At 60.3% G+C, this 57428-nt stretch carries 49 protein-coding genes and 2 pseudogenes (1 of these 51 running past the window's edge); 33 read left to right on the plus strand and 18 right to left on the minus strand.

Annotated elements, in window-relative coordinates; translation table 11 throughout:
• The 3 genes from AC4PR2_RS17780 to AC4PR2_RS17790 all read left to right on the plus strand — a co-directional run.
• Positions 1-1401: hypothetical protein (locus AC4PR2_RS17780; protein WP_492175328.1), on the plus strand; the 1401-nt coding region annotated here is incomplete at its 5' end.
• Positions 1402-1410: 9 nt separating this feature from the next.
• A complete protein-coding gene (locus tag AC4PR2_RS17785; protein ID WP_346420417.1) occupies positions 1411-3321 on the plus strand; it encodes a hypothetical protein in 1911 nt (636 codons plus the stop codon).
• Positions 3302-4729, plus strand: a complete 1428-nt coding sequence (locus AC4PR2_RS17790; RefSeq protein ID WP_087762752.1) for a hypothetical protein — start codon at positions 3302-3304, stop codon at positions 4727-4729. The genes AC4PR2_RS17785 and AC4PR2_RS17790 overlap by 20 nt, the downstream gene beginning before the upstream one ends.
• 60 nt (positions 4730-4789) lie before the next feature.
• Here AC4PR2_RS17790 and AC4PR2_RS17795 read toward each other — a convergent pair whose 3' ends face one another.
• The 4 genes from AC4PR2_RS17795 to AC4PR2_RS17810 form a co-directional block, all read right to left on the minus strand.
• Entirely contained in the window at positions 4790-5503 is a 714-nt protein-coding gene (locus tag AC4PR2_RS17795; RefSeq protein ID WP_049199733.1) for a flagellar brake protein, read from the minus strand.
• Between the two features lie 76 nt (positions 5504-5579).
• Positions 5580-6362: an N-formylglutamate amidohydrolase gene (locus AC4PR2_RS17800; RefSeq protein ID WP_123895030.1), complete on the minus strand. Its 783-nt coding sequence runs from the start codon at positions 6360-6362 to the stop codon at positions 5580-5582.
• 101 nt (positions 6363-6463) lie between these two features.
• A complete protein-coding gene (gene olsF / locus AC4PR2_RS17805) occupies positions 6464-8185 on the minus strand; it encodes an ornithine lipid synthase OlsF (RefSeq protein ID WP_049199741.1) in 1722 nt (573 codons plus the stop codon).
• A gap of 155 nt (positions 8186-8340) precedes the next feature.
• On the minus strand, positions 8341-10011 hold the full coding sequence (locus tag AC4PR2_RS17810) for a DUF4091 domain-containing protein (RefSeq protein ID WP_492175329.1): 1671 nt from the start codon (positions 10009-10011) through the stop codon (positions 8341-8343).
• A 465-nt stretch (positions 10012-10476) separates the two neighbouring features.
• On the opposite strand from AC4PR2_RS17810, the gene AC4PR2_RS17815 reads away from it, so the two are divergent.
• The 11 genes and pseudogenes from AC4PR2_RS17815 to ogt all read left to right on the plus strand — a co-directional run bounded on the left by AC4PR2_RS17815 (position 10477) and on the right by ogt (position 21465).
• Positions 10477-11730: an ABC transporter substrate-binding protein gene (locus AC4PR2_RS17815; protein ID WP_442995221.1), complete on the plus strand. Its 1254-nt coding sequence runs from the start codon at positions 10477-10479 to the stop codon at positions 11728-11730.
• A 78-nt stretch (positions 11731-11808) separates the two neighbouring features.
• Positions 11809-12750 carry a carbohydrate ABC transporter permease gene (locus AC4PR2_RS17820; RefSeq protein ID WP_047730640.1) on the plus strand — a complete coding sequence of 314 codons (942 nt, stop codon included), beginning with the start codon at positions 11809-11811 and terminating at the stop codon, positions 12748-12750.
• Positions 12751-12760: 10 nt separating this feature from the next.
• Positions 12761-13579: a carbohydrate ABC transporter permease gene (locus AC4PR2_RS17825; RefSeq protein WP_004938251.1), complete on the plus strand. Its 819-nt coding sequence runs from the start codon at positions 12761-12763 to the stop codon at positions 13577-13579.
• A gap of 21 nt (positions 13580-13600) precedes the next feature.
• Positions 13601-14710 (plus strand): annotated as a pseudogene (locus AC4PR2_RS17830) (ABC transporter ATP-binding protein); the annotation flags it as partial.
• 22 nt (positions 14711-14732) lie between these two features.
• Positions 14733-16016 carry a Gfo/Idh/MocA family protein gene (locus AC4PR2_RS17835; RefSeq protein WP_492175330.1) on the plus strand — a complete coding sequence of 428 codons (1284 nt, stop codon included), beginning with the start codon at positions 14733-14735 and terminating at the stop codon, positions 16014-16016.
• 17 nt (positions 16017-16033) lie between these two features.
• Positions 16034-16939: an ROK family protein gene (locus AC4PR2_RS17840; protein ID WP_087762746.1), complete on the plus strand. Its 906-nt coding sequence runs from the start codon at positions 16034-16036 to the stop codon at positions 16937-16939.
• A 332-nt stretch (positions 16940-17271) separates the two neighbouring features.
• On the plus strand, positions 17272-18042 hold the full coding sequence (gene agaR, locus AC4PR2_RS17845; protein WP_087762745.1) for a transcriptional repressor AgaR: 771 nt from the start codon (positions 17272-17274) through the stop codon (positions 18040-18042).
• Between the two features lie 25 nt (positions 18043-18067).
• A complete protein-coding gene (locus AC4PR2_RS17850; protein ID WP_337046679.1) occupies positions 18068-19234 on the plus strand; it encodes an SIS domain-containing protein in 1167 nt (388 codons plus the stop codon).
• 9 nt (positions 19235-19243) lie between these two features.
• Positions 19244-20098 (plus strand): tagatose bisphosphate family class II aldolase, encoded by an 855-nt coding sequence (locus AC4PR2_RS17855; protein WP_049199756.1) that lies wholly within the window; start codon positions 19244-19246, stop codon positions 20096-20098.
• A 305-nt stretch (positions 20099-20403) separates the two neighbouring features.
• Positions 20404-20715, plus strand: coding sequence for a YmdA family protein (locus AC4PR2_RS17860; RefSeq protein ID WP_049198300.1), 312 nt, complete (start codon positions 20404-20406; stop codon positions 20713-20715).
• 219 nt (positions 20716-20934) lie between these two features.
• Positions 20935-21465 carry a methylated-DNA--[protein]-cysteine S-methyltransferase gene (gene ogt, locus AC4PR2_RS17865; protein WP_060418648.1) on the plus strand — a complete coding sequence of 177 codons (531 nt, stop codon included), beginning with the start codon at positions 20935-20937 and terminating at the stop codon, positions 21463-21465.
• Here the strand turns inward: ogt and AC4PR2_RS17870 are convergent.
• Both AC4PR2_RS17870 and AC4PR2_RS17875 read right to left on the minus strand, forming a co-directional pair.
• Complete coding sequence (locus AC4PR2_RS17870; RefSeq protein ID WP_164113063.1) at positions 21462-21989, minus strand: glycine zipper family protein; 528 nt, start codon at positions 21987-21989, stop codon at positions 21462-21464. The genes ogt and AC4PR2_RS17870 overlap by 4 nt on opposite strands.
• A gap of 16 nt (positions 21990-22005) precedes the next feature.
• Positions 22006-22341, minus strand: coding sequence for a hypothetical protein (locus AC4PR2_RS17875; RefSeq protein ID WP_060418645.1), 336 nt, complete (start codon positions 22339-22341; stop codon positions 22006-22008).
• Between the two features lie 393 nt (positions 22342-22734).
• Between AC4PR2_RS17875 and fnr the strand changes: the two genes are divergently transcribed.
• Positions 22735-23499: a fumarate/nitrate reduction transcriptional regulator Fnr gene (gene fnr, locus AC4PR2_RS17880; RefSeq protein ID WP_004938278.1), complete on the plus strand. Its 765-nt coding sequence runs from the start codon at positions 22735-22737 to the stop codon at positions 23497-23499.
• A 126-nt stretch (positions 23500-23625) separates the two neighbouring features.
• Positions 23626-24588, plus strand: a complete 963-nt coding sequence (gene uspE, locus AC4PR2_RS17885; RefSeq protein ID WP_492175331.1) for a universal stress protein UspE — start codon at positions 23626-23628, stop codon at positions 24586-24588.
• A 57-nt stretch (positions 24589-24645) separates the two neighbouring features.
• On the opposite strand, the gene pntB is transcribed toward uspE, so the two are convergent.
• Entirely contained in the window at positions 24646-26040 is a 1395-nt protein-coding gene (gene pntB, locus AC4PR2_RS17890; RefSeq protein WP_049198296.1) for a Re/Si-specific NAD(P)(+) transhydrogenase subunit beta, read from the minus strand.
• Between the two features lie 10 nt (positions 26041-26050).
• A complete protein-coding gene (gene pntA, locus AC4PR2_RS17895) occupies positions 26051-27580 on the minus strand; it encodes a Re/Si-specific NAD(P)(+) transhydrogenase subunit alpha (RefSeq protein WP_084827742.1) in 1530 nt (509 codons plus the stop codon).
• A 537-nt stretch (positions 27581-28117) separates the two neighbouring features.
• Between pntA and ydgH the strand changes: the two genes are divergently transcribed.
• The 4 genes from ydgH (at position 28118) to AC4PR2_RS17915 (ending at position 31842) form a co-directional block, all read left to right on the plus strand.
• On the plus strand, positions 28118-29068 hold the full coding sequence (ydgH, locus tag AC4PR2_RS17900; RefSeq protein ID WP_049198294.1) for a DUF1471 family protein YdgH: 951 nt from the start codon (positions 28118-28120) through the stop codon (positions 29066-29068).
• Positions 29069-29312: 244 nt separating this feature from the next.
• On the plus strand, positions 29313-30704 hold the full coding sequence (locus tag AC4PR2_RS17905) for an amino acid permease (protein WP_492175332.1): 1392 nt from the start codon (positions 29313-29315) through the stop codon (positions 30702-30704).
• A gap of 223 nt (positions 30705-30927) precedes the next feature.
• The gene (locus AC4PR2_RS17910) at positions 30928-31413 is read left to right on the plus strand and encodes a DUF2753 family protein (protein ID WP_060439851.1); all 486 of its coding nucleotides are present in this window, start codon (positions 30928-30930) and stop codon (positions 31411-31413) included.
• Between the two features lie 33 nt (positions 31414-31446).
• Positions 31447-31842, plus strand: a complete 396-nt coding sequence (locus AC4PR2_RS17915; RefSeq protein WP_060418640.1) for a pyridoxamine 5'-phosphate oxidase family protein — start codon at positions 31447-31449, stop codon at positions 31840-31842.
• A 100-nt stretch (positions 31843-31942) separates the two neighbouring features.
• Here the strand turns inward: AC4PR2_RS17915 and AC4PR2_RS17920 are convergent, their stop codons facing one another.
• Positions 31943-32353 carry a hypothetical protein gene (locus AC4PR2_RS17920; protein ID WP_038880297.1) on the minus strand — a complete coding sequence of 137 codons (411 nt, stop codon included), beginning with the start codon at positions 32351-32353 and terminating at the stop codon, positions 31943-31945.
• A gap of 184 nt (positions 32354-32537) precedes the next feature.
• Between AC4PR2_RS17920 and folM the strand changes: the two genes are divergently transcribed.
• The 4 genes and pseudogenes from folM (at position 32538) to AC4PR2_RS17940 (ending at position 36896) form a co-directional block, all read left to right on the plus strand.
• Positions 32538-33260 (plus strand): dihydromonapterin reductase, encoded by a 723-nt coding sequence (gene folM / locus AC4PR2_RS17925; RefSeq protein WP_197803413.1) that lies wholly within the window; start codon positions 32538-32540, stop codon positions 33258-33260.
• Between the two features lie 75 nt (positions 33261-33335).
• On the plus strand, positions 33336-34061 hold the full coding sequence (gene rstA / locus AC4PR2_RS17930) for a two-component system response regulator RstA (protein WP_197803414.1): 726 nt from the start codon (positions 33336-33338) through the stop codon (positions 34059-34061).
• Positions 34058-35362: pseudogene (rstB, locus tag AC4PR2_RS17935) on the plus strand (two-component system sensor histidine kinase RstB). The gene rstA and the pseudogene rstB overlap by 4 nt, the downstream one beginning before the upstream one ends.
• 34 nt (positions 35363-35396) lie before the next feature.
• Positions 35397-36896 (plus strand): carboxypeptidase M32, encoded by a 1500-nt coding sequence (locus AC4PR2_RS17940; RefSeq protein WP_443014833.1) that lies wholly within the window; start codon positions 35397-35399, stop codon positions 36894-36896.
• A gap of 167 nt (positions 36897-37063) precedes the next feature.
• Here AC4PR2_RS17940 and AC4PR2_RS17945 read toward each other — a convergent pair whose 3' ends face one another.
• Positions 37064-37969 (minus strand): alpha/beta fold hydrolase, encoded by a 906-nt coding sequence (locus AC4PR2_RS17945; protein WP_492175333.1) that lies wholly within the window; start codon positions 37967-37969, stop codon positions 37064-37066.
• Between the two features lie 185 nt (positions 37970-38154).
• On the opposite strand from AC4PR2_RS17945, the gene asr reads away from it, so the two are divergent.
• The 3 genes from asr to AC4PR2_RS17960 all read left to right on the plus strand — a co-directional run bounded on the left by asr (position 38155) and on the right by AC4PR2_RS17960 (position 39537).
• Positions 38155-38430 carry an acid resistance repetitive basic protein Asr gene (gene asr / locus AC4PR2_RS17950; RefSeq protein WP_025302975.1) on the plus strand — a complete coding sequence of 92 codons (276 nt, stop codon included), beginning with the start codon at positions 38155-38157 and terminating at the stop codon, positions 38428-38430.
• A gap of 86 nt (positions 38431-38516) precedes the next feature.
• Positions 38517-38597, plus strand: a complete 81-nt coding sequence (ydgU, locus tag AC4PR2_RS17955) for a small membrane protein YdgU (RefSeq protein ID WP_455677416.1) — start codon at positions 38517-38519, stop codon at positions 38595-38597.
• A gap of 127 nt (positions 38598-38724) precedes the next feature.
• On the plus strand, positions 38725-39537 hold the full coding sequence (locus AC4PR2_RS17960) for a trypsin-like serine peptidase (protein WP_049198285.1): 813 nt from the start codon (positions 38725-38727) through the stop codon (positions 39535-39537).
• 37 nt (positions 39538-39574) lie between these two features.
• On the opposite strand, the gene AC4PR2_RS17965 is transcribed toward AC4PR2_RS17960, so the two are convergent.
• A complete protein-coding gene (locus tag AC4PR2_RS17965; RefSeq protein ID WP_060439848.1) occupies positions 39575-40351 on the minus strand; it encodes an AraC family transcriptional regulator in 777 nt (258 codons plus the stop codon).
• Positions 40352-40452: 101 nt separating this feature from the next.
• Here AC4PR2_RS17965 and AC4PR2_RS17970 point away from each other — a divergent pair, with 101 nt between their 5' ends.
• A complete protein-coding gene (locus AC4PR2_RS17970; RefSeq protein ID WP_197803416.1) occupies positions 40453-41610 on the plus strand; it encodes an MFS transporter in 1158 nt (385 codons plus the stop codon).
• Here the strand turns inward: AC4PR2_RS17970 and hrpA are convergent.
• Positions 41588-45475: an ATP-dependent RNA helicase HrpA gene (hrpA, locus tag AC4PR2_RS17975; protein WP_346420413.1), complete on the minus strand. Its 3888-nt coding sequence runs from the start codon at positions 45473-45475 to the stop codon at positions 41588-41590. The two genes, AC4PR2_RS17970 and hrpA, sit on opposite strands and share 23 nt — an antisense overlap.
• A gap of 269 nt (positions 45476-45744) precedes the next feature.
• Here hrpA and azoR point away from each other — a divergent pair, with 269 nt between their 5' ends.
• Positions 45745-46350, plus strand: coding sequence for an FMN-dependent NADH-azoreductase (azoR, locus tag AC4PR2_RS17980; RefSeq protein ID WP_019452650.1), 606 nt, complete (start codon positions 45745-45747; stop codon positions 46348-46350).
• A gap of 121 nt (positions 46351-46471) precedes the next feature.
• Here the strand turns inward: azoR and AC4PR2_RS17985 are convergent, their stop codons facing one another.
• The 4 genes from AC4PR2_RS17985 to AC4PR2_RS18000 form a co-directional block, all read right to left on the minus strand.
• A complete protein-coding gene (locus tag AC4PR2_RS17985) occupies positions 46472-46795 on the minus strand; it encodes a YdbL family probable chaperone protein (protein WP_060418625.1) in 324 nt (107 codons plus the stop codon).
• 8 nt (positions 46796-46803) lie between these two features.
• A complete protein-coding gene (locus AC4PR2_RS17990; RefSeq protein WP_038880327.1) occupies positions 46804-47001 on the minus strand; it encodes a YnbE family lipoprotein in 198 nt (65 codons plus the stop codon).
• Positions 46998-49610 (minus strand): YdbH family protein, encoded by a 2613-nt coding sequence (locus AC4PR2_RS17995; protein ID WP_337046677.1) that lies wholly within the window; start codon positions 49608-49610, stop codon positions 46998-47000. Before AC4PR2_RS17995 ends, AC4PR2_RS17990 begins: the two co-directional genes overlap by 4 nt.
• 323 nt (positions 49611-49933) lie before the next feature.
• Positions 49934-50758 (minus strand): LysR family transcriptional regulator, encoded by an 825-nt coding sequence (locus AC4PR2_RS18000; RefSeq protein ID WP_084827737.1) that lies wholly within the window; start codon positions 50756-50758, stop codon positions 49934-49936.
• 138 nt (positions 50759-50896) lie between these two features.
• Between AC4PR2_RS18000 and AC4PR2_RS18005 the strand changes: the two genes are divergently transcribed.
• From AC4PR2_RS18005 to hslJ, 3 genes are all read left to right on the plus strand, one after another.
• The gene (locus tag AC4PR2_RS18005) at positions 50897-51187 is read left to right on the plus strand and encodes a putative quinol monooxygenase (protein ID WP_060439845.1); all 291 of its coding nucleotides are present in this window, start codon (positions 50897-50899) and stop codon (positions 51185-51187) included.
• A 142-nt stretch (positions 51188-51329) separates the two neighbouring features.
• Positions 51330-52322 carry a 2-hydroxyacid dehydrogenase gene (locus tag AC4PR2_RS18010; RefSeq protein WP_038880333.1) on the plus strand — a complete coding sequence of 331 codons (993 nt, stop codon included), beginning with the start codon at positions 51330-51332 and terminating at the stop codon, positions 52320-52322.
• A 50-nt stretch (positions 52323-52372) separates the two neighbouring features.
• On the plus strand, positions 52373-52801 hold the full coding sequence (gene hslJ, locus AC4PR2_RS18015; protein ID WP_087762735.1) for a heat shock protein HslJ: 429 nt from the start codon (positions 52373-52375) through the stop codon (positions 52799-52801).
• A 29-nt stretch (positions 52802-52830) separates the two neighbouring features.
• On the opposite strand, the gene AC4PR2_RS18020 is transcribed toward hslJ, so the two are convergent.
• Together AC4PR2_RS18020 and ssmE are read right to left on the minus strand one after the other, a co-directional pair.
• Positions 52831-53085 (minus strand): DUF333 domain-containing protein, encoded by a 255-nt coding sequence (locus AC4PR2_RS18020; RefSeq protein WP_015377999.1) that lies wholly within the window; start codon positions 53083-53085, stop codon positions 52831-52833.
• Positions 53086-53584: 499 nt separating this feature from the next.
• The gene (ssmE, locus tag AC4PR2_RS18025; RefSeq protein WP_004930487.1) at positions 53585-53917 is read right to left on the minus strand and encodes a multidrug efflux SMR transporter SsmE; all 333 of its coding nucleotides are present in this window, start codon (positions 53915-53917) and stop codon (positions 53585-53587) included.
• 238 nt (positions 53918-54155) lie between these two features.
• Between ssmE and nifJ the strand changes: the two genes are divergently transcribed.
• Positions 54156-57428, plus strand: partial view of a pyruvate:ferredoxin (flavodoxin) oxidoreductase gene (gene nifJ, locus AC4PR2_RS18030; RefSeq protein ID WP_336948141.1) — the 5' portion only. 261 nt of this gene lie beyond the right edge of the window; the window shows 3273 of its 3534 coding nt (coding positions 1-3273); its start codon is at positions 54156-54158; its stop codon lies off the right edge, out of view.

Below are 57428 nucleotides of genomic sequence, written 5' to 3' on the forward strand. Positions count from 1 at the left end.
GTTGATCCCAAGAATGCCCGCAAGGCCCAGGTGCCGTATGATAAAGGCACGGTGAACTTCTTCGTGCTCGACGCGGGTGCCACCAACGGTGAGCTGATCAGCGCCCCTTGCCCCAGCCTGTTCGGCAACAACAGCGCCATTTTCAGCGCCAAGCTGACGCCGTCCCAGGCGGTGATCCTCGAAGCCGCGTTCACCCAGGCCAAGGCGCCGGCCGCCGTCGCCTATAACCTCAGCTTCACCGGCATCACGCCGGCGCTGAAGGTCGAAGTGACCGCACAGTTCGAAAGCATCTACAAAGAATTCGATCTGAAATTCGGCGCCAACATTCCCATTCCGGTTGAGACGCCGGCCAGCTTCTGGCTGGGCTTCGACAGCGTCATCAAAAAACTGCAGCAGGATCAGAAACTGGTGATCAAGGTCACCGAAAGCATGCCGGGCGACGAAGAGGCCAAAGAGAAAGAGTGGGCACTGCAGTTCGTCAAGGAAGAGATCCTGAAAAGCTTTTTCAGCGCCACGCTCAAACCTAACGACGACAGCAACCCGCAGGCGAAATCCGCCAGCGACGCCATTCTGGATTCGCTGATCGCCAGCGACAAGAAAGAAGGCGAAGAAGCCGGCAAAGGCGGCCTGTTCCCCAGCGCTTCGCTGGAGATCAAGCTGGTGCGGATCGAGGAAACCAAAAGCCTGAACTTCAACTACACCTCGTCGAAAGCCCTCAGCCAGTCCGCCGTGCCGCAAAACTTCATCGGCAGCGATATCCTGCACGCCCAAAAAACCGCGCCCTACTTTATTCAGGTCAACGTCAACGATCCGTTCTTCCAACAGCTGGATTTGACCGTGCTCGGGCCGGACAGCTTCGAGGAGTACGGTATCAAGGCCGCCACCTTCAACATCCGTTACAACAACCAGGTTTATACCGGCGCGCCTTTCACCAACGATGACGGGACATGGACCAAACGCATTGCCCGCAGCAGCGATAAGAACGAGCTGTTCCATATCACCAGCGTATTCGCGTTCAAATCCGCAGCCTCCTCGGGCTGGGAAGGCAGCAGCAGCTATCAGCCGCAGTCCAAATCGGCCTCGACCCTGCTGAACATGGATCCCGGCTCGGTGCTGTCTTTCAACGAGATCAGTATCTTCCTCGACCGCAAATTCTCGTGGGAAAACTGTAACCAGGTCATGGTGGAGCTGAGCTATCAGGACGACAAAGGAAGCCGCAAGACCAAGAAATATACCTTTACGCAAGGCGCGCACGAGAGCCAAACGTTCAAATACCGCTGTCTGACGGAGAAGCCCTGGGCGGTCAATTACACACTGATCTACTTCCTGGTTGGCGGGGAAACCGTCGAACGCAGCGGCAGCGAAAACCCGCCGGCGATCGTCATCCCCAACCTGGTTTAGGTGAGCACCATGATCGATCGCAACGCAGTGTTACCCGCGGCATGGAACGCCCTGGTCAACGCCCTGTGCAAGGAAGCGCCCCATTTGCAAAACACGCTGGCCCCGGACGTCGCCCGCTTCAGCCGGACGAAGGCGACGCCCGGCGGTTTGTCCGTTGCGTTTACTACCAGCCTGCTCGGTTATAACGGCAGCCCGCTGGAGTTCACCGTCTCGTCGGCCAAACCGCAGGGGCTCGCCTGCACGCTGGATCCCTTTTTACCGCGCTATGCGCAGCGCCGCAGCGCCGGCGCCTTTGCCCGACACTGTGAGGCGCTCACCGCGGCCCCGCTCGCCGATCCCGCCAACAGCCTGGAGGCGGTGCGACGTATGCAATGTGCAAGCGTTCAGCCGCTGCGTTTCGGTGCCTGGCTGGGGCGAAAATACGCCCCGGACGCCATCAAAACCAAGGTCTACGTTGAAACCCCCGCGGACATGGCGGCCGCACCCGATGGCTTGCAAGGGCCGCTCACCGCCGAGGCCCGCCGCGCGGCGGGATTGATGCTGCTGATGGTGGGGTATTATCCGGAATCTGCCGACTCTCCGCGCGAATATTACTACCAGTGGCACAGTGCGCGGATCACGCGTGACGATATCCTCGCCGTCATGCGGCTGTTCGAGGGAGAAAGCCGTTTTTCCGCCCTGATGCCGCTGCTGGACCGCGCGCTGCGGCAGCAGGACAGGCGGGACTTCCCCCCGACCACCTACGGATTCAGTCTGGGATACGCGCCGGACGGCAATCTGGAGAGTTTTACGCTGTTCGCCATGGCGGCAAGTTTTTTCGGCGACAACCGCCGCGTTTTCGACGGCATCACCGCGCTGCTGGCGCCCGATGGCCAAGCCATGCCGCTGCTTAACCGCGCGGTGAGCGAACAGGTTCCGTTGCAGTACAACGTCGTCGGCTTTTCCTGCGATCGCCAGGGCAATCACAGCGTCAGCTGCACGTTCAGCCCGCAAAACGCGCATTTCGAAATCCTGCCATGCAAAGCGCGCGAAACGGCACCGCTTGTGCCATTGCCGTTGGCGGAGCTGTTGGCGCAGCAATGTGCCAGCGGCGCCTTTCCCTCTCATGTCAGAACGCCGGATGGCCGCTGGCACAAGGATGAAAATGCTTTTGTCACCGCCCAGGTGCTGCGCACGCTGGATTATACCGCCCAGACCGCGCCCCATATCGAGCTGGCGCTCGACTTTTTGCTCGGTTGCGAGAGCCGCCCGCACCACTTCCATTTTTGGCCTGCCGGCAAGCACCCCGCCTGGATGGCGGGCCAGCGGATCGACGCTGACATCGACGATACCGCCATTATCACTGAGCTCTTGTATCGATTTCATCGGCGCTCGTTGGCGCAAGCCAGACAGACGCTGGCGCAGATGCAGGCTTATCAGGTACAGCGCGTCGAACGGCGGCTGAAGACGACGCCCTATCCCTGGGCCGAGTGTTACGCCTTTCACACCTGGATGAAAGACGACGGCGATATCACGCAACTGGACTGCTGCGTGAATACCAACGCGCTGATTTTAATCCATACGTTGACCGCCGCTCACGGCAGCCCGCCGCCGGCCTATCCGCGCATTATCCAAATGCTGAATCAGGCGGTGAGCTGGAGCGACGGCGATTACAACCGCCTCAACGCGTTAACGCCCTATTATGCCCACCCGCATGAGTGGCTGAGTACGCTGGAATACGCCAGGCGGCAAGGGGTGCCGCAGCTTTCACCGGCGATCGATGCGCTGGCCGCCTGGCGCTTGCCGGCGACCAACGACGAAAGCCCGCTCTATCGCCGTCACGACGGTCATTTTCTTTGGACTTCCGCCTGCCTGAACCAGTTCAGACATCTGGCACGCCTTTCTTCCCTGGAGGATCGCTATGAACATCTTTCTCAATGATCTGGTGACGCTGAACAAAGTCATTTTGGACAACGCGCGCGAACAGTTTCCCGACGCCGAAGCCCCCCGTCTGCGCTACCGCGCCGCGCCCGCGCCGGTGGCCGACGAACTGCAGGCCGATGTTTGTACCGAAGTCGTCTCGGGAGAGACGCGCTATCGCATCGCCACCAGCAGTGACGGTACGCGCTGGCATATGACGGTGGATTTCGCGCTCAGCCGCGCCGTTCAGCAGGTGCCCTACGTGGTGCTGACCTTCAGCACTTTCGGCAAGGTTGAAGAAATGATCTTCGAACAGGTTTTGCTGGACGTCCCACCGACCCGCTACCGCGCCCAGCTCGACCTGGACCGCCTGGAACAGCGTGACGCGCTGCTGCGAGCGCTGTCGGATTATGACTCGCAAACCACGCTGGTGGTCGCCATCGTCACCGATAACGGGCTCCTCAACACCATCACCTCGCCGAAAGTCTTCTACTTCGCCGAGAACTACTATCCCTATATCTATCAGGGCATCCTGCCGCCGCCACCGCGCCTGCAGCTGATCCTCACGCCGCTGGCCTTCGGGCAGCTGTGGTACAACTACTATCAGGACTATGTACGAAAAAACTATCTTTATTACCTGCCGGATACTTTCCTGCTGGCGACCAACGCCGCCGACGACGACAAACCGATGCTGTCTATCTCGTTTTCTGCAGCGCCGCACGCGACCTCGCTCAACGATGTCGAGGTGACGTTCGACTATTTCCTGTCACCCAAGGTCAATCAGGCGCGCATCGGCGACGCCACCGCACAGTTCACGCAGATGCAACCGGACGGCAAGCTGGCACCGTTCGCCAACGCGGACACCCTGACGCTGCTGCTGGGGCTGCCGGACGGCAAAACGGAGGAAAAAAACGCGCTGATCAATCTGCAGAGCGGTATCGTGGATTCATTCACGCTGCCCGCCAGCCAATTTGGATTGATTTGGGATGCCTTCTTCGATCGGTCGCCGCAAAACCTGCTGCTCAAGGGGTATCTGGCGGTGCAGTTCACCGGCTTCAACCCGGATAATCTGCCCGTGGCGCTGGCGCTGGACGCCAAATACCAGAACAGGCTGCCGGATTTCATCAAGCAATCCGCACCGGCGGACATCAATAAGACCGTGGAATTCCGCAGCGATGCCGGCGCCTACGATCCCGCCGGGCCGCGGCCGATCAAGCGCATGCTGGTCAGCATCGACAATCAGACCATTGAGCTGGACAAGGAGCACCCCGTTCAATCGGTTAACGTGAAGATTTCCGTGCTGGAACTGATCCTGCATCCGGACAAGAAGCTGGTGTATCACTACGATTTGCAGATTATCTACGTCGACGGCGGCAAAAAGTCCTCCTACGACAATACGTCCAGCTTCGAGATTATTTACGTCCCCTGAACGGGGAGAGAATGGCGGCGCGGCCGGGCGGCATCCAGCCCGACGCGCCGGAACAGAGGATCAGCGTTTTTTCTTTTTGTTGAAATCCAGCTCGAAGGCGAACACCGCGCTCTGGATTTTGCGCTCCATCGCCAGCCCCAGCTTGAGGAAGCGGCATGACAGGCGCGAGAAGTGTACCACCTGATCGTTGTCGTCAGTTTCCTGATCGTCGTTGACCACCACCAGCTCCATGTTGACCTTGAAGCTGCCGTAGCTGCCCAGATCCAGCAGCGCTTTCTTGAACTGCAAACCCGGCTGGAAGAATTCCGGCAGCGGGCCGTCGAAGCGCAAACCGACGCCGCCGGCGGACAGATCGTGGATCCGCAGCTCATAAGGCGTACCGTCCGGGTATTCGCCGGTGCAGAAGAATTGACGCCAGTGCGGCGTGGTGATGCGGAACTGGCGACGGCGCTGAATGTAAACCAGCTCCTGCGGCAGACGGGTCGAGCAGGCCTGGACGCCCTGATGTTCGGTCAGCTCCGCCTGGCCGACGGAAAACTCGATTTTGGCGTCGTTGCTTTCAATCACGATGGTGCAGGCGCCGTCGATGGCGCTCGCGGCTTCCTCACCGCTAAACACGATATTGTCCGGCCCGACGCTCAATAACAGACTTTGAAACCGGTGCTGCTGATTTTCTACGCGCAGCGGCGTGCGTTGTTTGCAAATTTCACGCAGAATCGCCAGAACTTCAAAACGCTCCCGTTTGATAAACAGTCCGTTATCGCTGTGCTCCACACGTCTCTCCTGACTTTTTTTCTAATGACGTCTTACGTATTCCTTACGGTTATCATCTCTGGGAATATTCCTAAAGTCAAATTTGCCAGCGTTGCCAGGCCTGCGGCAACAGGCGCGCGAAACGTTTCGCCCACGCCTGCTGCCCGCGTTCGTCGGCGATCAGATCCTGGCGAATTTCGATGCCGACATAAGGCAAACCGCGGCGTTCCGCATGAACCGGCAACGTATAGTCGGTGGCGTCCGTCATCGCATAAGGTTCGTTGATGCCCACCTGCAAATCCCCCTCTTCGCGCAGCAGCTCGGCCAGCAGATGGGCAAACTCCGGGTAGCGGTTAAACAACAGCCCCACCTGCCAGGGGCGCGATTCCCCCTTGAACACTGGCGTAAAGCTGTGCATGGCGATCACCGCCGTCGGCAGTTCACGCAGTTGACGTTGCCCCAAATGATCGTCAATGGCGTGGTGATACGGCAAAAATACCTCGCGCTCGCGCGCCAGCGCGTGTTCGGCGTCGATACCGATATTGCCGGGGATCGGCGTCAGCTCGGACAAGTGCGGGATCGAGCTGGCGATGCCGGGCGCCCGGTTGCAGTCGATCACCAACCGCGAATAGCGCTGATGGATCAGCGTTGCGTCCAGCTGGCGGCTCAGATGGCGCGACACGCTCAGCGCGCCGATATCCCAGCCGATGTGGCGTTCGATCTCCCCGGGCGGTAAGCCGAGATCGCCGAGGGATTGCGGTATCGCCTTGCCGGCGTGATCGCACAGCAGCAAAAATGGCGCTTTGCCATGCGGGATTTCAACGGCGGCGGCAGAGGGTTCATCGGCGGACAATAACGGCGGGATAAACGAGTGAGGCATGCAAGGCTCCGGCGGTGGAAAGCGAAACGTTTATCGTAGCGCTATCCCGTCGCCGGCCCCAAGGTCGTGCTTAGATCAAAAAGGCATGAGTCAGACTACAATCATGCCGTCTCGGCTGGCTGTGGCTGATGCACTGCAATATAACGCTGATAGCGCGACGGCTTGAGCCGCGTGGTGTCCACCAGCACCAGCCCATCGATGCAGTTGTTGAACGCCGGATCGGTGCCGAAGTCGATAAACTGCACCCCGCCCGGCTCGCACAGCTCGGTGTACTGTTTGTACAGCGTCGGGATCGAACAGCCGATGTTGCTGAGCAGGCTCTTCAGCCGCACCAGATCTTCCTGGTAGTTATCCCCGGCAAACTGCGCCAGCACCTGCGGTAGCGACGCAGGATAAGGCCGGCGCGACTGCGCGAAGGCATGATCCGGCGAGAAGTAGAGCCGATAGAAGGCGATCAGCAGATCGCGCGCCGCCAGCGGCATGCCGCCGGAGATCGACACCGGGCCGAACAGATAACGGTACTGCGGGTATTTCGACAGGTAGGCGCCGATGCCCAGCCACAAATAGTCCAGCCCGCGTTTGCCCCAATAGGCGGGCTGAATGAAGCTGCGCCCCAGCTCGATGCCCTGCGCCAGGATCGGTTCCATATCGCGGTCGTAGTGGAACAGGCTATTGCTGTAGATGCTTTCCAGCCCTTTGCGTTCGATTTGTTCGGCGGTGGGGATAAAGCGATAGGCGCCGACGATCTCCAGCTCCTCCTCATCCCACAGCACCAGGTGATAATAGTCGTCGTCGTAGCTGTCCAGATCGCGGCGGCGGCCGGAGCCTTCCCCTACCGCACGGAAGGCGATCTCGCGCAGGCGACCCAGTTCGCGCAGGATCGGCGTGCGCGCTTCGTCGTGGCGGCGGTAGAGGTAGATGGTTTTACCGTCCGGCGTCACCCCCAAGCGTTCGCAGTTCGCCAGCGCTTTTTTCAGCTCCAAACGCTCTTCCGGCAGCGCGATCGGCGATTCGCTGGCGAACAGCCCCGGCTTGCCCTGGCCCAGGCGATACACATGGCGGCGAAAACGCTCCGCCAGATCCTTGGCGCTGGTGTGGCCGTCGTGCCAGTTGGCGAACGGCACGCGGCCGCCGATGCGGATCTTGATGCGCCCGCCCCGCTGCTGGAACATTTCGCGCACCAGCAACAGCGTCGACAGCGGCCGGTAGACCAGCGAGGTAAAGTAGAACAGGTTGCTGTTGCGCGCGCTGATATGAATAGGCACGATCGGCGCGCGCGCCTTGGCGGCCAGGCGCAGAAAGCCGGTATGCCAGTGGCCGTCGCGGATGCCCTTCGGGCTCATGCGCGACACTTCGCCGGCCGGGAACAGGATCAGCGCGCCCTGATTGTCCAGCTGCTGCTGCATGCCTTCAATCTGCTTGCGGCTGGTTTTATAAGCGACGTTATCCACCGGCACGAACAGGTTGCGCAGCGGTTCGATGTAGGTCAGCAGCTGGCTGGCCACCACTTTCACATCCGGGCGCACCGCCGCGACGGCGCGCAGCAGCACCAGGCCGTCGAGCGAACCGATCGGGTGATTGGCCACGAGCACCACCGGCCCCTGGCTCGGAATGTTTTCCAGATCGCCGTCCACCAGCTCGCAGCTGAGGTTGAAGTAGTCCACCACCTGCTCGATCAGATCGAGCCCTTTCAGGTGGGGATAGTCGGCGGCGAACTGTTTGAATTCTTTTTCGAAGAGAAGGGTTCTTAGCAGGCTGCGCTGCCAGGCAGGGGTATTGCGGTGTGGAAATGCATCTTGCAACAGAGAATCCAGGCTGAACATCGCGTTATCTCCTGACGTAGTCGCTGCAAACTTAAGCCAGAGCCGTGACTCTGACGTGTCAGTTACATGACAATAAAATGAATCCATCGACTATCAGGTATAGCAAAGTAATGGCGATTTGGGAGCGAAAGACGCATTTTCGCCCCCATTGCCCCTCACATCGGCGCCAGCAACGCTTCGATGCGGCGGTTCACCGCTTCTCGCAGGCGCAGCAGCGGCCCGGCCTGGTGCGGATATCGCTTGAAGGTGATGCGCATGCCCAGCTCGCGTTCGATCAGCGTCTCCACCGTCGCCCGGTCGGTCAGACTCTCCAGCAGCTGCAGCGCACGCATGTCCTGCAGCCCCTGGTGCAGCACCCGCAGGCGCAGCGACTCCACCGGCTGCAGATCCTCGCCCGGATAGACCACGAACGGATCGCCGGAGGGAAACGCATGGCCGCTGTCGGTCACCGCGTACGGATTGATGCGCTCGCGCGAATGGGCGCTGTTATAGAAGTTGAATCCCCAATGCAGGAAGCCGGCAATGCGGTACAGATACAGCTGCACGCCCAATATGCGGTTGCGCGCCGAAGGCTGGGCGAAGAACCGATTGGCGACCTCGGTTTTCTGCACGCAGCAGTAATAGGCCCACAGGCCGGGCACCCGGTGTTCGATAAAGGGATAGATATGATCGGTCGCGGCGACCGGGGTTTCCACCAGGCCTTGCTGATAGAAAGCGAAATCCGACAGCGCGTCGAAGGTGCGGAAGCCGTCCAGCAGCGGCCGCAGCGCGGCGGCGGCGCGCCGATAGGCCGCCAGGTTGTCCAGCGTCGGCTCATCGGAAACATGGAACCACACCTGCCGTTCCAGCCCCCGTTCGCGGAACCAGGCGGTCAATTCGGGCAGCAGCGCCTGCAGGAAACGCTGATACGGTTCGCCCTGCGCATCGGTGTGCCAGCCGAAAAGCGGTCGCGCCTCGCCCTGCTCCTCCACCACGATCTTAGGCGCATGCACCGCCCCCCATTGGGTAAACAGCGGCGCGATTTCGAAGTGCTCGATGCCCTCTTCCTGCGCCAGCGCCACCCACTGCGCCAGGCGGCTGAAATCGAAGCCATATCCCTGCGCCGAACGCGTCACCCTCACCAGCTGCACCGTGGTGCGTTCGCCGCCGACGGCGGTATCCAGCGGCGGCGTAAACAGCGGCGTCAGCAGCATATTGACCCCGGCGCGCACCGCACAGCGCACAAAGTGGCGCACTGCGCGCCAGTAATCCGGGCTGAACACCGCCAGACGGTAGTAATCCGCCAGGCAGTCGGTGTGCAGCCACTCGGTGTGCAACAGCGTTTGCGGCGGTAACGCCGCCGGCACCAGATGCAGCGTCAGCGTGGCCTCGGCCAGCGCCTCGCCGCTCTGGGCATCCAGCAGCCGCAGGGTCAACGGAAAGTCGCCGGACAGTTGCGCATCGGCCGGCGGCGTCAGGGTCAACCACAGGCTGCCATAATAGCGGCAGGCGGCGAAAAAACGCCGTTGCGGCAGCGGCATCAGCGGATCGGGAAATAAGCCCGGCTCGGTCGTCAGGTAATTCTCGTCGGTCTCGCGATAACAGGGAAAACCGCTCGGCACCGATTGCACCTGGCGCACGCTGATATACTCCGCCAGCGGCCCGTCGAGTTGATAACACAGCTCATGGCGGGTTTCGTTGCCCGGCGTTTGCAAACAGTACACCGCCTGCCAGGAAAGCACCTCGTTATTTAACCCGCTCAGCCTTTCCTCCACGGAAATAGGCGGCACGCTGTGGCGATGAAATACTTTCTCCAGGCAATGAGTAAATACCAGAGACAGGCGCATGATGTTCGGCCCTCTTTATTTTTAATGAATAAACACGGTGAAATTCAGGCTAGCGCCTTTTATCGCCACAGACAATAGCCGGTAATAAAAATCGTTCCCACGCCCTTCTTTGACTGCCGCAATCCGATTTTTTTGTTTATTTGCATCACAAAAATGAAAGAAGCTGATGCTTGCACAATAAAAATGTTTTTAATCCCCATTATGGTGCAAGGGTTATCAGTTATTCCTATGCCGGCGAGGGCCGCTAAATGCCGCGACAGCAGGGAGAAAACCCACCAGCAGGTTAACGAAATGTGAACAAAACAACCTTTCACTTGGCCGTGAAAGCCTTTCGGTTTTAACAACAGTGAAACATTCGCGCCCCATTTTTGGGCATTCGGGGGTGTATTGACACATTGAAAGTTAAGGGATAGAAAGAATTTATGTTGCGAAAAACGTTATTCGTCGCTCACCGAGGGGAAAGCAATGTCACCGATAAAAAATACCGGACGCCTGCTGGCGCACTCTATTCTTGCCAGCGCATTATTATTACCTACCCTGCTCCACGCCGCAGATAAAATAACATTGCGCTATGCCGTTTGGGACAGAAACCAATTACCTGCCGAACAGGAGATAGCCAAACGCTTTGAACAAGCCAATCCGGCTATAAAAATAGAAATAGAATTAACGCCCTCTGCGCAATATTTCGTTAAATTGGATTCTGCCGCCGCCGGCGGCGTGGCGCCGGATATATTCTGGATCAATATGCCTTATTTTGTGCAATACGCCAAAAACGGCATTATGGAACCGCTGGCGCCTTATATTAAGGACAGCGGCCTTCAGCTGGACGACGTGGTCGCCAGTTCGGTAAAAGCCTACCAGTACGACGGCCAACAGATGGCCATTCCGCGCGACGTCGACTCCATCGCCGTGTGGTACAACAAAAAACTGTTCGATCAGGCCGGCGTCAGCTACCCCACCAGCGACTGGAGCTGGGACGATCTGAAAAACAAAGCCACCGCCCTGAAAAGCGGGCTGAAAGGCGCCGCCTTCCCGCTGGTGATGGATCTCAGCATCGACGGCCAGGACAGCTATATGAACCTGCTGTTCCAAAACGGCAATCACATCGTACCGAAAGACGGCCAACCCACCGACATCGCCAACGACAAATCCATCTGGGTCTACCAGCAGCTGCAGGGCATGATGAAAGACGGCCTGATGCCGAGCGCCCAGCAAATGAGCGAAGTCAAAACCGAGAACATCTTCCAGTCCAACCGCGCCGCGATGGTCTATGCCGGTTCCTGGCTGGCGGCGCCGTTCGCCAACAACCCGCTGATCAACGATCACATCGGTGTGGTAATGATGCCGAAAATTGAACGCCAGTCCGGCGTAGCGCACAGCCTGGCCTTCGCCATGTCGGCCAAAAGCGCCCACAAACAGGCCGCCTGGAAATATATCGCCTTCATGAGCAGCGAAGCCTCGCAGGCGGAGCTGGCCAAGGTGGTGATCCCGGCCAACAAGACGGCGGCCAAGGTCTGGGCGCAGCAGATCCAGAAAGTCGACGTCTCGCCTTATATCCAGACCCTTGAAGTGACCCAGGCTTACCCCACCGCCGGCACCAATACGCCGAAATGGCAGAACATGTGGATCGCCAGCCTGAAGAAAATCTTTATGGGCGCGGACGCCAAGCAGGAAATGGACAAATCGGTCAAGAAGATCGCGCGCGTCATGGAGCAGTAATCGCCCCGCCGCGGCGCGCTACCCCGAGTGTGCGCCGCAGTGGACCCACGCTGAAAGTGATAGGTGAGGAATGGCAACATGTCGCTGGCAGAAACGGCTACGGTCACCCTGAAATCATCCCGGCGCACCGCCCGCCCCGCGCTCAATCGGCTCGAACGCGCCGAACGCTTCTGGGGCTGGGTGATGATCCTGCCGCTGCTGTTGGGGGTCACGGTGTTTTACCTGATCCCCTTTTTACAGAACATTTTTTACAGCTTTACCGATCTGAACCAGTTCATGCGCTGGAGCAGCATCAGCGTCGATAACTATCTCAACCTGTTCGAAGACGACGACTTCTACACCGCCGCCGCCAACACCCTGTTCTACGTGGTGGTGTGCGTACCGATCAGCCTGAGCCTGTCGCTGCTGTTGGCGATCGGCCTCAACCAGAACATCCGCGGCAAAGGCCTGCTGCGCACCCTGCTGTTCCTGCCGGCGGTCACCATGCCCGCGGCGGTGGCCATGGTGTGGCAATGGCTGTTCAACAAGGATTTCGGCCTGATCAACCAGGCGCTGGGCCTGCTGCACATTGCGCCGGTCGCCTGGCTGTCCGATCCGGACGTGGTGCGCATCAGCGTGTCCATCATCATCATCTGGTCGTCGCTGGCGCTGAAGATCATCATTTTGCTGGCCGGGCTGCAGAGTATTCCGCGCCAGCTGTACGAGGCGGCGGATATCGACGGCATCGGCACCCTGCGGCGCTTCTTCTGCATCACGCTGCCGATGATGGTGCCGACGCTGTTCTTCGTGTCGGTGATGAGCTTTATCGAGATCCTGCAAATCTTCGACGTGGTGTTCCTGATGTTCGACCGCGCGCTGGTGGAAAACGACGTGATGACCGTCACCAACCTGTTCTACAAGTACGCGTTTTACCTGCAGGAAAAAGGCTACGCCTCCGCCATCACCGTGGTGCTGTTCGCCGTCACGCTGGTGATCACCCTGATTCAAATGGCGATCGGCAAGCGCCTGAAAGTCAGCTGAGGAGCTGCACATGAACGCAAGCAAGAAAACGCTGGTGTACCTGTTTATGGGGCTGGCGGCGCTGGCCTCGGTCGTGCCCTTTATCTGGATGCTGGTGACCTCGCTGAAAACCCAGGCCGAGAGCATCCAGATCCCGCTGACGCTGCTGCCGGCGCACCCCAGCCTGCAGGCCTACGGCCGGGTGATGCACGAAATCCCGTTCGCCGGTTTTTATCTCAACTCGCTGCTGGCGACCTTCTTCACCGTCACCCTGCAGATGGCGATCGCCACCCTGGCCGCCTATGGCTTCTCGCGCCTGCATTTTCGCGGCCGCGACGCGGTGTTCCTGGTGTGCGTGTCGATCCTGATGGTGCCCGGCCAGGCGTTTCTGATCCCGCAATTTCTGGTGGTACAGAAGCTGGGGCTGGTCAACAGCATCACCGGGCTGGTGCTGCCGGGCATTTTCAGCGTCTACGCCACCTTCCTGCTGCGCCAGTTCTTTCTGGCGGTGCCGAAGGAGATGGAAGAAGCGGCCTTGATCGACGGCTACAGCTACTTCGCCATCTTCTGGCGCATCATGCTGCCGCTGATCCGGCCGGGCATTATCGCCTGCGTCATCATCAACGGCCTGTGGAGCTGGAACAACCTGATGTGGCCGCTGATCGTCAATACCACCACCGAGAAGCTGACGCTGCCGGTTGGCCTCGCCTCGCTCTCCAGCCGCGCCGGGGTGGAATACCCGTTGCTGATGGCCGGGGCGCTGATGGCGGTGATCCCGATGCTGATGCTGTTCATTATTTTCCAACGCTATTTCATCCAGGGCATCGCCAGCGCCGGGGTGAAAGGCTAACGCGCAGACAAGGTAAATGACATGGCCGGAATTCAGTTAAACAGCGTTAAAAAAGTCTACCCCAACGGTTTCCACGCGCTGCACGGCGTCAATCTGGACATTGAGGACGGGGAATTTATGGTGTTCGTCGGCCCGTCCGGCTGCGCCAAATCCACCCTGCTGCGGATGATCGCCGGGCTGGAGAGCGTCAGCGAGGGGCAGATCCTGATCCACGATCGCTGCGTCAACGACAGCATGCCGAAGGATCGCGGCGTCGCCATGGTGTTCCAGAACTATGCGCTGTACCCGCACATGACGGTGTACAAGAACATGGCGTTCGGCCTGATCGGCAAAGAGAGCAAGGCCGAGATCGACCGCCGGGTGCGCGACGCGGCGGAAAAGCTGGAGATCACCAACCTGCTGCAGCGCAAGCCGGGCCAGCTCTCGGGCGGCCAGTGCCAGCGGGTGGCGGTCGGCCGCGCCATCGTGCGCAAACCCAAAGTGTTCCTGTTCGATGAGCCGCTGTCCAACCTCGACGCCAAGCTGCGGGTGTCGATGCGCGTGCAGCTGATCGAACTGCACAATCAGCTGAAGCAGGAAGGCGCCGCCGCCACCATGGTGTACGTCACCCACGATCAGGTCGAAGCGATGACCATGGGCGATCGCATTTGCGTGATGAACCGCGGCGCCATCATGCAGGTGGATAAACCGATCAACCTGTACCACCACCCCGCCAACCGTTTCGTCGCCGAGTTTATCGGCAGCCCGTCGATGAACCTGCACGATCTGGCGATCGTGCGCGACGGCCAAACGGTGCGGCTGCGCATCGGCCTGCAGCACCCGCTCGAGCTGCCGCCGGCGCTGCAGCGGCAGTTGACGGACTATCCGCATGCGCGGGTGTGCCTCGGTATCCGGCCGGAGTCCCTGCGGCTGTGCGCGCCCGGCAGCGCCAACTGCTTCCCGGCGCAGATCGTCACCATCGAGCGCATGGGCAACGAAGAGCTGCTGCACTGCGAGCTGGCCGACCTGCGCTTCGTGCTGCGCATGGCGTCGCTGCCGGACTGGGAGCCGCGCCTCGGCGAAAGCGTTCATCTGGCATTCGATCTGACGCGCGCACATTTGTTCGACGAGCTCAGCGGCCAAAACCTCAAATATCAACAGCGGAGTATCAGCAATGTCGTCAACACAACCCAACAACGTTGCCCAGCGCCCGGTGCAGGTGCTGGTGGTCGGCGCCGGCGCGCGCGGTGAAATCTACTCGCGCTATGCGCTGGCGCACCCCGATTTGATGCAGGTGGTGGCGGTGGCGGAACCGCGCGACGCCTACCGCGAGCAGTTCGTGGCGCAGCACGCCATCGCGCCGGAAAACGTCTTCACCGACTGGCGCCAGGCCGCCGATGCCGACAAGCTGGCCGACGCGGTGCTGATCTGCACTCAGGATCAGATGCACCTGGAACCGGCGCTGGCCTTCGCCCGCCAGGGCTACGCCATGCTGCTGGAAAAGCCGCTGTCGCCGGACGCCGACGAGTGCCGCGCCATCGTCGCCGAGGTGGTGCGCCAAAAGCTGATCTTCTCGGTCGGCCACGTGCTGCGCTACACCCGCTATACCCAAAAGCTCAAACAGCTGCTGCGCGACGGCGCGATCGGCGACATCGTCAGCCTGCAACACCTGGAGCCGGTCGGCTACTGGCATCAGGCGCACTCCTTCGTGCGCGGCAACTGGCGCAACGATCGGCAGGCCGCCTTTATGCTGCTGCAGAAATCCTGCCACGACATCGACTGGATCCGCTACGTGATGGAGCAGCCCTGCGAACAGGTCAGCTCCTTCGGCAACCTGCGCCACTTCCGCCAGGAAAACCAACCGGCCGGCGCGGCGGACAACTGCCTGGATTGCGCGGTGGAGGCGTCCTGCCCCTATTCCGCCAAACGCATCTATCTGGGCGACGACCACAAGGCCACGCCCGGCTTTCTGCGCGTATTAACGCCAGAACCTGACCAGACAACGCTGCGGGCGGCGCTGCGCGACGGGCCCTACGGCCGCTGCGTTTACCGCTGCGACAATAACGTGGTCGATCATCAGGTGGTCAACATGCAGTTCGCCGGCGGCCGCACCGCGTCGTTCACCATGACGGCCTTTACCCGCCACGAAGATCGCCACACCCGCATCTTCGGCAGCCGCGGCTGCCTGGAAGGCGACGGCCGCCATATCCGCATCACCTCGTTCCTCGACGACGGCGAAACGCATTACGACACCGACGCCGGCCAGCATCTGCACGCCATGGCCGGCCACGGCGGCGGCGACTACTACCTGATGCAGCACTTTATCGCGGCCATTCGCACCAACGATCCGAGCCAGGTGTTGGCCGGCCCGGCGGAAGCGCTGGAGAGCCACCTGATGGTGTTCGCCGCCGAACGCGCGCGCCGCGAAGCGGCGGTGATCGCCCTGAACGGAGCCTGACCATGAGCACGAGAGAGATGCGTTACGGCTTCGACATCGGCGGCACCAAGATCGAAATGGCCGCTTATGATCGCCGGCTCAATCAGGTGCTGCTTCAGCGCGTGCGCACCCCAACCGGCGATTATGGCGAGTTCGTGGCCTGCATCGCCGGGCTGGTCGAGCAGGCGGACCGCGAGCTGCATACACGCGGCAGCATCGGCATCGGCCTGCCGGGGATCACCGATCCCGTCAGCCGCCGCCAGCTGGCGGTCAACGTGCCCTGCCTGACCGGGCATTGCCTGGCGGATGATTTGACGCAGGCGCTGGCGCGGCCAATCGCCATCGAGAACGACTGCCGCTGTTTCGCGCTGTCGGAAGCCAGCACGCCGCAAACCGCCCATCTGCCGCTGGTGTTCGGCGCCATCATCGGCACCGGTGCCGGCGGTGGCCTGGTGGTGAACCGGCAATTGCACAAGGGGCGCAACGGGCTGGCGGGCGAATGGGGCCATATGCCGATCTCCGCCCAGCTGGCGCAGCGCTACGATCTGCCGCTGTTCGGCTGCAACTGCGGGCTGACCGGCTGCTTTGAACGCTACGTCTCCGGCAGCGGGCTGCTGGCGCTGAGCCGCCACTTTGCCCATCCGGCCGCCGACGTGCCGGCGCTGGTCGCCAGCTATCGCGCGGGGGATACGCTCGCACAGTGGCTGATGACCGTCTACGTCGACATTCTGGCCAGCGCGCTGGCCGGTTTGCAGCTGCTGCTGGACGTCGATGCCTTCGTGTTGGGCGGTGGGTTGTCGAACGTCGGCGAGCTGTATCGGCTGCTGCCGGCGGCGATGCGGCACTGGCTGCTGCCGGGCGTGGAACCGGCAGCGGTATTCCCACCGGTGCACGGTGACAGCAGCGGCGTGCGTGGCGCAGCGCTATTACAGGCGGCGGCATAAAAAAACAGTGAAAGCCCGGCGGCTGTCGAATGATCGCTGCGGCTTTCGCCGCCGCAGGGCCGAATAAAGCCATCGCGAGAATTGTCGACTGAAAAATAACGAATTTGCCGTTTTCACTTTGTGTTAATACCGCTTTCGGTTACCGCTAAACCGAAAGCAAAATTAAATATAACCAACTGATAGATATAGATATTTTAAAATTAATCGATTGCATTTCAGTGTTTCGTTTGCTGTAATTCGCCACGAACAACTGAAAGCGCTCCGGTCGGTATCGCTGCGGCTTATTAAGCCGCGGTCGGGCACGGCTACAGGTAAATCAGGAGTCTGCGTTAATGATCAATACCGCAAAACGCCGGGAATTAATTATCGACCAGCTGTGCCGCGAAGGCTCGGTGCGCGTGGAACAGCTCAGCCAGCAGTTTTCGGTGTCCAGCGTCACCATCCGCAGCGATCTGCGCCAGCTGGAAAAACACGGCTGCGCGGTGCGCGCTTACGGCGGCGCCATGTTGAACAAACAGTTCGCCTTCGATCGCCCGCTGCAGGACAAGGGCCGCATCAACCGCGACGTAAAACACGCCATCGCCTGCGCGGCGGCGGCGCTGATTGAAGACGGCGACGCCGTCATCCTCGACTCCGGCTCCACCACCAGCCAGATGGCGCCGCAGCTGGCGGGGAAAAAGGATCTGGTGGTGATGACCAACGCGCTGAACATCGCCTTCGAGCTGGCCAACAACGAGCAGATCGATCTGATGGTGGTCGGCGGCAGCGTGCGCCGCAAGGCCTGGTCGCTGTACGGCCCCGCCGCCGAACAGCAGCTGCGCCAGTACCGGTTCGACAAGCTGTTTCTCGGCGTCGACGGTTTCGATCTGGCGGGCGGCATCACCACGCCGGATCCGGGCGAAGCGCAGCTGAACCGCGTGATGTGCGAGGTGGCGCGCGAAGTGATCGCCATCGCCGACGCCAGCAAATTCGGCCGCACCAGCTTTTGCATGATCCGCGAAATCGGCCAGATCCACCGCCTGGTCACCGACGGCCGCATTCCGGAACACTATCTGCAGGCGCTGCACCATTTAGGGATCGACGTGATTATCGCCGACCGTTAACCGAGGCTTTTAAGGAGTTGTCATCATGAACGCGTATTTCTCTTACGAGGCGGATTGGCTGAAGCAGCGCAACGCCTGGCACACCGCCGCAGAGATTTGGCAGCAGCCGGATCTGTGGGCGGCGCTGCATCGGCAACTGCAGGAGCAACAGGCGCAGTGGCAGCCGTTCCTGGCGCCGCTGTTGGCCAATCCTCGGCTGCAAATCGTGCTGTGCGGCGCCGGCAGCTCGGCGTTCGCCGGCCGCGCCCTGGCGCCCTGGCTGCGCGAACGAACCGGCCGCGACGTGGCGGCCTACGGCACCACCGATATCGTCGCCAACCCGCGGCAGTATCTCGATCCTGAGCGGCCGACGCTGCTGGTCTCCTTCGCCCGCTCGGGCAACAGCCCGGAAAGCGTGGCGACGGTGGAGCTGGCCGACCAACTGCTGCCAGAAAGCTACCACCTGATGCTGGTCTGCAACCCGGACAGCAAGCTGGCGCAGTATGCGCATCGGCGCGACAACGTCTGTTCGCTGGTGATGCCGCAAGGCTCCAACGATCAGAGCTTCGCCATGACCTCCAGCTTCAGCTGCATGATGCTGAGCGCCGCGCTGCTGCTCGGCCCGCTTTCGCTCGAGGCCGCCCAGGCGCCGCTGAACGCCATGGTGCAGCGCTGCCGCGCACTGCGCGAAACGCTGCAGCCACAGGTAAAGGCGCTGGCCGCCAGCGGTTTCCGCCGTTATATCACCCTCGGCGGCAGCTGCTTTACCGGCCTGGCGGAAGAGGCCTCGCTCAAAATGCTGGAGCTGACCGCCGGGCGCATCGTGACGCGCTACGACTCGCCGCTCGGCCTGCGCCACGGCCCGAAATTTATGGTCGACGGCCAAACATTGGTGGTGGTGATGTTCTCCCACGACGACTACGCCCGCCAGTATGACCGCGATCTGTGGAACGAGCTGCAGCGCGACGGGTTGGCGATGCAATTGGTCGGTTTGACCGGCCAGCCCCGGACACCGTCCGATGCCCTGCTGCCTATGCATCAGGCCACGGATGATATCTGGCTGCTGTTCCCGTATCTGCTGTTCACCCAGATGCTGGCCTTCGAGAGTTCGCTGGCGCTGGGGCTGACCCCAGACAACCCTTGCCCCACCGGCGAGGTTAACCGGGTGGTGAAAGGCGTGACGATTTACCGTTTCCTTTCCCCCGTGCAGTAAGGAGATCCCATGTATCTGATAGCCAACCGAGAAATGCTGCTCAAGGCGCAGCGCCAGGGTTACGCCGTCCCGGCGTTTAACGTTCACAATCTGGAAACCGTGCAGGTGGTGGCGGAAACCGCCGCCGAGCTGCGCTCGCCGGTGATCATGGCCGGCACGCCCGGCACCTTCAGCTACGCCGGCACCGACTACCTGATCGGCATTTGCCAATCGGCCGCGCACCGCTACGATTTGCCGCTGGCGCTGCATCTGGATCATCACGAAGAGCTGGACGACATCGAGCACAAGGTGAAAAGCGGCATCCGTTCGGTGATGATCGACGGTTCCCATCTGCCGTTCGAGCAGAACATCGCCAAAGTGGCTGCTGCGGTCACCTTGTGCCACCGCTATGGCGCCAGCGTGGAAGCGGAACTGGGCCGCCTGGGCGGGCAGGAAGACGATCTGATCGTCGATACGGCGGACAGTTTCTATACCGACCCGGTGGCGGCACGCGAGTTCGTCGCCGCCACCGGCATCGATTCGCTGGCGGTGGCGATAGGTTCCGCCCACGGCCTGTATCACGGCGAGCCGAAGCTGGACTTCGAGCGCCTGGCGCTGATCCGCGAACAGGTGGACGTGCCCCTGGTGCTGCACGGCGCCTCCGGCATTCCGGAGGCGATGGTCAAACGCGCGATCTCGCTCGGCGTCTGCAAGGTCAACGTCGCCACCGAACTGAAAATCGCCTTCGCCGATGCGGTGAAAAGCTACTTTTCACAGCACCCGGATGCCAACGACCCGCGCAAATATATCGTCCCCGGCAAGCTGGCGATGAAAGAAGTGGTGGCGGAAAAGATCCGCATCTGCGGCAGCAGCGGCATGCTGTAACCCCGCGCTCGCCCCCGGTTTCGTGGCTGCAGCACGGGGGCGAAAACATCCCGCCATTTCCCGCTTTCCTGAGAGAACGATCACAGCCTTTTACCCTGCCCGCGTCGGAAACCATTAACCGGTCTTCACTATGATCCAAATCATGGTTTTACTCACCCTACCTCCCTATTATCAAATTCATTGGATGCAGGCAGTAGGATTTTTGCCCATTCGTTTTTATTTCGCCAGGCGAAATAGCTTATTTGATGAAAACAAGCGTGCTTGTTTTTTAATTGGCAGCATTTTTACTCTGAGAGGAACAGCGTATGAATCATTACTTAGCCGTATTAAGCGCATTGGTCATTCTGCCCTTCGCTCTGCAAGCAAAACCGCTTTCCGGCAGCCCGGTCGCCTCCGGCGTCGTGCGCTTCACCGGCGCCATTACCACCCCGGCCTGCACCATCACACATCAGGATGAACAGCTTATCTCCAACTGCTTCGGTAAAGTGACGGAATATCAGAACGGGTATATTTCCTCTTCGTTAAAAGAAATGCCAAAAGAATTAGTCTCTGCCGTCACCAGCGAAATGGTGAATAACGATCCCCATTTAAAGCGCGTGACCATCAGCTATAAGTAACGCCAACGCGTTAATGTCTGATGAAAGAATAAACAAGACACAACTTGTCTTGATGACTTATAAATTTATTTTATAAATTTAACGTGCAATGACTCCCCGGCTTACCCTGAGCCGGCTATTTGGGCAACCCTGCGGTTGCCCATCAGCATGTCCGAAATCCGCCATCGCTTCCCCCGCTTTCATGCGATAATCGCCATACCAAACCGAGGAGTGATCCAGATGCAGACTTTTTTGATTGATCGTACCGCCACGCCGGTGGGAGAACTGGTGCTGATTGCCGATGAACAGGGGCGCCTGCGGGCGATTGACTGGACCGATCACGAAGCGCGCCTGATGAAGCTGCTGAATACCCACTACCGCGCCGATCGCTTCACCCTGCGCGAGCAGCGCGATCCCAGCGGGCTGACCGACGCGATGCAACGCTATTTCGCCGGGGAACTGGGCATTATCGATCGGCTGCCGGTGATGACCGCCGGCACCGAGTTCCAACGCACCGTGTGGCAACAGCTGCGCCAAATCCCGTGCGGCGAGATCCTGACCTACGGCCAGCTGGCGCAACGTATCGGCCGCCCGACCGCCTCACGCGCGGTCGGCATGGCCAACGGTTCGAATCCGATCAGCATCGTGGTGCCCTGCCACCGGGTGATCGGTTCGCAGGGCGCGCTGACCGGCTATGCCGGCGGCGTGCAGCGAAAGCAGTGGCTGCTGCAGCACGAAGGTTACTTGCCGCAGGATCTGCTCTCGCGCTAGCGCGGCACATAGTCCGGCGGGACGCCCTCCGCCGGGGCGGCGGGATAGTAGTCCGGCGGCACCGGCGATGAGGTGGCCTCACCATAACCGTAGGCCACCGGCACCTTGTTACCTTTGGCGTACATGCACTGCGTATACACGGTATCATAGCGGTCTTGCAGGTCATCGCTGCTGCGCCAGGCCGAGTTATTGGCCATCGCGCTGCCGACCAGCAACCCGCCACCCGCGCCGATCAGCGCGCCGGGGCCGGCATGACCGGATGCGGCGCCAATCAACGCCCCTGCCGCCGCGCCGACGGCCGTTCCCGCCACCGCCGTTCCCGTCGCCGAATTGGCCGCCGTTTGCGCTCCGCCGCCAAGGCTGTTTTGCGCATAGCCGCGGCACATGGCCTCATCGCGATTGAATTGTTCGTAACTTTTCCCCGTGCCGGGCAGCGCGGTGACCCCGGGCCCGGAAGGCGCAGAGACGCAGCCGGCCAACAGCCCGGCCAGCGCCACTATCGGGAAAGCAAAAGAGTGTCTCATCACGCACCGCCTTTAATCACCGGGAGAACGGACCGTCTGGCACCACCTTCATCCAACCGTCAGGACAACGCGGCACCTGGGGGTAATAGCCCGCCGGGCGGCGGCAGTAGTAGGCATAGCTCGGCGGCTTTTCGATATAGGTCTGCGGCGGCGGCGGCGTGACATACACCACCGGCGGCGGCGGGTAATAGAGCGGCGGCGGCCCCCAGGGCACGCCGATCACCACGCGCGGCCCGCCGTAATAATAGCCGTGCCGGTAGTAGCCGTGGCCGTAATAGCCGTGGGCGAAGGCGGCGGCGCTGGCCGTCATCAACACCGCGGCGGCCGCCATCAACAGTATGCGCTTTTTCATCATCCACTCCCGAACAGGATCGTTCACCTGCCTTTCTGACCTTCAGCTTAACGCCGATGCGGCGCGGCTTTGCGGTGAGGATTCGGATGAATGCGACAAGCTTTCGCCAGTAAATGTGTCAAAGGATGATTGATTCACGCCGCTAAAACCTGTCAATGCGAGCCGCGCAGACCACCCGCGCCGATTGCCCTGCCTTATGCCGCCGGAATGGCGACCGCACGTTGCGCATAAGTGCCAAATAAATCTAGCGACTTCAGCGCGATACAGAATAATCGGCGGCATGTGTGCGCAAAATTCGCACACAATACCCCTATTCATGCTAATGCCACCCTTATCAGCTGCAGCAAAAGATGTTAAAATTGACTCATATCAATTATTGAATGAGCGTAATCTATGATCCCGGAAAAACGCGTGATTCGTCGTATCCAGTCTGGTGGTTGTGCGATCCATTGCCAGGACTGCAGCATCAGCCAGCTGTGCATTCCTTTCACCCTTAATGCCCACGAGCTGGACCAGCTCGACAACATTATCGAGAGGAAAAAGCCCATCCAGAAAGGCCAGACCCTGTTCAAGGCCGGCGATGAGCTGAAATCGCTGTACGCGATCCGTTCCGGGACCATCAAAAGCTACACCATCACCGAGCAAGGCGACGAGCAGATCACCGGTTTCCACCTGGCGGGTGACCTGGTGGGCTTCGACGCCATCGGCGGTCTGAAGCACCCAAGCTTCGCTCAGGCGCTGGAAACCTCGATGGTGTGCGAGATCCCATTCGAAACCCTCGACGATCTGTCCGGCAAAATGCCTAATCTGCGTCAGCAGATCATGCGACTGATGAGCGGCGAGATCAAAGGCGACCAGGACATGATCCTGCTGCTGTCGAAGAAAAATGCCGAAGAGCGCCTGGCGGCGTTCGTTTACAACCTGTCGCGCCGCTTCGCGGAGCGTGGCTTCTCGCCGCGCGAGTTCCGGTTGACCATGACCCGCGGCGACATCGGCAACTACCTCGGCCTGACGGTGGAAACCATCAGCCGCCTGCTGGGCCGCTTCCAGAAAAGCGAAATCCTCAGCGTGAAAGGCAAATACATCACCATCGAAAACGCCGACGCCCTGTCGGTGCTGGCCGGTACGCCACGCATCAACGTGACCGTCAACGCCTGATTCCCCTGCCGGATCAACATTTCACCGAAATTGTTGATCCGGCACGCTTCTGTTGTTGTTCTGTTTTTCAATGTTGGGTTACTCTGTAAATTAACAGACTGTTGATTTCAGCTGTAAGGAGGCCCTATGGCGAAGTATCAGAATCTTCTGGTGGCTATTGACCCCAATCAGGACGATCAGCCGGCATTGCGCCGCGCCGTGTACCTGGTAAAACGGAACGGCGGGCGCATCAAAGCCTTCCTGCCCATTTATGACTTCTCTTACGAAATGACGACCCTGCTCTCCCCGGACGAAAGAACGGCGATGCGGCAAGGTGTGATCAGCCAACGCGCCGCCTGGATCAACGAGCAGTGCCGTTTCTATCTCAACGACGGCGTGCCGATCGAAATCAAAGTGGTCTGGCATAACCGCCCCTTCGAAGCCATCATTCAGGAAGTGCTTTCCGGCCAGCATGATCTGCTGCTGAAAATGGCGCACCAGCACGACCGGCTGGAGTCGGTGATCTTCACCCCCACCGACTGGCACCTGCTGCGCAAATGCCCTTGCCCGGTGTGGACGGTAAAAGACCAACCCTGGCCAGAAGGCGGCAAAGCGCTGGTGGCGGTCAACCTGGCCAGCGAAGAACCCTATCACGACCCGCTCAATATCAAACTGGTGCAAGAAACCGTCGAACTGGCGCAGAACGTCAACCAGACCGAGGTTCACTTGGTCGGCGCCTATCCCGTTACCCCGATCAACATCGCCATCGAGCTGCCCGACTTCGATCCGAGCGTCTACAACGACGCCATTCGCGGCCAGCACCTGATCGCCATGAAGGCACTGCGGCAGAAATTCTGCATTAAGGAAGAGTTCACCCACGTGGAAAAAGGCCTGCCGGAAGAGGTGATCCCCGATCTGGCCGAACACCTGCAGGCCGGCGTGGTGGTTCTGGGCACCCTGGGCCGCACCGGCATTTCGGCGGCCTTTATCGGCAACACCGCGGAACATGTGATCGACCATCTGAAATGCGATCTGCTGGTGATTAAGCCGGAGAACTTCAACTGCCCGATCGAGGCGGATGAAGACGATGAGCACGACGACGAAGATTAGCCTTCACGCATAAAAAAATGGGCCGCTAATAAGCGGCCCATTTTTTTGGTTGCTCAACTACTTCTGCAATGCCCGCAGAATTGCTTCCACGCTGTCTTTGGCGTCGCCGAACAGCATCTGAGTGTTCTCCTTGAAGAACAGCGGGTTCTGCACGCCGGCGTAGCCGGTGTTCATCGAGCGTTTGAACGCGATCACATTCTGCGCTTTCCACACTTCCAATACCGGCATGCCGGCGATCGGGCTGCGCGGGTCTTCCAGCGCCGCCGGATTCACCGTGTCGTTGGCGCCAATCACCAGCACGGTGTCGGTATCCGGGAAATCTTCGTTGATTTCATCCATCTCCAGCACCACGTCGTACGGCACCTTCGCCTCCGCCAGCAGCACGTTCATGTGGCCCGGCAAACGCCCCGCGACCGGGTGAATGCCAAAGCGCACCTTCACGCCGCGCGCCCGCAGTTTCTCGGTGATTTCCGCCACCGGATATTGCGCCTGCGCCACCGCCATGCCGTAACCCGGCGTGATGATCACCGAGGTGGAGTTCTTCAGCTGCTCGGCCACCTCTTCCGCCGTGGTTTCACGGTATTCGCCCATCTCTTCGGCATCGCCGGTAGACGAACCGTCACTGCCGAAACCGCCGGCGATCACGCTGATAAACGAGCGGTTCATTGCCTTACACATAATGTAAGACAGGATCGCACCCGAAGAGCCCACCAGCGCGCCGGTGACGATCAGCAGATCGTTGCTCAGCATGAAGCCCGCCGCGGCCGCCGCCCACCCCGAGTAGGAGTTGAGCATCGACACCACCACCGGCATGTCGGCGCCGCCGATCGAGGCCACCAGATGCCAGCCGAACGCCAGTGCGATCGCCGTCATCAGCAGCAGCGTCACCACCTGCCAGCCCACGCTGTCGGTACGCACGAACGCCACCAGCAGCAGGAACGAGATCACCAGCGCCGCCAGATTCAGCTTGTGGCGGTTCGGCAGCATCAGCGGTTTGGAAGAGATGATGCCGCGCAGCTTGCCGAAGGCGACGATCGAACCGGTGAAGGTTACCGCGCCGATAAAGATGCCGAGGAACACTTCGGTCAGATGGATATTCGCCATCACCGGCTCCATCGGCGCGCCGTGATCCAGGTAGCTGTTGAAGCCGACCAGCACCGCCGCCAGGCCAACGAAGCTATGCAACACCGCCACCAGCTCCGGCATTTCGGTCATCTCGACCTTCTTGGCCAGATAGACGCCGATCGAGCCGCCGATGATCATGGCGATGATGATCCAGCCGACGTTGCCGGAATCCGGCCCCAGAATGGTGGCGATCAGCGCGATCGCCATACCGGCGACGCCGAACAGGTTGCCCTGCTTCGACGTTTCATGGCGCGACAGGCCCGCCAGGCTGAAAATAAACAAAATAGCGGCAACAATGTATGCAGCTGTAACCAATCCTCCAGACATTTGTTACCCCTTAGTTCTTGCGGAACATCTTCAGCATGCGCTGAGTGACGGTGAACCCACCGAAAATATTGATGCTGGCGATCAGCACGGCGATAAAGGAGAGGAAACTCACCCAGCCACCGTGGCCAATCTGCAACAGCGCACCGACCACGATAATTCCTGAGATCGCGTTGGTGACCGACATCAACGGGGTATGCAGCGCATGGCTGACGTTCCAGACCACGTAGTAACCGACCACGCAGGCCAGCGCGAACACGGTAAAGTGCGACAGGAACTCTTTCGGCGCCGCATCCGCCAGCCAGCCGAACAGCAGGATCGCCAGGGCAATCAGGCCGTACTTCAGCCACGGCGAGGTCGGTTTGGCTTCGGGTTTGGCCACCGGTGCGGCGGCGGGCGCCGCTTTCGGCTGGGCGGAGACCTGAATCGGCGGCGCAGGCCAGGTGACTTCACCGCTGCGCACCACGGTAACGCCGCGGATCACCGTATCGTCGAAATCGATGTCGATCTCGCCGTTTTTCTCTTTCGACAGCAGCTTCAGCAGGTTGACCAGGTTGGTGCCGTACAGCTGCGAAGATTGCGTCGGCAGGCGGCTCGGCAGGTCGGTATAGCCGATGATTTTCACGCCGTTGTCGGTCACGGTAATGGTGTCGGCCACCGTCAGTTCGCAGTTGCCACCGGTTTGCGCCGCCAGATCGACGATCACGCTGCCCGGTTTCATCGACGCCACCATCTCTTTGGTGATCAGCTTCGGCGCCGGTTTACCCGGGATCAACGCGGTAGTGACGATGATATCGACCTCCGCGGCCTGCGCGGCGAACAGCGCCATCTCGGCCTTGATAAAGGCTTCAGACATCACTTTGGCGTAGCCGTCGCCGCTGCCCGCTTCCTCTTCAAAATCCAGCTCGAGGAATTCCGCGCCCATGCTCTGCACCTGCTCTTTCACTTCCGGGCGGGTGTCGAAGGCGCGCACGATGGCGCCGAGGCTGCCCGCGGCGCCGATCGCCGCCAGGCCGGCCACGCCGGCACCGATGATCATCACCTTGGCCGGCGGCACTTTGCCGGCGGCGGTGATCTGGCCGGTGAAGAAGCGGCCAAACTCATGCGCCGCTTCGACGATCGCGCGGTAGCCGGCGATGTTAGCCATCGAGCTCAGCGCATCCATCGACTGGGCGCGCGAGATGCGCGGTACCGAGTCCATCGCCAGCGCGGTGACGTTGCGCGCCGCCAGCTTGGCCATCAATTCGGGGTTTTGCGCCGGCCAGATAAAGCTGACCAGCGTGCTGCCTTCGCGCATCAAGGCGATCTCGTCGTCTTGCGGCGCGTTGACTTTCAGGATCAGATCCGACTGCCACACTTCGCTTTCGTCGACCAGCGCCGCACCGGCGGCTTCGTAGGCGACGTCCTCAAAACTGGCCAGTTTGCCCGCCCCGCGTTCAATCGCGACGGTAAAACCCAGCTTCAGCAGTTGTTCCACCGTTTTCGGCGTGGCTGCGACCCGGGCTTCATTGGCCAACCGCTCTCTTGGTACACCAATACGCATAATGTTCCCTTCTCACCTGTCTTGGATGATGTTTATTATTTTCCTGCCCATAGCATGACGCCAGCGGCGAGCGAGGCGTTAACTTGCCCGCACTGATTTCAGACGCCAACTATAACCTACTGAAAATAAGGTCGATGATCCATAATTGCTTACGCATTCAGCTCTGTTTTTACATAAAAACGCCGCGCGTGATATGACAAATCGCAATTTACCGTGAAAAAACCCATACAGAACAGCGCATTCTGCGTGACAAGAGGTTTACGCTCGGCGTAACGATTTATGGCCACGCGCGGCGAAAAAGCATAAAAGTTATCATTTTGTGAATAATTAACATTAATGACACCAGAGCCTTTATTATGGAAACTTATGACGATGGCGCCATCCGTGCGGCCCGCGTCAACGTCGGCGATTTGTCGCACGGGATAACATAAAATGCTGAGACAGTTTTCAGAATTACATGTAATAATCGACGGCTGAATTACACTTAAACAGTTCAGTACGTTATAAACGTTAATGCGCTAGGCGAAAGGATTTTTTATGAAGCTGAAGACCACGATCATCGCGTCAGCCTTGTTATCACTCACCGCGCTGTCTGCTCATGCGGCGCAAGAGTTAACTCCTGAGAAAGCAGCGGCGCTGAAGCCGTTTGATCGCATCACGATTACCGGCCGCTTCAATGCCATCAATGAAGCCGTCGACGCCGTATCCCGCCGTGCAGACAAACTGGGTGCAGATTCCTTCTATATCCAGGACAGCAACAACAGCAACAACGGCGGCAACTGGCGCGTCACCGCAGACCTTTATCATAAAGATGCGCCAGAAGTGAGCAAAACACCAAAATACCGCGTATTTAACGGCGTGAACGAACTGCCTAAAGATGAAGCCTATCTGCTGGAGCCTTACGATACCGTGAGCGTCAGCGGTTTCTACCGCAGCCAGCCGGACATCAACGACGCCATCTCCAAAGAAGCGAAGAAAAAAGGCGCTGCATCCTTCTTCATCGTGCGCCAGGTTGACGCCAACTCCGGCGGTAACCAGTTCGTCACCGCCTACATCTATAAGGCCGATGCGCCAAAACGCCGCGTGCAGAGCCCGGATGCCATTCCGGCCGATTCTGACGCCGGCCGCGCCGCGCTGGCCGCCGGTGGCGCCGCTGCCGCGAAAGTCGAAATTCCTGGCGTCGCGTCTTCCGGTTCGCCAAGCCGCGACGTGGGCCGTTTCTTCGAAACCCAGTCCTCTACCGGCCAGCGCTATACCGTCACGCTGCCTAACGGCACCAAGATCCAGGAAGTGAACAACGTGACCGCCGCGCAGATGGTACCGTTCGATTCCGTCACCTTCACCGGCCACTTCAACAGCATGACCGATGTCTCCACCGAAGTGGCGAAACGCGCGGCCGAGAAAGGCGCCAAGTACTACCACGTCACCCGCCAGTGGCAGAACAAGAGCGGCGGCAACCTGACCGTCAGCGCCGATCTGTTCAAATAAAACCCGCTTTTCGGTTTACCATCGGGCAGCCCTTGAGCTGCCCGTTTTTATTGCCGCTTTTTTCATCGCACGTTGAATAGTTTTTTGTAAATTCCGCATATTCAATCATTGCATCTCTAATCATCCCTCCGTAAAATTTGCGCCAATTTTTAGGGCTATTGTCTATTCGCGCAGTGGTTGTTAATACATTGTTGCCGCCAAGCAGTTCCCTTCCAGTTGTTTATTCTGCGTTCAGGATCCGTCATTGGAAAAAAAACTCGGTCTTACCGCGCTAACCGCTTTGGTGCTCAGCTCGATGCTGGGCGCCGGCGTGTTCAGTCTGCCGCAAAACATGGCGCAGGTCGCCAGCCCCGCCGCGCTGCTGCTGGGCTGGGGGATCACCGGCGTCGGCATTCTGTTTTTGGCCTTCGCCATGCTGCTGCTTACGCGTTTGCGTCCGGATCTGGACGGCGGCATCTTCACCTACGCCAAGGAAGGGTTCGGCGAGCTGGTGGGCTTCTGCTCCGCCTGGGGTTACTGGCTGTGCGCCGTGATCGCCAACGTCTCGTATCTGGTGATCGTGTTCGCGGCGCTGAGTATCTTCACCGATCGCGGCGGCAGCGTCATTCTCGGTGACGGCAATACCTGGCAGGCGCTGATCGCCGAATCCGCCCTGCTGTGGATCGTGCATGCGCTGGTGCTGCGCGGCGTGCAAACCGCGGCCAGCATCAATCTCGCGGCCACCCTGGCCAAGCTGCTGCCGCTGGGGATGTTCGCCGTTCTGGCGGCGATCGCCTTTAAAATGGACGTATTCACGCTGGATTTCAAAGGCATCGCCCTCGGCAAACCGGTGTGGGAACAGGTCAAGGACACCATGCTGATCACCCTGTGGGTGTGTATCGGCGTGGAAGGCGCCGTGGTGGTTTCCGCCCGCGCCCGCAATAAGAAAGACGTGGGCCGCGCCACCATGCTGGCGGTGCTGTCGGCGCTGGCGGTGTATCTGATGGTCACGTTGCTGTCGCTGGGCGTGGTGCCGCGCAGCGAACTGGCCGAAATGCGCAACCCGTCGATGGCGGTGCTGATGGTGGAACTGATCGGCCCGTGGGGAGACGTGCTTATCGCCGCCGGCCTGATCATTTCCGTGTGCGGCGCCTACCTGAGCTGGACCATCATGGCGGCCGAAGTGCCGCTGCTGGCCGCGCAGCACGGCGCGTTTCCGCGCGTGTTCGGCAAGCAGAACCGCCATCACGCCCCGTCCTCTTCGCTGTGGCTGACCAACATTGCAGTGCAGCTGGCGCTGGTGCTGATCTGGCTGACCGGCAGCAACTACAACTCGCTGTTGACCATCGCTTCAGAAATGATCCTGGTGCCTTACTTCCTGGTCGGCGCGTTTCTGTTCAAGGTGGCTTACCGCCGCCGCGACAAGCGCCTGATCTTCGCCGCGACCGGCGCCTGCGTCTATGGTTTGTGGCTGCTGTACGCGTCCGGGCTGATGCACCTGCTGATGTCGGTGCTGCTGTATGCGCCAGGGCTGTTGGTGTTCATGTATGCCCGCCGCGGCCACCGGGATATCAATCTGCTGAATCGCCTGGAAAAGAGCAGCATCTTCTTGCTGCTGGTGGCCACGCTGCCTGCCGGCTGGTTTATGTTGCACTAACATCGTCTGCCAATGCGGCTGCCCTGCAGCCGCATTTCGTTTCGCCGCTTCCCTCTTTTTTACCTCTCTCCCCGTTGTTGATCGGTCAATTGCCATGCTTGCGATCTTAAATGCAATTAATTATCATTATCATTTATAGCATCACCGGCAGGACACAGGTGAGGCCCCCGATGGCAAACATCAGGAGGTCTTGTTAAGACAGGCTGAAAATGGAAGGCATTTCATGGCTGAAAAACTGCTGCACGCACTCCCCCTGTTTGCCGCCTGGGAAGCGCTGATCGCCGAAGGCAACACGGCGTTCAATCAGCAACGCGATCGCCTGGCAATGACGCACTATCAACAGGCGCTGGAAGTCGCTCAGGCGATCCTCGCCGAGAAACCCTGGTTAAATGCGGACTATACCGCCAGATTTGAAGCGCTGAATATTTTCGAGTCAGCCCTTGCCGCGCTGATCGTCACGTTCAACAACATGACCCATCTGCGCCTGCGGCAAAAGCCCCTGCGCGGCGTTGAGCCGCACGTGCATCAGGCCCGGCTCGCCATCGAGCAGGTGATGGACGATACCTCGCTGTGCGAACAGATGCAGCAGGTCGCCGAACGGCACCTGCTGCGTTTCCGAATAGAGACGCTGCAGGTGCTACGCGAACACCGGCTGCCGGAAACCAGCGTCTGCGCACCCACGGTAAACCATTCCGCCACCGTGCATTAACAACGACACCACGACCTGAGGGGTAATCTGCCAATGAATGAATTGAATGACGACATGAAGAAAATGCTGGCCAAACAGCTGCCTGTACAGGCAACCAGCAGCCCGAACGGCGTGCCCGATATCGGCCCCAAACGTTCTCTGCGCCTCTATGATGACCGTACGCTGATTTACAACGAAAATACCGGTGGCCAGACGCTGCAAAATATCAGGGAGGGATCGAAAATGGCCGTCGTGGTCATCGACCGCGAGGCGCTGGACGGTTACCGCTTCGTCGGCACCCCGGAACTGTTCCTGGCGGGCAAGCCGTTTGACGACGCGTTGGCATTTGCAGAAAAAAATGGAATGAAGCCGCCGAAATACGCGGTGCTCATTCATATAGACAGTATTTATACCCTGCGCTCCGGCCCCAATGCCGGGACCCGGCTTTAAAGGCAGGCCGCTACGCAGCGCGGAATTTCACGTTCATGGTTAGGCCATCGCGGTCAGTCAATTGCCTAACCATGAACGGGCGGCCGGTCGATGCAACCGGTCAGCTTTTAGGGGGAATGGTGACGGTCATACGCTCACCCACCAGGGCAATCGCGATGCCTTCCGCGCACTCTTTCTGAATGGCCGCCAGCTGTTGAGTCTCCAGCGCATAGGGAAGCTGAATATCAAACACCGTCAGGCCCTGCTGCTGCGCCAGGTCAATCAGGCGCACAATATTGGTTTCATCGCTGACCTGCGTTGACACCACCTGCAGCGCCAGCTCTTTCAACTGCTCTTTGCGCGTTTGTGACGTGGTCACGCGCGATTTCAACACCATGCCGAAGATCGGCATCACACCATAAATAGCATCAACAAAGCGCCAGTGCTTCCTGCACGATGCGGACAGAAAATCCATGTAGTCGAAACAGATTTTCTCACTGCGCGCGATGGATGCAAGGTGATTGCTGTTCATCCCCTCATTCCTCTCATGGCCAGTGTTAACCCGTGGTCTTTCAAGCCGCCGCCGGGCGACAACCTGAAATGCATTGGGGATCTTACATCCAGAAATGGATAATCATGCGAAGCTTTAACGACTTTCCGCCGTATAATGGCATAATTCCCCTATTGTTTGCCAGTCTGTCCAGGAGCTTTAATCAATGGAACACCCCAACTCTGCCCCGGTGCTGATTACCGGCGGCGCGCGGCGCATCGGGCTGGCGCTCGCCAAAGCGTTTCTCGAGCGCGGCGTTCCCGTCATCATCGCCTATCGCAGCGAATATCCGGCGATGGCCGAGTTGAAAGCCTTGGGCGCCTGCTGCATTCAGGGCGACTTTTCCACGCACGAAGGCATCTACCTTTTCGCCGATCGGGTGCGGCAGGTGGCGCCCAAACTGCGTGCGGTGATCCACAACGCCAGCGCCTGGCAGGCCGAGTCGCCGGAGGTGCCGCCGGAGCAGGTAATGGCGGCGATGCTGCAAATTCACGTCTACACGCCCTATTTGCTCAATCAGCTGCTCGAAACCTGCCTGACCGGCCAGGGCCAGGCGGGTGCAGACATTATCCATCTGACCGACTACGTGGTGGAAAAAGGCAGCGACAAACACATCGCCTACGCCGCCAGCAAGGCCGCGTTGGACAACATGACCCGTTCGTTCGCCCGCAAGCTGGCGCCGGAGGTCAAGGTCAACGCCATCGCGCCGGCGCTGATCATCTTCAATGCGGGTGACGATGAAGCCTATCGCCAGCAGGCGTTGGCGAAGTCGCTGATGAAGGTAGCGCCGGGCGAGAGCGAAGTGGTCAACCTGGTGAACTACCTACTGGAGAGCCGCTACGTAACCGGCCGTACCCACGGCGTCGACGGCGGGCGGCCGCTGCGCTGACGCAAAGATCCACATGGCGCATCCTCGCGGGCCGCGCTATGCTGAAATCCGCTTTTCTTATTAAAACACGGGCATATGCATAAAATTGTTTTTGTGGAAGACGATCCTGAAGTCGGCAAACTGATCGCCGCCTATCTGGGCAAACACGACATCGAGGTGCTGATCGAACCGCGCGGCGACAGCGCGCAGTCGCGCATCGAGCGCGAGCAACCCGATTTGGTGCTGCTGGACATCATGCTGCCCGGTAAAGACGGCATGACGCTGTGCCGCGATCTGCGCCCGACCTTCCCCGGCCCGATCGTGCTGCTCACCTCGCTCGATAGCGACATGAACCATATTCTGTCGCTGGAGATGGGCGCCAACGACTATATCCTGAAAACCACGCCGCCGGCGGTGTTGCTGGCGCGCCTGCGTTTGCACCTGCGCCAACACAGCCAGCAGCCGAAAGAAGAGTCGGTTCAGCCGCTCACCCAGCACAACGCGCTGCATTTCGGGCTGCTATGCATCGATCCGGTCAACCGGCAGGTCACGCTAGGTGAAGAAACGATCACCCTGTCCACCTCGGATTTCGATTTGCTGTGGGAGCTGGCGACCCACGCCGGGCAGATCATGGATCGCGAGGCGCTGCTGCAGAACCTGCGCGGCGTGAGCTACGACGGCATGGACCGCAGCATCGACGTGGCGATCTCCCGCCTGCGCCGCAAGCTGTACGACAACGCGCTGGAGCCGTTCCGCATCAAGACCGTGCGCAATAAAGGCTATCTGTTCGCCCCTAACGCCTGGGCATCGGTGCAACAATGAGAAAACTTTTCGTCCAGTTCTTCCTGTTGCTGTTCGTCTGTTTTCTGGTGATGGCGATGCTGGTCGGCCTGGTATACAAAGTGACCGCCTAGCGCGCCGGCCGCCAGTCGATGGACGACCTGATGAAAAGCTCGCTGTACCTGATGCGCAGCGAGCTGCGCGAAATTCCGCTGAAGGACTGGAACAAGACCATCGCCACGCTGGATCTCAACCTGTCATTCAAGCTGCATATCGAACCGCTCGGCAAACAGGAACTGAGCGAGGATTTGAAAAAACGGCTGCGGCTGGGGGAAATCATCGCCCTCGACGATCAGTACACCTTTATGCAGCGCATTCCGCGCAGCCACTACGTGTTGGTGGTCGGCCCCATTCCTTATCTGTTCTATCTGCACCAGATGCGCCTGCTGGATCTGGTGTTGCTGGTGTTTATCGGCATGTCGCTGGCGCTGCCGGTGTTTCTATGGATGCGGCCGCACTGGCAAGACCTGCTCAAGCTGGAAAACGCCGCCCAGCGGCTCGGCGCCGGGCATCTGGATGAACGTACCCACTTCGATCCCACCTCCAGCCTGAGCCGGCTCGGCGTGGCGTTCAACCAGATGGCCGACAACGTCAACACCCTGATTGCCAGCAAGAAACAGCTGATCGACGGCATCGCCCACGAGCTGCGCACGCCGCTGGTGCGCCTGCGTTACCGGCTCGAAATGAGCGATAACCTGTCCGAAAGCGAGCAGCAGGCGCTGAACCGCGATATCGGCCAGCTGGAGTCGCTGATCGACGAGCTGCTGACCTATGCCCGTCTGGACCGTCCGCAGGTTGCGTTAAACATTGAACCCATCGATCTGCCAAAGTGGCTCGAGGACAAGGTCGATGATATCCGTCTTATTCATCAGGAACGCAACATCCAGCTCGATATCCCGCACGTCGGCGACTTCGGCGGCGTCGATCTGCGCCTGATGGAGCGCGTGCTCGACAACCTGGTCAACAACGCGCTGCGCTATTCCGAACAGCGTCTGCGCGTGGGGCTGTGGTTTGACGGCGACCTCGCCTGCTTGCAGGTCGAGGATGACGGGCCGGGCATCCCGCCGGAAGAGCGCGAACGGGTGTTTGAACCTTTCGTCCGTCTCGACCCCAGCCGCGATCGCGCTACCGGCGGCTGCGGGTTGGGGCTGGCCATCGTCCATTCCATCGCCGTCGCCTACCAGGGACAGGTGTTCGTCGAAGGCAGTTCGCTCGGCGGCGCCAGCTTCCGTTTCTGCTGGCCGGTGAAGCCGACATTCAGTTTAAAAGCCGATCTGGCGTAATACCGCCGGACCTTCTCATTGGAGCCGAATAATAATGACATCTGCACATTCCAACACGTCTGCTTACGATCACCTGCGCGCCCTGTTCAGCCGGCTGTCGCGTTTCGGCCACCTGTCCGCCATCGCCGGTTGGGACATGCAAACCATGATGCCGCCTGGCGGCAGCAAGGCGCGCTCCGAAGCGCTGGCCGAACTGAGCGTGCTGCAGCACCAGATTTTAACGGCACAAAGCACCGGCGAGCTGTTGGATCGCGCACAGCAAGAGACGCTGGACGAACTCGATCGCGCCAACCTGCGCGAAATGCGCCGCCAATATGAAGACGCCGTGCTGCTGCCGGCGTCGCTGGTCGAAGCCAAGTCGCTCGCCGGCGCGCGTTGCGAACACGCCTGGCGCGCCCAGCGCCCGGCCAACGATTGGGACGGTTTCGTCGAGAACCTGCGCGAGGTGGTCAAGCTCAGTCGGGAAGAGGCGCAGATCCGCGCACAAGCGGCCGGCACCAGCCGTTACGACGCCCTGCTCAACCTGTATGAACCGGGTATGCGCAGCAGCGATCTCGACCGCATCTTCGGCGATCTGAAAACCTGGCTGCCGGATCTGCTGCAGCGCGTGGTGGCCAAACAGGCCAATGAGCCTTGCCAGACGCCGCAGGGCCCGTTCAATGTGGACACCCAGCGCCAGCTGAGCCTCAGCGTGATGAAACTGCTCGGTTTCAACTTCGACAACGGCCGCGTCGACGTCAGCGCCCACCCGTTCTGCGGCGGCGTGCCGGAAGATGTGCGCATCACCACCCGTTACAACGAGAAAGAGTTTTTGACCGCGCTGCTCGGCATCGTGCATGAAACCGGTCACGCCCGCTACGAGCAGAACCTGCCGCGCGATCTGCTAGGCCAGCCGGTCGCCCTGGCCCGTTCCACCGCTATCCACGAATCGCAGAGCCTGCTGTTCGAAATGCAGCTGGCGCGCGGCAATGAATTCCTGAAAATCTTGCGTCCGCTGGTTACCGCGCAGTTTGGCGAACAGCCGGCGCTGGAAGAAGCCAACTTCATTCGCCTCAACCAGCGCGTTAAACCGGGCCTGATCCGCGTCGACGCCGACGAGGTGAGCTATCCTGCCCACGTCATCCTGCGCTACGAAATTGAAAAAGCGCTGATCGAAGGCGATATCGAAGTGGAAGACATTCCGGCACTGTGGAATGAGAAGATGCATGCTTACCTCGGCCTCGACACCATCGGCAACTACCGCAACGGCTGCATGCAGGATATTCACTGGAGCGACGGCGCTTTCGGCTACTTCCCGACGTACACGCTCGGCGCGATGTACGCCGCGCAGCTGTTCCACAGCGTGCGTCAGGCCCTGCCTTCTCTCGGCGAGGACATCGCCGCCGGCAACCTGCAGCCGCTGTTCCACTGGCTACAGCACAACATCTGGCGCCACGGCAGCCGTTTCCCGACCGAGACGCTGATCGCCAACGCAACCGGCGAAGCGCTCAACCCACGCTATTTCCGTCAGCATTTGGAAAACCGCTACCTGTAATCTCCGCTGGCGCGGCCCTGCCGCGCCCTTTTCCCGCCTGTATGACCGGATAATGCTTCATAACGCACGTTCTGTGCCGACATCGCCTTGGCCACAGAGTGGCGGGTGGCCTCCCTCCATTTGTATGTTGTAACTAAAATAGCAAAAAACGCCGGCGTTCCGGCCTCTCATCCCAGCGCATGACGGGCGATCATCGCCGCCAGCTGCGGCCTCAACGGGGACGGCAGGTCATGCCCCATGCCCGGCATAATATGTAATCCGGCGTTGGCGACCGCGCGGGCGATCGCCACCCCGCCCGCCTTGCGCACCAGCCGATCGCGATCGCCGTGAATGACCAGCGTCGGCGCGGCAATGCGCCGGCTGTAGCGACGCAGATCGCCGCTGCCGAGCAACGCGGAAAGTTGCCGCTGCATGCCTTCCGGATCCACGCCCCGCTTTAACAGCCGATGCACCAACGCATCCAGCTCCGCCTCCTCCGGTGGGTAAAACCGGGTGCCGAGCGCGCGCAGGAAGGCTTTCATCCCCTCGCGGCGCTGCTGCAGCGTCAGATCGGCCGCAGGCCGGCGCACCAACAGCCACAGCAGCGAAGGTGCCGGCGGCGGCAACAGCGGTTGATTGGTGCTGGAGAACAAGATGCACAACGAGGCGACACGCTGCGGATAGTCGGCGGCCAGCACCTGCGCGATCATGCCGCCCATCGAGGCGCCCAAGACGTGGGCCTGTGGGATACGCAGGTGATCTAGCAGATGCGTCGCGTCCGCCGCCATGTCCGCCAGGGTATAAGGCACCGGCGTTTGCCAACCGAGCTGGGCGCGCAGCATCAGCAGCCACAACGGTTGCGTGCGTTGCGCCTGCGTTTTGCCGGAAAGGCCAACGTCGCGGTTGTCATAACGGATCACCCGAAATCCCTTGGCCACCAGGGCGCGGCAGAAATCGTCAGGCCACAGCAGCAGCTGTGCGCCGATGCCCATGATGAGCAGCAGCGGCGGGTGCGCCTCATCGCCCCAGTCCTCATAGGCCAGCGGCACCTCGCCCTGTTCAGTCACGCCACAGCGAATCGTTATCTCTTTCATTTTAAATCCCTTTTATCGCGCCTGGCGGTCATTATAGCAGCAATCCCCCTTGCCGCCGCCGCCCTGTACATTAGGTTACAAGCCGAAACCAATCACTCACGGAAAGCCGGGCGCCGTTTGCCTACTATCATCTCAACGGCCCCGCAGTGGGGTTGATACCCAAAAGTCATGTTGAGGATTCTGCGATGAAAAAAGTATTAGCTCTGGTTGTTGCCGCTGCAATGGGTCTGTCTTCCGTGGCTTTCGCTGCCGAGGCTGCCACCACCGCACCTGCGGCTACCGCAACCACCGCCACCGCTGCGCCGGCTAAAGCTCAGGTGAAACACCACGGCAAGAAAGCCCCGGTTCAGAAAGCTCAGGCGGCCAAAAAGCATCACAAAAAAGCCGGTAAGAAAGCCCCGGCCCAAAAAGCCCAGGCGGCTAAAAAGCACCACAAGAAAGCCAGCCACAAAAAAGCGTAATGACGTGAGGGTCCCCTCACCGCTTCAGGCTTGACGTGTACGACACCCGGTTCGCCGGGTGTTTTTTCATCGGGGGGTTCTCATTGATGCTGCGCCGCTACCTGTTCGAGATCGTTCTGACCGCCCTGATCCTTTGTGGACTGATCGCCGTCTTTTTTTACCTGTAGCCTGCCGCGTCGCCGGCGGGAAATTATTGAAAAATCAATTATTGCCCATCCACATGGCTGCTAAATCAGTCTATAGTTAGCATTCAGTGTGTTTATGGATGATCCGTATTTGTCAGGCAAGAGATCTATGCGCATATCCGTTTTACTGTTGCTGTGCTCACTCCCGCTCATCGCTGCTCAGGCGGCACGCGCCGACGGCCCGTCCAAGGCCGAGCAAACGCGTCTGTTTTTCGGCAAAGATGAACGAATCAAGGTCACGGATACCGCCGCCCAGCCGTGGCAGGCCATCGGCCAGGTCGAAACCGCCAGCGGTAATCTGTGCACCGCCACGCTGATCTCCCCGCACCTGGCGTTGACCGCCGGCCACTGCGTACTGGCACCACCCGGACAACTGGATAAAGCCATCGCGCTACGCTTCGTGGCAGGCGATAAATCCTGGCAGTATCAAACCGGCAATATCGAGACCCTGGTCGACAGCAAACTGGGCAAAAAGCTGAAGCCGGACGGTGATGGCTGGATTGTGCCGCCCGCCGCCGCCGCCTATGACTTTGCGCTGATCCGTCTGAAAGACAAAAAGCCGCTGCCGATCGCACCGTTGCCGCTGTGGCAAGGCGACAGCAAGGCGCTGACCCAGGCCCTGAAACAGGCCAAACGGCTGATTACTCAGGCGGGTTACCCGGAAGATCATCTGGATGACCTTTACAGCCACCAAAACTGCAAGGTGACCGGCTGGGCCCAGCAAGGCGTACTGTCGCACCAATGTGATACCCTGCCCGGCGACAGCGGTTCACCGCTGCTGTTGAAAACCGCCGACGGCTGGCAGCTGATCGCCATCCAAAGTTCGGCGCCGGCGGCGAAAGATCGCTATCGCGCCGATAACCGCGCCCTGGCGGTACCCGGCATCCGCGAAGCGCTGGACGCCCTGGCCGCAGGCAAATAATCCTCTCTCAGCGGCGCATTATGCGCCGTTGTGCTTTTCAGCCCCCTTGCATATAGCGCCGCGGCGTGGTGCCGGTGAACTGACGGAAAAAGGCGATAAACGCGCTGTCGCTGGAAAACCCCAACCGCTGCGCCACCGCGCTGACCGACGGCAACGTCGCCAGCAGTTCGATCGCGCGCATCAACCGCCACTGCTGGCACCACTGCTGATAGCTCAGGCCGGTTTCCCGCACAAACAGCCGCGTCAACGTTTTGGCGTGCAGATTCAAGCGCTGCGCCAACGCCGCCAACCCCGGCAATTCGTCACTCTCCGGCAGCGTGGCCAGCCAGGCGGCAAGACGCCTATCCTGCGGCAACCGCAGCTGGGTATTCTCGCGCTGCGCCTCGCTCAGCTCATTGATCAGCACCGCCAGCAAATCGCGCGCCTGGGGCTGCGCCAACGCAGAGTCCAGCGGCCAGTGCGCGATGCGCTCGACGATCGCCGCCAGCAGCGGGTTCACCGCCAGCACCGCAGCCTGTGGCGGCATGGCGGCGGTCAGCACCGGGTCGAAATACAGCGAGCGATACGCGACGCGGCCGCGCAGCTGCACCCGATGCGCAATGCCGCCCGGTATCCAGACGCCGCGCGTCGGCGGCAGAATCAGCCACTGCTGCGCCAACGTGACCGTCATGCACCCCTGCGGCGCATACAGCAGCTGCGAGCGCTGATGCCAATGCAGCCCGGAGTCGTGCTCCGCCAGTTCGGCCGCAATGCCGAGCACCGGTGCCGGCAGCCGATCCGGGTCGAACGGGTGATGCTGTTGAATCAGCGCCATCAGATTGTCCTATATCCGTTGTTTTTTGTCCTAATAATTGTAATCGAACAAAGCGTCGCTCCCTATACTGGCCGCATTAACTTTTAGGGAGAATGTGCATCATGCAACGCTTATCTTTACCGCTGCTCGTCACCGCCATCATGACGCCGCAGATCCTGGAAACGCTGTACAGCCCGGCGCTTACCGCCATCCGCAGCGATTTCGGCATCAGCGCCGCGCAGGCCGGGCAGACGTTATCCATCTATTTCTTCGCCTTCGCCCTCGGCGTCGCCTTTTGGGGAGCCTTCTGCGATCGGTTCGGCCGCCGTCCGGCGATGCTGGCCGGCCTGGTGCTCTATCTGGTCGGCGCCGGCATCGCGCTGCTGAGCGGCAGCTTCACGCTGTTGCTGGCCGCCCGTGCGCTGATCGCCTTCGGTGCCGCGGTCGGTTCCATCGTCACGCAAACCATGCTGCGTGACGTCTATCAAGGCCCGGCGCTGGGGCGCATGTTCGCGCTGGTCGGCATCGCGCTTTCCATCAGCCCGCTGCTGGGAATGTTTGCCGGCGGCGCGCTGGTCGCCTGGGGCGGCAGCGCGGCGATCTTCATCGCACAGGCGGCCTGGGCGCTGGCGCTGCTGCTGTGGAGCTACGGCACATTGCCGGAAACGCGGCAGCGGCAGACCGCAACGGCCGCCGCACCGGGCATTGCCCTGACGACGATGCTGCGCGATCGGCACATCTGGTGTTCGGCACTGCTGGTCGCCAGCTTCAATATCATGGTGTTCAGCTACTTCAGCCTGGCGCCGTTCATGTTCGAAAGGCTGGGGTTGAGCAGCCAGCAGTTTGGCTACTCGGGCGTGATGCTGGCGCTGGGCAGCCTGGCGGGAGCGCTGTTGAACCGCCACCTGCTGGCGCGCGGCGTCAGCGCCAAGCGTCAGATCCTGCTGGGCGGGTTGCTGGCGGTGGCCAGCGGCGTGGCATTGTTCTGGTGGCAACACAGCCTGTGGATGCTGCTTCCCTGCGCGCTGGTGATACTGGCGTTCGGGTTGGCTATCCCGAATGTGCTGAGCCAGGCGCTGACCCGCTACCGGGAGCAACTCGGCACTGCCGGCGCGTTATTCGGGCTGCTGTACTATCTGCTGATCGGCCTGGGGTTGACGATCGCGGCGCGCGGGCAGGATTTGGCCGCCACGCTGCTGCTGTGCGGTCTGTTGAGCCTGTGGTGTGCCGGCCGCTTGCCGGCCGGCACACCTGAGCTTAGCCCGAAAGCTGCTCGATAGTTTGCAAAATACGCTTGTCGGAGATCGGGTAAGGCGTGCCCAACTGCTGCGCGAACAGGCTGACGCGCAGCTCTTCGATCATCCAGCGCACCGCTTTTACCTCTTCCTCCTGCTGTCGCTTCGGCGGCAGCTTGTTCAGCCACTGCTGCCAGGCCTGCTGCACCTGCTCCACCCGCAGCATCTGCGCGCGATCGCGGTGCGGATCGATAGCCAGTTTTTCCAACCGGCGTTCGATCGCCTGCAGGTAACGCAGCGTGTCCGGCAGGCGTTTCCAGCCGTTGCCGGTCACGAAACCGCGGTAGACCAACCCGCCGAGCTGGGTCTTGATGTCCGACAGCGCCAGCGCCAACGACATGTCCACCCGGCCTTTCAGCCGTTTGTTGATGTTGAAGACCGCCGTCAGGATCTGCTCAACCTGCTTGGCCACCTCGACGACCGTGTCGTTCAGCTCGGCGCGGATCTGCTCCTGCAGGCGGGCAAAGCCTTCCTCTTGCCAGACCGGGCCGCCGTGTTCGGCGATCAACTTGTCGATGCCACACGAAATGCAGTCGTCGATCAGCTCCAGCACCTTGCCGTACGGGTTGAAATAGAGCCCCAGCTTGGCCTTGTTCGGCAGCTTTTCATGCAGGTATTTGATCGGCGAAGGAATATTCAGCAACAGCAGGCGGCGCGTGCCCTGCCACATCGCCTGTTGCTGCTCGCTTTCGCTGTCGAACAGGCGGATCGCCACGCTGTCCTTTTCATCCACCAGCGCCGGGTAAGCCTTCATCGAATAGCCGCCGCGCTTCTGCTCGTAAAACGCCGGCAGTTGGCCAAAGCTCCAGACATGCAGATTGCTCTGCTCCAGCCCGTCGTCGGCCACCGCCGACAGCGTCTCCTGCACTTTCTCTTTCAGCTGCAGGCGCAACGCGGCCAGGTCTTTGCCTTCGCGCAGCGTCTGGTTTTTCTCGCCCACCACGCGGAAGGTCATCTTCAGGTGATCGGGCACCTGATCCCACTGCCAATCATCACGTGACACGGTCACGCCGGTCATGCGGCGCAGCTCGCGCTCCAGCGCGTCCAGCAGCGGCAATTCCAGCGCAGTGACGCGGCCAAGGAACGCCTCGGCGTAGTTCGGTGCCGGCACGAAGTTGCGGCGCACCGGCTTCGGCAGCGATTTGATCAGCGCAATCACCAGCTCGCGGCGGATGCCGGGGATCTGCCATTCAAAGCCCTGCTCCTCCACCTGGTTGAGGATCGGCAACGGAATGTGCACCGTCACGCCGTCGGCGTCGGTGCCCGGTTCGAACTGGTAGCTCAGCCGCAGCTTGAGGTTGCCCTGATGCCAGAAGTTCGGGTAGTCGAGCGCGCTGATTTTGTTGGCGCCGTCCTTGATCAGCATCTCTTTTTCGAAGTTCAGCAGGTCCGGCTGCTGTTTGGCCGCGCTCTTCCACCAGCTATCGAAATGACGGCCGGAAACCACGTCGTTGGGGATGCGGCGATCGTAGAAGCCGAACAGCGTTTCGTCGTCCACCAAAATGTCGCGGCGGCGCGATTTATGCTCCAGCTCTTCCACTTCGGCGCGCAGCTTTTGGTTTTCGCGGAAGAAGGCGTGGCGAGTCTGCCAGTCGCCCTCCACCAGCGCATGGCGGATAAACAGCTCGCGGCACAGCAGCGGATCGATGGCGCCGTAATTGACCTGGCGCGCCGCGACGATCGGCAGACCGAACAGCGTGACCTTTTCACTGGCCATCACCGCCCCCTGCGATTTCGACCAGTGCGGCTCGCTGTAGCTGTGTTTCACCAGGTGCTGAGCCAGCGGCTCAATCCATTCCGGTTCAATGCGCGCGGCGATGCGCCCCCACAGGCGGCTGGTTTCCACCAGTTCGGCCACCATGGTCCATTTCGGCGGCTTCTTGAACAGGCCGGAGCCGGGGAAGATCGAGAAGCGGGCGTTGCGCGCGCCGGTAAATTCCTGCTTGTCCGCATCCTTCTGGCCAATGTGCGACAGCAAGCCGGTCAGCAACGCGGTGTGCACGCTGCGATAGTCGGAAGGCGTGCTGTTGATCGGCAGCCCCAGCTCTTTCGCCACCTGGCGCAGCTGGGTATAGATATCCTGCCACTCGCGCACCCGCAGGTAGTTGAGGAAATCGTTGCGGCACAGCCGGCGGAACTGGCTGGAAGAGTTCGCTTTTTGCTGCTCCTGCAGATAATCCCACAGGTTGACGAACGCCAGGAAGTCCGAGTCCTTGTCGGCAAAGCGGCGGTGTTTTTCATCCGAGGCCTGCTGCTTGTCCATCGGGCGCTCACGCGGATCCTGAATCGACAGCGCGGCGGTGATGATCATTACCTCGCGTACGCTGCCGCTCTTCTGCGCCTCCAGCACCATGCGCGCCAAACGCGGGTCGATAGGCAACTGCGCCAGCTGGCGGCCCTGCGGCGTCAGCTGATAGTGGCCGTTATCGGCGGTGGCGATCGCCCCCAGCTCTTCCAGCAGGCGCACGCCATCCTGAATATTACGCTTGTCCGGCGCCTCGACGAACGGAAACGCGGCGATGTCGCCCAGCCCCAGCGAGGTCATCTGCAGAATGACCGACGCCAGGTTGGTGCGCAGAATTTCCGGATCGGTAAACGCCGGCCGCGAGAGGAAATCCTGCTCGGAGTACAGACGGATGCACACCCCTTCCGATACGCGACCGCAGCGCCCTTTACGCTGGTTGGCGGAGGCCTGCGACACCGGTTCGATCGGCAAGCGCTGCACCTTGGTGCGGAAACTGTAACGGCTGATGCGCGCGGTGCCCGGATCGATGACGTACTTGATGCCCGGCACCGTCAGCGAGGTTTCCGCCACGTTGGTGGCCAGCACGATGCGCCGGCCGTGGTGCGACTGGAATACCCGGTTCTGCTCGCTGTTCGACAGGCGCGCATACAGCGGCAGCACCTCGGTATGCGGCAGATTGAGGCGGTTCAGGGCGTCGGCGGTATCGCGGATCTCGCGCTCGCCGCTCATGAAGATCAGAATGTCGCCCGGCCCTTCGCGCCCAAGCTCGTCCACCGCATCGAAAATCGCCTGCAGCTGATCGCGATCGGTATCGTCGCCGTCGTCGACCACCGGGCGGTAGCGTACCTCCACCGGGTAGGTGCGGCCGGAAACCTCGATGATCGGCGCATTGTTGAAATGGCGCGAGAAGCGCTGCGGATCGATGGTCGCCGAGGTAATGATCACCTTCAGATCCGGGCGCTTCGGCAACAGTTCGCGCAGGTAGCCGAGAATAAAGTCGATATTGAGGCTGCGCTCGTGCGCTTCATCGATGATCAGCGTGTCGTACTGCATCAGCAGGCGGTCCTGCTGAATTTCCGCCAGCAAGATACCGTCGGTCATCAGCTTGACCAGGGTATTTTCCCCCACCTGATCGTTGAAGCGCACCTTGTAGCCGACGCTGCCGCCGAGCGGGGTTTCCAGCTCGTCGGCGATGCGGTTGGCAACGGTGCGCGCCGCCAGGCGGCGCGGCTGGGTATGGCCGATCAGCCCTTTCACCCCGCGCCCCAGTTCCAGGCAGATCTTCGGCAGCTGGGTGGTTTTCCCCGAGCCGGTTTCCCCGGCGACGATCACCACCTGGTGATCGCGAATGGCGTTTAAAATGTCCTGCTTTTTTTGGCTGACCGGCAGGCTTTCCGGATAGGTAATGCGCGGGCAAGACGCGGCGCGCGCCTGCACTTTTTGCCGCGCCGCCGCGATGTCGCTTTCTACTTCGGCGGCAACCGCCAGCTGGGCATCGGGATTTTTGATTTTTCGTGCGCCCTGCAGGCGACGACGCAGGCGTTGTTGATCGCGGAGCATCAGCTCACCCAGTTGGGCCGGCAGTGCCTCGAGCGGAGATTTCACGTTCGGTGTTCCTTGTTTCTTCGCCGCCAAGGCCAGGCTTAGCAACGGTTTGGTGTTTTTTTAGCGATTTTTTTACTTTAGCCGCACAGCCTATCACAAACGGCTTTCTCCCCCTACTTCCGCGAGTAAAGCGTCGCCATATCATTCAATAAAATCGAACGAAGATCTCGAAATATTGCGCTATCACTGTTGGGGGAATGTGAATAGCATGTACTTCATGCAAGGGACGCTGAGTCCTGATGTCACTGTCACAACGTAAGGAATTATCGATGAGCAAAGTATTGGTTCTGAAATCAAGCATCCTGGCGACCTACTCTCAGTCTAACCAACTGGCCGATTTCTTCGTAGAGCAATGGAGCAACGCCCACAGCGGCGACACCATCACCGTACGCGATCTGGCCGCGCAGCCAATCCCGGTGCTGGACGGTGAGCTGGTCGGCGCGCTGCGTCCTTCCGATGCTCCGTTGACCCCGCGTCAACAAGAAGCGCTGGCCCTGTCGGACGAGCTGATCGCCGAGCTGCAGGCCAATGACGTCATCGTGATTGCCGCGCCGATGTACAATTTCAACATCCCGACCCAGCTGAAAAACTATTTCGATCTGGTTGCCCGCGCCGGCGTAACCTTCCGCTACACCGAAAACGGTCCGGAAGGCCTGGTGAAAAACAAACGCGCCGTGATCCTGACCAGCCGCGGCGGCATCCACAAAGGCACTCCAACCGACCTGGTAGAACCTTACCTGCGTCTGTTCCTGGGCTTCATCGGCATCACCGACGTGGAGTTCGTCTTCGCGGAAGGCATCGCCTACGGCCCGGAAGTGGCGACCAAAGCCCAGGAAGACGCCAAGGCGGCCCTGTCTCAGGTGGTTGCTGCCTAAGACCCTGCGCAGGGGCGCCACGCCCCTGCCGGACAAGACGCACGTCCTGTCAAACCTGCACTACCCTCATAATAATCATCTATCCGTATCTCTTGGCGCGCCAGACGGCGCGCTTTTTTTTTTATTTCTGCAGCCACTGGCCGTTGATGCCGCGCACATACTCACCGCTCTGCGCCCGCGTCACTAGCTTCTGCCCGGCCATGCGCGCCACTTCGTCAACGGCGATGTGGTTGCCGTCCGCCACTTCCTGATACTTCTCGGCGCGGCCGGCGTTGATGCGCTTCACCAGCGCCAGCGTTTCCGCGTCCTGCTTCACCGGCGCAATGTAGCCGCTCAGGGTTTCGCCTACCCGCCCTTGCTGCTTCGCCTCATCCAGCGTCAGCGCCATCACCACGCCGCTGAACAACCAGGCGGCGCCGGCCAGCCACAAATAACGTTTTTTCATGTCGGCTCCTAGAACAGACCGCTTTGGGTTTTCAGCAGGTTTTCGACGTCCTTATCCACCTTGATATGAATTTCATGCTCGATCTTGACGTTCATATTGATGGTGATCGGATCCTTCGGCGTCGCCACCTCGATGCGCGGCACGCAGCCGCTCAGCAGCGAAACGCACAGCACCGCTGCCAGCGCCGGCACACTCATGATTTTCATTGTTGTTCCCCAGGTTGTGAGAGGGCCTGCTCCAGCCACTCCTGTAAATTGTCGCCGAAGCGCAAACTGCGCCACAGCTGAAACACGTTTTCCTGATGGCGATAGTTCAGGATCACCTCGCGCTTGGCGCTCTTCTGCGGGTTGATGCCGTCGATGCGCGCGCTCAGCGTCAGCTCGCCCAGGTTATCGAGATCGACCCGGGCGTGCGAACGGTTGATTTCCATATAGCGCAGCCAGTCGATCGCCGCGCCGGTCGCCAGGTTGTTGCTGCCGATGGCGTCGGCCATGTCTTTGTCAAGCCGCAGCGTCAACGTGCCGGCGTTGGCGATCCAGCCGTTCTGCACCAGCCATTTCGGGTGGTTCAGGAACAGCGGCAGCTCGCCGTCGACGCGGCCGGACATGGCGAACTGCTTCGGTTTCAGGGCGGTGAACAGCGCGCTGAGATCGACCTTGTCCAGCTTCAGCACCGCGGCGTCATGCTGCGGCAACCGCAGCGCCGACAGGCTGATATGTCCGTTGAGCATGTCCACGCCGACGTTGCTCAACGTCAGCGGCTGCCTTTCGCTGTAGGGATAAGTGCCCTGCAGATCGGCGGAAATGTTCTGCATCTCGAACAGGTTGGTGAAGGACTTGATGCGCAGCGATACCGGCTGTTTGGCACCCAGCAGCCACTGATGCTGCTTGAACCGGTACGACAGGATGAAATCCAGACCGCTCATTTCGCCGTCCTTCAGCCACATGCCGCCGTTTTTCACCACCCAGTGGCCGCCGGCTTCGAAGCCCTGCTCGCGGGCGGCGGAAAACGCCGACTGCGCATAAAACTCGCCCTCGCGCAGCGTGAGATTGAGATCCGGCGCGAGCAGCGGCTGGAAGACCTTCAGCGACTGTTTCGGCCACCAGCCTTCGCCACGCAGGCGTTCGCCGTCCCAGCGGCCGCGCAGCGCGATCGGCCCGATCTGCTGCGCCTGCAGTTTGCCCTGCAGCTGGAAACTGTCCGGCGAACGGCCGTTCAGCTGCAGCGCCAGCACCGGCGCCGGCAGATGGCCGCCGTCGCTGAAGCTGACCTTATCTGCCGCCAGCTGCAGCTCGCCGTTGAACTGCGGGTTTTGTTCATCGCGCCGCCAGCGCAGCGGTTGGTTGAGGCTCAGGCGCGGCGCGGCGACCGTCACCAGACCGTACTTTAATTTGTCGAAGCCGGTGGAGAGTTTGTCGAGCACCAGCTCGCTGTCCTGCCAGCGGCCGCTGCCGGCAACGTCCCAGGCGGCCTGCAGCGGCGGCAACCGGCCATTGCCCCAGTAGCGCCACTGCCAGTCACCCTTGTCCGGCCAGAAATCCTGCGCCTGGCCGTCCAGGTGCAGCTTGAAGCGCCCCCAATAACTGTCGCTGGCGCTCAAAATCGCCTGCAGGCGGCCGGTGATACCGGCGGCGGTCACCTTCACGCCCGCCAGCGGTAAACGCGCCTCCTCCAGCTTCATTTCCGGCGTCACCTTGCCCCACAGGCGCAGGAGCGACCCCGGCTGCAGCACCAGCGTCGGATTAAGAATGCTGCCGCCAATCACGCCCGGGATCGACGCGGTGGTGGAGAAATCGGCCAGATTGGCCTGGCCGGTCAGCTGGAAGCGCAGATCGCTGTCGGTCAACCCTACCTTGCCCGGCCCGAGGGTGAGCACCGCATTGCCCTTGCCGTTGTGGCCGGCGGTGATCACGTTCAGCCGCGCGCTGATCTCCGTTTCATCCCACCCTTTGCTCCAGTCATGCAGCGCGATGTTCAGGCCGCCGTTCAACGGCTGCCCGCTGTACGGCCAACGCCACTCGCCCTGCTTGATGCTGAGCCGCTGCGGCGCGACTTCCCACGGCAACACCGCCAGCGGGCGATCGTCGCCTTTTTCGCTCACCGTCAACATGCCCTGCTGCTGTTGCCAACGCATGTCCAGCAACAACGGTTTTTCCAGATAGGCGGTCTGCATTTCCCCCTGCAACGCCCCCTGCGTCGGCAGGCTGGCCAAATCCAGCGGAATGGTTATCTTGCCGGCGAGGTGTAGCGGTTGCGCGCTGTTGGGCGGGACGATGGTCAGACTTTGCAACGTCAGCTGCTGTTTTTCATCCAGCTGCGCCTCGGCGCTGAGATTCGGCCCCTGATAATGTAGGCGTTGCCCGTCAGGGCCGGAGGAAAGCTGCAGCTTGCCGGCATAGCGCTGCCAGGGAATGAGCGTCAGGTCATTAAGGGTGAGATCCAGCGACGGCAGCTCCCGCTGCAGTTGATCGAGCGCCAGCGGCGCGCTGTTGGCGTCGCCGCCCGGGAGTTTTGACAAACAGGCGCTGTCGACGCTGACCTTATCGCTCGACAGCTGCCAGCGGCCCTGGTGATAAGCCAGCCGCGTCGGCCCGACGTTGGCCAGCAGGCAATCTTCCGCGGTGAAACGCGCCCCCGCCAACGCCAGGCCGCCCTGGCGCCAGTGCAAATTGCCCTGCAATTCCAGCCGGCTCCCCGCCGGTAACCAATGCGATAGCACTCCCGGCAGCCAGCGCGGCAGGGTTTGCCACAACGCCAACACCAGAATTGCACAGCCCGCCACCGTCCCTATGAATACTTTCAATCGCCTGGTCATTAAATGATTGCTTGTTCCTGAGTTAGGCATTCGTTAAGTCTATGCCTGAATTGACAATAATGATGGCACGAATTTGACATAGGGTGAAGCTGAGTGCGGTTCCAGAAGCGATTTGCACCTTTTTGGCGCAAACGTGTGCGGGGTTGTAGATTTTCGTTACATATACATCACATAAATAGGACAGTTTTCAGACTTTTGTTATTGTCGTTACCGTTGATGATTAATAGTCTTGCAATCATTCTAATAAAAGTTTAGCTGCTAGCTAACTGTGTACTAGAGAAGCCATTCCCCACACCCCCGTGGGGATTTTTTTGCCGCTAATTTCAAATCACGGCCTCAATAAAAGCCTGAACTATGCGGCTGTCGCTCGCTTTACGCCAGATAGCATAAATATCGCTGCGCATTTCATTACCGCACTCGATATACGCAACCTCCCGCTGTCGCGCCAGGCTTTCAGGGACAAACGCATACCCCAACCCCGCGGTGACGCAGGCGAATATCACGTCGTAGCATTCCACCTCCAGCAGCGCGGCGGGGATGATTTGCTGCTTCTGCAGCCAGGCGTCCACCAGATGGCGATAGTGGCATTGCCGCGAATAAACATAGAGATCGCTTCTTGCCAACAACGCTGGCTGATACGCCCCGCCAATGAAGACCAAACGCTCCTGAAAAGCACGCCGGCTCTGCAGCTGCGGATGTTCTATCGGCCCATCTGAAAACACCACGTCCAGAGTTCCTTTTTGCAATTGAAACTCCAGATCCAGCGAATAGCCCTGCACCACGCTCAACTGAACGCGGCGGTTCTGCGCACGGTAATGCGCCAACTTTTGCGGCAGATGATGACTCAAGGCGATATCAAGCGCGCCAAGCTTCAGTTCGCCCTGCACCGGATCCTGTTCAAGCTGCGCTCGCGCCCGCTCTTCGATAGCCAAAAAGCGCTTGGCCTTATGGTAAAGCGCTCGGCCTTCCGGCGTGAGCGACAACCGATTGCGCTCACGATCAAATAGCGTAACGCCACACGCCGTTTCCAACTCTTTTAATTTCTTGGTCACGTTAGAGGGCACGCAAAACAACCTCTCCGCCGCTGCCGTGAGACTCTCCGACTCAACCACCATGCAAAAGGTGGCTAACTGGGCACGTTTAAACATATCAAACCTTCACCAAAAGTGAATGATTAACGAACTGTATTTCACTTTTAGTCAGCCATCAAGTCCGTAAAATCCTCGCTGTCAGCACAACGCTGCCCCTGGAAATTCCAGTTTCATTATCGACCGAGGAAATAAATCATGATCACGCTTAACGTCTTTTTTCAGGTCAACCCGGACAAGCGCCCCGCGTTTCTCAGCCTGCTCAACACCATGGTGCAGGAATCCAATAAAGAAACCGGCTGCTCTTTTTACCAGCTTTGGCAATGCCAGAACGATGAAAACAGCTATGCGCTGATCGAAAACTGGGACGATAAGGCGGCGCTTTCGGCGCACCAGAAAACACCGCATTGGATCGCCTTTAACGATGCCGTCAACGGGTATTTGACCCATGACTATGATGAGCATCATTACACGGAAATCGCTCGCTAACATCGAGTGAACCGGCCCAATGCGGGCCGGTTTCACTCCCCTGTCTGATCGAACACCCCCCGTGCGGGACAAACTGCTAACCAATTGTCGAATTTACTAAAATCTGTTAAATTGATCACAAAATCACGGTGGAGAAACCACGATGAAATTGGCGATATACAGTACTAAACAGTATGACCGTAAATATCTCGAACTGGTGAATCAGCAGTTTGGCTACGAGCTGGAATTCTTCGACTTTTTACTCAGTAAAAAAACCGCCAAAACGGCCGCCGGTTGCAAGGCGGTGTGCCTCTTCGTTAACGATGACGGCAGCCGTGAAGTGCTCGAAGAACTAGCGGCGCTGGGCGTCGAAATTCTCGCCCTGCGCTGCGCCGGTTTTAATAACGTCGATCTGGACGCCGCCCAAGAACTGGGCATCAAGGTGGTGCGCGTGCCCGCCTATTCGCCGGAGGCCGTGGCAGAGCACGCGGTAGGCATGATGATGTGCCTGAACCGCCGTATTCACCGCGCCTATCAACGCACCCGCGACGCCAACTTCTCGCTGGAAGGGCTGATCGGCTTTAACATGCATAACCGCACCGCCGGGGTGATCGGCACCGGTAAAATCGGCGTGGCGACGATGCGCATTCTGAAAGGCTTTGGCATGAAGCTGCTGGCCTACGATCCCTTCCCGAGCGAACAGGCGCTGGAACTGGGCGCGGAGTATGTCGATCTGAAAACGCTGTACGCGCAGTCCGACGTGATCACCCTGCACTGCCCGCTGACGCCGGAAAACCACCATCTGCTGAATGCCGACGCTTTCGCGATGATGAAAAACGGCGTGATGGTGATCAACACCAGCCGCGGCGCGCTGATCGACTCCACCGCCGCCATCGACGCGCTGAAGCAGCAGAAAATCGGCGCGCTGGGGATGGACGTTTACGAGAACGAACGCGATCTGTTCTTCGAAGACAAGTCGAACGACGTGATTCAGGACGACGTGTTCCGCCGCCTCTCGGCCTGCCACAACGTGCTGTTTACCGGCCATCAGGCCTTCCTGACCGAAGAGGCGCTGACCAGCATTTCGCAAACCACGCTGCAGAACATCAGCCAGCTGGAACGCGGCGAAGCCTGCCCGAACCAGTTGAACGCCTGAGCGTAACCTCGGGGCGCCCTTGCGGCGCCCTGTTTATTTGAGAGAACGCGATGAGAAAAACCACGGTAGCCGCCCTTGCGGCGCTGGCCTTAGCGGGGTGCAGCATGAAACCACACACGGCCGTCACGCCAGGCGATCTGTTACATCACAACTTTGTGTTGCAGAGCGTGGATGGCGAAACGGCGAAATCACCGGCGGGTGGCGGCCTGCTCAATCTGGAGTTCGGCGAGAGCCTGCATGTCTCCGGCACGATGTGCAACCGCTTCTTTGGCCAGGGGCAATTACGCGACGGCGTGCTGACGGTGAAACCGCTGGCCATGACGCGCAGGCTGTGCCCTGATGAACAGCGCAACCGCTGGGATCGGGTGATCGGCACCGTGCTCGAAAACGGCGCCGAAGTGACGCTAAACGCCCAGCAGCTGACGCTCAACGGCAGCGGCCACACGCTTATCTATACCCTGCGCGATTGGGTGTATTGATCCTGCACGCTGGGCCTGGCGCCGCGGGCTTACCCGGCGCAGCTGCCCAGGCCCAGCGTGCGTTCTTCGCACTGCTTGCCGTTCGGCATTTGGCACATGCGCAGCGCTTCACCGTTCAGGTTGTGCGCAATGGTGGTGACGCCGCCGACCGCCGCGCAACCGGCGCTGGTCTGCAACGTATTGATTCTGGCACTGTTGCCCTGCTGTACTGGCTCTTCGTTATTGCTGCTGCAGGCGGCTAAAAGCAGCACGGCGCTGGCAAGCAGCCATTTTGATGTCGTCATTATCCCACTCCTGAACCCGGAACTGCGCTGTGTAAAATCGCCATTGCTGATAACGCGCGTCACTTGGCGGACACGTTTCGCTATCTTTGATGCAAACTTGTTTAATCTAGCTCGATATATAAATAATGAAAATATATTCCAGCCATTATTTATCGTTTTTTTGCGCCGGCCGGACATTTATTTTGTTTGCAGAATATTTCCACACCGGCGCGCGGTGCCAAACGTGACGGCGCCACCCGCTACCCGGCCCTGGCCGCACGCAGAAAGTGATAACGTCACTGCTGCCGACGGGGAGATTTCTCCCGCAATATCGGTATTCATTATCTTCGCGTGCTTTCAGTATGACGGCGCATTTTTTGCTACCGGAGAGGAGGATATTTGCGTCTATGCTGGCGGCGCTAAGTAATTAGCATTCCACTATTTTCAGTGAATGATGGCTGAATTCTTCAACCGGCGCGACTTGCTGTCACGCCGGCCTTTTTTCACATTAAAATAACACTCAGTGCACCGAAGCTTTGGACAGTAAATTAATCACCAGCACGCCGGCAATAATTAATCCCATACCGACGATCGCCGGCCAATCCAATTTTTGCTGATAAACGAATACCGCCGCGACCGACACCAGCACGATGCCCATGCCCGACCAGATCGCATAGACGATGCCCAGCGGCATGCTCTTGACCACCATCGACAGCCCCCAAAATGCCACGCCGTAGCCCAGCACCACCAGCAGCGACGGCCACAGGCGGGTAAAGCCTTCGGAGGCTTTCAACATGGTGGTGGCGATCACTTCCGCGACTATCGCCATCGTCAAATACATAAATGCGCTCATGGTTTTCTTCTGTCAGTTTGCCGATGCGCAATTATGACGCGCCGGAAATAAATTGTCTTTAAACGGTGAAAACAATTTATTGCCGCCGGCACCCAATCGGCGAGGAAATACGCCTTTGACGATTTATCACCCGCCACACAAACACGATAAAGCCATGTTCAAACCCTCTGTTAGACTTTTTTCCATTACTGCGAAAGTGCGCTTTCGCGGCTTTGTGAGCAATGAAAAGGTAACGTCGATGATAACTACAGATGGTAATAATGCAGTCGCTTCCGTGGCCTATCGCACCAACGAAGTGATTGCCATCTACCCTATCACGCCGAGTTCCACCATGGCGGAACAGGCGGATGCCTGGTCCGGCGATGGCCGGCAAAACATCTGGGGCGACATCCCCCGGGTGGTGGAAATGCAGTCGGAAGGCGGCGCGATCGCCACCGTGCACGGCGCCTTGCAAACCGGCGCGCTGTCAACCTCGTTCACTTCATCGCAGGGCCTGCTGCTGATGATCCCGACGCTGTACAAGCTGGCCGGCGAGCTGACGCCGTTCGTGCTGCACGTCGCCGCGCGCACCGTGGCCACGCACGCGCTGTCTATCTTCGGCGACCATTCGGACGTAATGGCGGTGCGCCAGACCGGCTGCGCCATGCTGTGTGCCGGCAACGTGCAGGAGGCGCAGGACTTCGCGCTGATCTCTCAGACCGCCACCCTCAACGCACGCGTGCCGTTTATCCATTTCTTCGACGGCTTCCGCACCTCGCACGAAATCAACAAGATCGTGCCGCTCAGCGACGATACGCTGCGGCAAATGCTGCCGCAGGCGGCGATCGACGCTCACCGCAGCCGGGCGCTGTCGCCGGATCATCCGGTGGTGCGCGGCACTTCGGCCAACCCGGACACCTATTTCCAATCGCGCGAAGCCACCAACCCGTGGTATGACGCCACCGGCCAGCACGTGATCGACGCCATGGCGGCCTTCGCCGCCCTTACCGGCCGCCACTATCGGCCGTTCGACTATTACGGCCACCCGCAGGCCGAGCGCGTGGTGGTGGTGATGGGTTCCGCCGCCGGCACCTGCGAAGAGGTGATTGACACCCTGCTGACCCGCGGCGAGAAAGTCGGCGTGCTGAAGGTGCGCCTGTTCCGGCCGTTCTCCGCCCAGTATCTGCTCAGCGCCCTGCCGGACAGCGTGCGCAGCGTCGCGGTGCTCGATCGCACCAAAGAGCCGGGCGCGCTGGCCGAACCGCTGTATCTGGACGTGATGACCGCGCTGGCGGAAGCCTACAGCCGGGGTGAACGCGCCACGCTGCCGCGGGTGATCGGCGGCCGTTACGGGCTGTCGTCGAAAGAGTTCGGCCCGGACTGCGCGCTGGCGGTGTTCCGCGAGCTGGCCCAGCCGCAGCCGCGCCCGCGCTTTACCGTCGGCATCTTCGATGATGTCACCGGGCTTTCGCTGCCGCTGAGCGACGAAATCCTGCCACAGCGCGCCTCGCTGGAAGCGCTGTTCTACGGTTTGGGCAGCGACGGCTCGGTCTCGGCCACCAAGAACAACATCAAGATCATCGGCAACGCCACGCCGCTGTATGCCCAGGGCTATTTCGTCTACGACTCCAAAAAGGCCGGCGGCCTGACGGTGTCGCACCTGCGCGTCAGCGAGCAGCCGATCAACTCGGCCTACCTGGTCAGCCGCGCGGACTTCGTCGGCTGCCACCAGCTGCAATTTATCGATAAGTACCAAATGGTTGAACGCCTGAAGCCCGGCGGCACCTTCCTGCTCAATACCCCTTACGGCGCCGACGAGGTCTGGTCGCGCCTGCCGCAGGAGGTTCAGGCGCTGTTGCACCAACGCCAGGCGCGTTTCTATATCATCAACGCCGCCAAGCTGGCGCGCGAATGCCGGCTCGGCGCGCGCATCAACACCGTAATGCAGATGGCGTTTTTCCACCTGACGCAGATCCTGCCGAGCGACGTGGCGCTGCAACAGCTGCAGGACGCCATCGCCCGCAGCTACAGCAGCAAGGGCCAGGAGATCGTCGAGCGCAACTGGCAGGCGCTGGGTGCCACCCGCGCCGCGCTGACCGAGATCCCGCTACAGCCGGTCGACGCCAGCAGCCCGATGCGTCCGCCGGTGGTCTCGGACGCCGCGCCGGACTTCGTCAAAACCGTCACCGCCGCGATGCTGGCCGGGCTGGGCGATGCGCTGCCGGTTTCCGCCTTCCCGCCGGACGGCACCTGGCCGGTGGGCACCACCCAATGGGAAAAGCGCAACATCGCCGAAGAGATCCCGGTATGGCAGCCCGACCTGTGCACCCAGTGCAACCACTGCGTCGCCGCCTGCCCGCACTCCGCCATTCGCGCCAAGGTGGTTCAGCCAGCGGAGATGGAGCACGCCCCTGCTTCCCTGCAGTCACTGGATGTCAAAGCGCGCGATATGCGAGGCCAGAAATACGTGCTGCAGGTAGCGCCGGAAGATTGCACCGGCTGTAACCTGTGCGTCGAGGTCTGCCCGGCGAAAGATCGCCAGAACCCGGAGATCAAGGCCATCAACATGGCTTCGCGCCTCGATAATCTAACGGCTGAGAAAGACAACTACGACTTCTTCCTGCAGCTGCCGGAAATCGATCCGGCGCAGCTGGAGCGCATCGACATTCGTACCTCGCAGCTGATCACGCCGCTGTTCGAGTATTCCGGCGCCTGTTCCGGCTGCGGCGAAACGCCGTACATCAAGCTGTTGACCCAGCTCTATGGCGACCGTTTGCTGATCGCCAACGCCACCGGCTGTTCGTCGATCTACGGCGGCAACCTACCGACCACGCCTTACACCACCAACGCCGAAGGGCGCGGGCCCGCGTGGGCCAACTCGCTGTTCGAAGACAACGCCGAATTCGGCCTGGGCTTCCGTCTGACGGTCGATCAACATCGCGCACGGGTGCTGCGCCTGCTGAATTCGCTGGCGCCGCAGCTGCCGGAGCAGTTGGTCAATGCCTTGCAGATGGACGACGTGGCGCCGGAGCCGCGCCGTAAGCAAATCGCCGAACTGCGTACGCTGTTGGCGAGTCTCGAAGGCGAAGACGCACGCCAGCTGGCGGCCGACGCCGACTACCTGGTGGATAAATCCATCTGGCTGATCGGCGGTGACGGTTGGGCCTACGACATCGGCTTCGGCGGTTTGGATCACGTGCTCAGCCTGACGGAAAACGTCAACGTGCTGGTGCTCGACACCCAATGTTACTCCAACACCGGCGGCCAGCAGTCGAAGGCCACGCCGCTCGGTGCGGTGACCAAGTTCGGTGAACACGGCAAGCGCAAGGCGCGCAAGGATTTGGGCGTCAGCATGATGATGTACGGCCATGTCTACGTCGCGCAGATCTCGCTGGGAGCGCAGCTTAACCAAACGGTGAAAGCGATTCAGGAGGCCGAAGCCTATCCGGGCCCGTCGCTGATCATCGCCTACAGCCCGTGCGAAGAGCACGGCTACGATCTGGCGCTCAGCCACGATCAGATGAAACAGCTG

The organism is Serratia sp. A07 (assembly GCF_058725505.1).

What these genes read in the sequence shown, in the direction of transcription:
- AC4PR2_RS17815 (WP_442995221.1), top strand. Translation starts at nt 10,477, where the DNA reads ATGTCACCGATAAAAAATACCGGACGCCTGCTGGCGCACTCTATTCTT.
- pntA (WP_084827742.1), bottom strand. Translation starts at nt 27,580, where the DNA reads ATGCGTATTGGTGTACCAAGAGAGCGGTTGGCCAATGAAGCCCGGGTC.
- AC4PR2_RS17785 (WP_346420417.1), top strand. Translation starts at nt 1,411, where the DNA reads ATGATCGATCGCAACGCAGTGTTACCCGCGGCATGGAACGCCCTGGTC.
- AC4PR2_RS17790 (WP_087762752.1), top strand. Translation starts at nt 3,302, where the DNA reads ATGAACATCTTTCTCAATGATCTGGTGACGCTGAACAAAGTCATTTTG.
- rstA (WP_197803414.1), top strand. Translation starts at nt 33,336, where the DNA reads ATGCATAAAATTGTTTTTGTGGAAGACGATCCTGAAGTCGGCAAACTG.
- AC4PR2_RS18005 (WP_060439845.1), top strand. Translation starts at nt 50,897, where the DNA reads ATGATCACGCTTAACGTCTTTTTTCAGGTCAACCCGGACAAGCGCCCC.
- AC4PR2_RS17945 (WP_492175333.1), bottom strand. Translation starts at nt 37,969, where the DNA reads ATGAAAGAGATAACGATTCGCTGTGGCGTGACTGAACAGGGCGAGGTG.
- AC4PR2_RS17920 (WP_038880297.1), bottom strand. Translation starts at nt 32,353, where the DNA reads ATGAACAGCAATCACCTTGCATCCATCGCGCGCAGTGAGAAAATCTGT.
- olsF (WP_049199741.1), bottom strand. Translation starts at nt 8,185, where the DNA reads ATGTTCAGCCTGGATTCTCTGTTGCAAGATGCATTTCCACACCGCAAT.
- AC4PR2_RS17820 (WP_047730640.1), top strand. Translation starts at nt 11,809, where the DNA reads ATGTCGCTGGCAGAAACGGCTACGGTCACCCTGAAATCATCCCGGCGC.
- ogt (WP_060418648.1), top strand. Translation starts at nt 20,935, where the DNA reads ATGCAGACTTTTTTGATTGATCGTACCGCCACGCCGGTGGGAGAACTG.
- ssmE (WP_004930487.1), bottom strand. Translation starts at nt 53,917, where the DNA reads ATGAGCGCATTTATGTATTTGACGATGGCGATAGTCGCGGAAGTGATC.
- AC4PR2_RS17800 (WP_123895030.1), bottom strand. Translation starts at nt 6,362, where the DNA reads ATGCCTCACTCGTTTATCCCGCCGTTATTGTCCGCCGATGAACCCTCT.
- pntB (WP_049198296.1), bottom strand. Translation starts at nt 26,040, where the DNA reads ATGTCTGGAGGATTGGTTACAGCTGCATACATTGTTGCCGCTATTTTG.
- ydgU (WP_455677416.1), top strand. Translation starts at nt 38,517, where the DNA reads ATGCTGCGCCGCTACCTGTTCGAGATCGTTCTGACCGCCCTGATCCTT.
- hslJ (WP_087762735.1), top strand. Translation starts at nt 52,373, where the DNA reads ATGAGAAAAACCACGGTAGCCGCCCTTGCGGCGCTGGCCTTAGCGGGG.
- AC4PR2_RS17835 (WP_492175330.1), top strand. Translation starts at nt 14,733, where the DNA reads ATGTCGTCAACACAACCCAACAACGTTGCCCAGCGCCCGGTGCAGGTG.
- agaR (WP_087762745.1), top strand. Translation starts at nt 17,272, where the DNA reads ATGATCAATACCGCAAAACGCCGGGAATTAATTATCGACCAGCTGTGC.
- AC4PR2_RS17985 (WP_060418625.1), bottom strand. Translation starts at nt 46,795, where the DNA reads ATGAAAAAACGTTATTTGTGGCTGGCCGGCGCCGCCTGGTTGTTCAGC.
- azoR (WP_019452650.1), top strand. Translation starts at nt 45,745, where the DNA reads ATGAGCAAAGTATTGGTTCTGAAATCAAGCATCCTGGCGACCTACTCT.
- AC4PR2_RS17850 (WP_337046679.1), top strand. Translation starts at nt 18,068, where the DNA reads ATGAACGCGTATTTCTCTTACGAGGCGGATTGGCTGAAGCAGCGCAAC.
- AC4PR2_RS17870 (WP_164113063.1), bottom strand. Translation starts at nt 21,989, where the DNA reads ATGAGACACTCTTTTGCTTTCCCGATAGTGGCGCTGGCCGGGCTGTTG.
- ydgH (WP_049198294.1), top strand. Translation starts at nt 28,118, where the DNA reads ATGAAGCTGAAGACCACGATCATCGCGTCAGCCTTGTTATCACTCACC.
- AC4PR2_RS17910 (WP_060439851.1), top strand. Translation starts at nt 30,928, where the DNA reads ATGGCTGAAAAACTGCTGCACGCACTCCCCCTGTTTGCCGCCTGGGAA.
- AC4PR2_RS17990 (WP_038880327.1), bottom strand. Translation starts at nt 47,001, where the DNA reads ATGAAAATCATGAGTGTGCCGGCGCTGGCAGCGGTGCTGTGCGTTTCG.
- AC4PR2_RS17915 (WP_060418640.1), top strand. Translation starts at nt 31,447, where the DNA reads ATGAATGAATTGAATGACGACATGAAGAAAATGCTGGCCAAACAGCTG.
- asr (WP_025302975.1), top strand. Translation starts at nt 38,155, where the DNA reads ATGAAAAAAGTATTAGCTCTGGTTGTTGCCGCTGCAATGGGTCTGTCT.
- AC4PR2_RS18010 (WP_038880333.1), top strand. Translation starts at nt 51,330, where the DNA reads ATGAAATTGGCGATATACAGTACTAAACAGTATGACCGTAAATATCTC.
- AC4PR2_RS17965 (WP_060439848.1), bottom strand. Translation starts at nt 40,351, where the DNA reads ATGGCGCTGATTCAACAGCATCACCCGTTCGACCCGGATCGGCTGCCG.
- AC4PR2_RS17995 (WP_337046677.1), bottom strand. Translation starts at nt 49,610, where the DNA reads ATGACCAGGCGATTGAAAGTATTCATAGGGACGGTGGCGGGCTGTGCA.
- AC4PR2_RS17940 (WP_443014833.1), top strand. Translation starts at nt 35,397, where the DNA reads ATGACATCTGCACATTCCAACACGTCTGCTTACGATCACCTGCGCGCC.
- AC4PR2_RS17840 (WP_087762746.1), top strand. Translation starts at nt 16,034, where the DNA reads ATGCGTTACGGCTTCGACATCGGCGGCACCAAGATCGAAATGGCCGCT.
- folM (WP_197803413.1), top strand. Translation starts at nt 32,538, where the DNA reads ATGGAACACCCCAACTCTGCCCCGGTGCTGATTACCGGCGGCGCGCGG.
- AC4PR2_RS17960 (WP_049198285.1), top strand. Translation starts at nt 38,725, where the DNA reads ATGCGCATATCCGTTTTACTGTTGCTGTGCTCACTCCCGCTCATCGCT.
- fnr (WP_004938278.1), top strand. Translation starts at nt 22,735, where the DNA reads ATGATCCCGGAAAAACGCGTGATTCGTCGTATCCAGTCTGGTGGTTGT.
- AC4PR2_RS18000 (WP_084827737.1), bottom strand. Translation starts at nt 50,758, where the DNA reads ATGTTTAAACGTGCCCAGTTAGCCACCTTTTGCATGGTGGTTGAGTCG.
- uspE (WP_492175331.1), top strand. Translation starts at nt 23,626, where the DNA reads ATGGCGAAGTATCAGAATCTTCTGGTGGCTATTGACCCCAATCAGGAC.
- AC4PR2_RS17810 (WP_492175329.1), bottom strand. Translation starts at nt 10,011, where the DNA reads ATGCGCCTGTCTCTGGTATTTACTCATTGCCTGGAGAAAGTATTTCAT.
- AC4PR2_RS17860 (WP_049198300.1), top strand. Translation starts at nt 20,404, where the DNA reads ATGAATCATTACTTAGCCGTATTAAGCGCATTGGTCATTCTGCCCTTC.
- AC4PR2_RS17970 (WP_197803416.1), top strand. Translation starts at nt 40,453, where the DNA reads ATGCAACGCTTATCTTTACCGCTGCTCGTCACCGCCATCATGACGCCG.
- AC4PR2_RS17855 (WP_049199756.1), top strand. Translation starts at nt 19,244, where the DNA reads ATGTATCTGATAGCCAACCGAGAAATGCTGCTCAAGGCGCAGCGCCAG.
- AC4PR2_RS18020 (WP_015377999.1), bottom strand. Translation starts at nt 53,085, where the DNA reads ATGACGACATCAAAATGGCTGCTTGCCAGCGCCGTGCTGCTTTTAGCC.
- AC4PR2_RS17875 (WP_060418645.1), bottom strand. Translation starts at nt 22,341, where the DNA reads ATGAAAAAGCGCATACTGTTGATGGCGGCCGCCGCGGTGTTGATGACG.
- AC4PR2_RS17825 (WP_004938251.1), top strand. Translation starts at nt 12,761, where the DNA reads ATGAACGCAAGCAAGAAAACGCTGGTGTACCTGTTTATGGGGCTGGCG.